The organism is Mesorhizobium sp. M0587 (genome assembly GCF_040320945.1).
Lineage (GTDB): Bacteria > Pseudomonadota > Alphaproteobacteria > Rhizobiales > Rhizobiaceae > Mesorhizobium.
Genome location: NZ_JAMYQP010000025.1, coordinates 1 through 56,504, shown reverse-complemented (window position 1 = coordinate 56,504; position 56,504 = coordinate 1). Strand labels below are relative to the sequence as shown.

General features: G+C 63.8%; 51 protein-coding genes, 1 other RNA gene and 2 pseudogenes (1 of these 54 running past the window's edge). 16 read left to right on the top strand and 38 right to left on the bottom strand.

Going from position 1 to position 56,504, the window contains the following annotated elements; all coding sequences use genetic code 11:
• Together NKI49_RS21540 and NKI49_RS21535 are read right to left on the bottom strand one after the other, a co-directional pair.
• Positions 1-310: the 5' portion of a low affinity iron permease family protein gene (locus tag NKI49_RS21540; protein ID WP_352597762.1), read on the bottom strand. The gene continues 119 nt to the left of window position 1, outside the view; 310 of the gene's 429 nt are visible here — the first part of the coding sequence; its start codon is at positions 308-310; its stop codon lies beyond the left edge, outside the window.
• 301 nt (positions 311-611) lie between these two features.
• Positions 612-767 (bottom strand): YjiS-like domain-containing protein, encoded by a 156-nt coding sequence (locus NKI49_RS21535; protein ID WP_352597761.1) that lies wholly within the window; start codon positions 765-767, stop codon positions 612-614.
• 234 nt (positions 768-1,001) lie between these two features.
• On the opposite strand from NKI49_RS21535, the gene NKI49_RS21530 reads away from it, so the two are divergent.
• Positions 1,002-1,871, top strand: a complete 870-nt coding sequence (locus NKI49_RS21530; RefSeq protein ID WP_352597759.1) for a LysR family transcriptional regulator — start codon at positions 1,002-1,004, stop codon at positions 1,869-1,871.
• Positions 1,872-1,967: 96 nt separating this feature from the next.
• On the opposite strand, the gene NKI49_RS21525 is transcribed toward NKI49_RS21530, so the two are convergent.
• Positions 1,968-2,609, bottom strand: coding sequence for a DapH/DapD/GlmU-related protein (locus NKI49_RS21525; protein WP_352597757.1), 642 nt, complete (start codon positions 2,607-2,609; stop codon positions 1,968-1,970).
• Between the two features lie 72 nt (positions 2,610-2,681).
• On the bottom strand, positions 2,682-3,185 hold the full coding sequence (locus NKI49_RS21520; protein WP_352597755.1) for a CreA family protein: 504 nt from the start codon (positions 3,183-3,185) through the stop codon (positions 2,682-2,684).
• Between the two features lie 210 nt (positions 3,186-3,395).
• On the opposite strand from NKI49_RS21520, the gene NKI49_RS21515 reads away from it, so the two are divergent.
• The 3 genes from NKI49_RS21515 (at position 3,396) to NKI49_RS21505 (ending at position 6,834) form a co-directional block, all read left to right on the top strand.
• A complete protein-coding gene (locus NKI49_RS21515) occupies positions 3,396-3,995 on the top strand; it encodes an SCO family protein (protein ID WP_352597753.1) in 600 nt (199 codons plus the stop codon).
• A gap of 10 nt (positions 3,996-4,005) precedes the next feature.
• Complete coding sequence (locus tag NKI49_RS21510) at positions 4,006-4,878, top strand: 50S ribosomal protein L11 methyltransferase (RefSeq protein ID WP_352597751.1); 873 nt, start codon at positions 4,006-4,008, stop codon at positions 4,876-4,878.
• A gap of 111 nt (positions 4,879-4,989) precedes the next feature.
• Complete coding sequence (locus NKI49_RS21505) at positions 4,990-6,834, top strand: aminopeptidase P family protein (protein WP_352597750.1); 1,845 nt, start codon at positions 4,990-4,992, stop codon at positions 6,832-6,834.
• On the opposite strand, the gene NKI49_RS21500 is transcribed toward NKI49_RS21505, so the two are convergent.
• Positions 6,824-7,720: a LysR family transcriptional regulator gene (locus tag NKI49_RS21500; RefSeq protein WP_352597748.1), complete on the bottom strand. Its 897-nt coding sequence runs from the start codon at positions 7,718-7,720 to the stop codon at positions 6,824-6,826. The genes NKI49_RS21505 and NKI49_RS21500 overlap by 11 nt on opposite strands.
• A 111-nt stretch (positions 7,721-7,831) precedes the next feature.
• Between NKI49_RS21500 and NKI49_RS21495 the strand changes: the two genes are divergently transcribed.
• Positions 7,832-7,999, top strand: a complete 168-nt coding sequence (locus tag NKI49_RS21495) for a hypothetical protein (RefSeq protein ID WP_352597746.1) — start codon at positions 7,832-7,834, stop codon at positions 7,997-7,999.
• 76 nt (positions 8,000-8,075) lie between these two features.
• Here NKI49_RS21495 and NKI49_RS21490 read toward each other — a convergent pair whose 3' ends face one another.
• From NKI49_RS21490 to mraZ, 23 genes are all read right to left on the bottom strand, one after another.
• Positions 8,076-8,372, bottom strand: a complete 297-nt coding sequence (locus tag NKI49_RS21490) for an AzlD family protein (RefSeq protein ID WP_352597744.1) — start codon at positions 8,370-8,372, stop codon at positions 8,076-8,078.
• Entirely contained in the window at positions 8,369-9,097 is a 729-nt protein-coding gene (locus NKI49_RS21485) for an AzlC family ABC transporter permease (protein WP_352597742.1), read from the bottom strand. The genes NKI49_RS21490 and NKI49_RS21485 overlap by 4 nt, the downstream gene beginning before the upstream one ends.
• Before the next feature lie 346 nt (positions 9,098-9,443).
• Positions 9,444-10,151: a DUF2461 domain-containing protein gene (locus tag NKI49_RS21480; protein ID WP_352597740.1), complete on the bottom strand. Its 708-nt coding sequence runs from the start codon at positions 10,149-10,151 to the stop codon at positions 9,444-9,446.
• A complete protein-coding gene (ligA, locus tag NKI49_RS21475) occupies positions 10,148-12,352 on the bottom strand; it encodes an NAD-dependent DNA ligase LigA (protein ID WP_352597739.1) in 2,205 nt (734 codons plus the stop codon). The genes NKI49_RS21480 and ligA overlap by 4 nt, the downstream gene beginning before the upstream one ends.
• 138 nt (positions 12,353-12,490) lie before the next feature.
• Positions 12,491-14,164 carry a DNA repair protein RecN gene (gene recN / locus NKI49_RS21470; protein ID WP_352597737.1) on the bottom strand — a complete coding sequence of 558 codons (1,674 nt, stop codon included), beginning with the start codon at positions 14,162-14,164 and terminating at the stop codon, positions 12,491-12,493.
• A gap of 193 nt (positions 14,165-14,357) precedes the next feature.
• Positions 14,358-15,227, bottom strand: a complete 870-nt coding sequence (locus NKI49_RS21465) for an outer membrane protein assembly factor BamD (protein ID WP_352597735.1) — start codon at positions 15,225-15,227, stop codon at positions 14,358-14,360.
• 261 nt (positions 15,228-15,488) lie between these two features.
• Entirely contained in the window at positions 15,489-16,439 is a 951-nt protein-coding gene (lpxC, locus tag NKI49_RS21460; RefSeq protein ID WP_352597733.1) for a UDP-3-O-acyl-N-acetylglucosamine deacetylase, read from the bottom strand.
• 280 nt (positions 16,440-16,719) lie between these two features.
• The gene (gene ftsZ / locus NKI49_RS21455; RefSeq protein WP_352597731.1) at positions 16,720-18,405 is read right to left on the bottom strand and encodes a cell division protein FtsZ; all 1,686 of its coding nucleotides are present in this window, start codon (positions 18,403-18,405) and stop codon (positions 16,720-16,722) included.
• A gap of 66 nt (positions 18,406-18,471) precedes the next feature.
• A complete protein-coding gene (gene ftsA, locus NKI49_RS21450) occupies positions 18,472-19,779 on the bottom strand; it encodes a cell division protein FtsA (protein ID WP_352695759.1) in 1,308 nt (435 codons plus the stop codon).
• Positions 19,776-20,717 carry a cell division protein FtsQ/DivIB gene (locus NKI49_RS21445; RefSeq protein WP_352597727.1) on the bottom strand — a complete coding sequence of 314 codons (942 nt, stop codon included), beginning with the start codon at positions 20,715-20,717 and terminating at the stop codon, positions 19,776-19,778. The genes ftsA and NKI49_RS21445 overlap by 4 nt, the downstream gene beginning before the upstream one ends.
• A complete protein-coding gene (locus tag NKI49_RS21440; protein ID WP_352597725.1) occupies positions 20,705-21,631 on the bottom strand; it encodes a D-alanine--D-alanine ligase in 927 nt (308 codons plus the stop codon). Before NKI49_RS21440 ends, NKI49_RS21445 begins: the two co-directional genes overlap by 13 nt.
• Before the next feature lie 300 nt (positions 21,632-21,931).
• Entirely contained in the window at positions 21,932-22,897 is a 966-nt protein-coding gene (gene murB / locus NKI49_RS21435; RefSeq protein ID WP_352597723.1) for a UDP-N-acetylmuramate dehydrogenase, read from the bottom strand.
• On the bottom strand, positions 22,894-24,300 hold the full coding sequence (gene murC / locus NKI49_RS21430; RefSeq protein WP_352597722.1) for a UDP-N-acetylmuramate--L-alanine ligase: 1,407 nt from the start codon (positions 24,298-24,300) through the stop codon (positions 22,894-22,896). Before murC ends, murB begins: the two co-directional genes overlap by 4 nt.
• Positions 24,297-25,424 (bottom strand): undecaprenyldiphospho-muramoylpentapeptide beta-N-acetylglucosaminyltransferase, encoded by a 1,128-nt coding sequence (gene murG, locus NKI49_RS21425; protein ID WP_352597720.1) that lies wholly within the window; start codon positions 25,422-25,424, stop codon positions 24,297-24,299. The genes murC and murG overlap by 4 nt, the downstream gene beginning before the upstream one ends.
• A 1-nt stretch (position 25,425) precedes the next feature.
• The gene (gene ftsW / locus NKI49_RS21420) at positions 25,426-26,577 is read right to left on the bottom strand and encodes a putative lipid II flippase FtsW (protein ID WP_352597718.1); all 1,152 of its coding nucleotides are present in this window, start codon (positions 26,575-26,577) and stop codon (positions 25,426-25,428) included.
• A complete protein-coding gene (gene murD / locus NKI49_RS21415; protein ID WP_352597716.1) occupies positions 26,577-27,977 on the bottom strand; it encodes a UDP-N-acetylmuramoyl-L-alanine--D-glutamate ligase in 1,401 nt (466 codons plus the stop codon). The genes ftsW and murD overlap by 1 nt, the downstream gene beginning before the upstream one ends.
• A gap of 8 nt (positions 27,978-27,985) precedes the next feature.
• Positions 27,986-29,068: a phospho-N-acetylmuramoyl-pentapeptide-transferase gene (gene mraY, locus NKI49_RS21410; RefSeq protein WP_027025452.1), complete on the bottom strand. Its 1,083-nt coding sequence runs from the start codon at positions 29,066-29,068 to the stop codon at positions 27,986-27,988.
• 23 nt (positions 29,069-29,091) lie between these two features.
• Positions 29,092-30,549, bottom strand: coding sequence for a UDP-N-acetylmuramoylalanyl-D-glutamyl-2,6-diaminopimelate--D-alanyl-D-alanine ligase (locus NKI49_RS21405; protein ID WP_352597714.1), 1,458 nt, complete (start codon positions 30,547-30,549; stop codon positions 29,092-29,094).
• Positions 30,546-32,000 (bottom strand): UDP-N-acetylmuramoyl-L-alanyl-D-glutamate--2,6-diaminopimelate ligase, encoded by a 1,455-nt coding sequence (locus NKI49_RS21400; protein WP_352597712.1) that lies wholly within the window; start codon positions 31,998-32,000, stop codon positions 30,546-30,548. Before NKI49_RS21400 ends, NKI49_RS21405 begins: the two co-directional genes overlap by 4 nt.
• A 54-nt stretch (positions 32,001-32,054) precedes the next feature.
• Complete coding sequence (locus NKI49_RS21395) at positions 32,055-33,764, bottom strand: peptidoglycan D,D-transpeptidase FtsI family protein (RefSeq protein ID WP_352597711.1); 1,710 nt, start codon at positions 33,762-33,764, stop codon at positions 32,055-32,057.
• Complete coding sequence (gene ftsL / locus NKI49_RS21390) at positions 33,761-34,156, bottom strand: cell division protein FtsL (RefSeq protein ID WP_352597709.1); 396 nt, start codon at positions 34,154-34,156, stop codon at positions 33,761-33,763. Before ftsL ends, NKI49_RS21395 begins: the two co-directional genes overlap by 4 nt.
• 4 nt (positions 34,157-34,160) lie before the next feature.
• On the bottom strand, positions 34,161-35,177 hold the full coding sequence (gene rsmH, locus NKI49_RS21385; protein ID WP_027025448.1) for a 16S rRNA (cytosine(1402)-N(4))-methyltransferase RsmH: 1,017 nt from the start codon (positions 35,175-35,177) through the stop codon (positions 34,161-34,163).
• A complete protein-coding gene (mraZ, locus tag NKI49_RS21380; RefSeq protein WP_352597707.1) occupies positions 35,174-35,632 on the bottom strand; it encodes a division/cell wall cluster transcriptional repressor MraZ in 459 nt (152 codons plus the stop codon). Before mraZ ends, rsmH begins: the two co-directional genes overlap by 4 nt.
• A gap of 408 nt (positions 35,633-36,040) precedes the next feature.
• Between mraZ and NKI49_RS21375 the strand changes: the two genes are divergently transcribed.
• Positions 36,041-37,156 (top strand): cystathionine gamma-lyase, encoded by a 1,116-nt coding sequence (locus tag NKI49_RS21375; protein ID WP_352597705.1) that lies wholly within the window; start codon positions 36,041-36,043, stop codon positions 37,154-37,156.
• A 9-nt stretch (positions 37,157-37,165) separates the two neighbouring features.
• On the opposite strand, the gene NKI49_RS21370 is transcribed toward NKI49_RS21375, so the two are convergent.
• The 7 genes from NKI49_RS21370 to NKI49_RS21340 form a co-directional block, all read right to left on the bottom strand.
• Positions 37,166-37,429 (bottom strand): type II toxin-antitoxin system RelE/ParE family toxin, encoded by a 264-nt coding sequence (locus tag NKI49_RS21370; protein ID WP_352597703.1) that lies wholly within the window; start codon positions 37,427-37,429, stop codon positions 37,166-37,168.
• Positions 37,430-37,451: 22 nt separating this feature from the next.
• Positions 37,452-37,736 (bottom strand): type II toxin-antitoxin system ParD family antitoxin, encoded by a 285-nt coding sequence (locus NKI49_RS21365; RefSeq protein WP_352598049.1) that lies wholly within the window; start codon positions 37,734-37,736, stop codon positions 37,452-37,454.
• 165 nt (positions 37,737-37,901) lie between these two features.
• Positions 37,902-38,300, bottom strand: an RNA gene (rnpB, locus tag NKI49_RS21360) — RNase P RNA component class A.
• Between the two features lie 64 nt (positions 38,301-38,364).
• A complete protein-coding gene (locus NKI49_RS21355; protein ID WP_352598048.1) occupies positions 38,365-39,081 on the bottom strand; it encodes a lytic transglycosylase domain-containing protein in 717 nt (238 codons plus the stop codon).
• 210 nt (positions 39,082-39,291) lie between these two features.
• Entirely contained in the window at positions 39,292-40,047 is a 756-nt protein-coding gene (locus tag NKI49_RS21350) for a peptidoglycan recognition protein family protein (protein ID WP_352597702.1), read from the bottom strand.
• Entirely contained in the window at positions 40,044-40,763 is a 720-nt protein-coding gene (locus NKI49_RS21345) for a TerB family tellurite resistance protein (protein ID WP_352597701.1), read from the bottom strand. Before NKI49_RS21345 ends, NKI49_RS21350 begins: the two co-directional genes overlap by 4 nt.
• Before the next feature lie 141 nt (positions 40,764-40,904).
• Complete coding sequence (locus NKI49_RS21340) at positions 40,905-41,117, bottom strand: hypothetical protein (RefSeq protein ID WP_352597700.1); 213 nt, start codon at positions 41,115-41,117, stop codon at positions 40,905-40,907.
• 194 nt (positions 41,118-41,311) lie between these two features.
• Here NKI49_RS21340 and NKI49_RS21335 point away from each other — a divergent pair, with 194 nt between their 5' ends.
• The 5 genes from NKI49_RS21335 to NKI49_RS21315 all read left to right on the top strand — a co-directional run bounded on the left by NKI49_RS21335 (position 41,312) and on the right by NKI49_RS21315 (position 47,917).
• Entirely contained in the window at positions 41,312-45,181 is a 3,870-nt protein-coding gene (locus NKI49_RS21335; protein ID WP_352597699.1) for a hydantoinase B/oxoprolinase family protein, read from the top strand.
• 95 nt (positions 45,182-45,276) lie between these two features.
• Positions 45,277-46,524, top strand: a complete 1,248-nt coding sequence (locus NKI49_RS21330; protein WP_352597697.1) for a BtaA family protein — start codon at positions 45,277-45,279, stop codon at positions 46,522-46,524.
• Positions 46,521-47,186: an SAM-dependent methyltransferase gene (locus NKI49_RS21325; protein ID WP_352597695.1), complete on the top strand. Its 666-nt coding sequence runs from the start codon at positions 46,521-46,523 to the stop codon at positions 47,184-47,186. The genes NKI49_RS21330 and NKI49_RS21325 overlap by 4 nt, the downstream gene beginning before the upstream one ends.
• 117 nt (positions 47,187-47,303) lie before the next feature.
• A complete protein-coding gene (locus NKI49_RS21320) occupies positions 47,304-47,600 on the top strand; it encodes a type II toxin-antitoxin system RelE/ParE family toxin (protein ID WP_352598047.1) in 297 nt (98 codons plus the stop codon).
• An 8-nt stretch (positions 47,601-47,608) separates the two neighbouring features.
• Positions 47,609-47,917, top strand: coding sequence for a HigA family addiction module antitoxin (locus tag NKI49_RS21315; protein ID WP_352597694.1), 309 nt, complete (start codon positions 47,609-47,611; stop codon positions 47,915-47,917).
• Between the two features lie 34 nt (positions 47,918-47,951).
• Here NKI49_RS21315 and NKI49_RS21310 read toward each other — a convergent pair whose 3' ends face one another.
• Positions 47,952-49,331, bottom strand: a complete 1,380-nt coding sequence (locus NKI49_RS21310) for a serine hydrolase domain-containing protein (RefSeq protein WP_352597692.1) — start codon at positions 49,329-49,331, stop codon at positions 47,952-47,954.
• Positions 49,332-49,640: 309 nt separating this feature from the next.
• On the opposite strand from NKI49_RS21310, the gene NKI49_RS21305 reads away from it, so the two are divergent.
• Complete coding sequence (locus tag NKI49_RS21305) at positions 49,641-50,441, top strand: glycoside hydrolase family 25 protein (protein WP_352597690.1); 801 nt, start codon at positions 49,641-49,643, stop codon at positions 50,439-50,441.
• A 186-nt stretch (positions 50,442-50,627) separates the two neighbouring features.
• Positions 50,628-51,806 carry a lytic murein transglycosylase gene (locus tag NKI49_RS21300; RefSeq protein WP_352597688.1) on the top strand — a complete coding sequence of 393 codons (1,179 nt, stop codon included), beginning with the start codon at positions 50,628-50,630 and terminating at the stop codon, positions 51,804-51,806.
• Between the two features lie 55 nt (positions 51,807-51,861).
• On the opposite strand, the gene NKI49_RS21295 is transcribed toward NKI49_RS21300, so the two are convergent.
• Positions 51,862-52,803: a LysR family transcriptional regulator gene (locus NKI49_RS21295; protein ID WP_352597686.1), complete on the bottom strand. Its 942-nt coding sequence runs from the start codon at positions 52,801-52,803 to the stop codon at positions 51,862-51,864.
• A gap of 104 nt (positions 52,804-52,907) precedes the next feature.
• Here NKI49_RS21295 and NKI49_RS21290 point away from each other — a divergent pair, with 104 nt between their 5' ends.
• Positions 52,908-53,639: an SDR family oxidoreductase gene (locus NKI49_RS21290; RefSeq protein ID WP_352597684.1), complete on the top strand. Its 732-nt coding sequence runs from the start codon at positions 52,908-52,910 to the stop codon at positions 53,637-53,639.
• On the opposite strand, the gene NKI49_RS21285 is transcribed toward NKI49_RS21290, so the two are convergent.
• Entirely contained in the window at positions 53,636-54,856 is a 1,221-nt protein-coding gene (locus NKI49_RS21285; RefSeq protein WP_352597682.1) for an alanine racemase, read from the bottom strand. The genes NKI49_RS21290 and NKI49_RS21285 overlap by 4 nt on opposite strands.
• Before the next feature lie 371 nt (positions 54,857-55,227).
• Between NKI49_RS21285 and NKI49_RS21280 the strand changes: the two are divergent.
• Positions 55,228-55,938, top strand: a pseudogene (locus NKI49_RS21280) (DMT family transporter); the annotation flags it as partial.
• A gap of 66 nt (positions 55,939-56,004) precedes the next feature.
• Positions 56,005-56,504: pseudogene (locus tag NKI49_RS21275) on the top strand (transposase); the annotation flags it as partial.

The following is a 56,504-nucleotide window of genomic DNA, read 5'->3' as shown; positions in this document are numbered from 1 at the left end:
CTTCGGATTCTGTCAGGTGCTCGATGCCGATGAAATGATTGTGAGCGCGGCTCACCCGGATCAGTTCGTCAAGCTTGGCCTGGATCGCAGCGCCGTCGCGGTTTTGGGTGTTCTGGATCAGAAACACCATCAGGAAGGTGATGATGGTGGTTCCGGTGTTTATCACCAGTTGCCAGGTGTCCGAAAATCCGAACGCCGGCCCGCTTACCGCCCAGACGATGATGATCAGGCAGCAGACGGCGAACGTCGGCGGCAGCCCGGCAAGATGGGCGACAGTGTTGGCAATCCTGGTGAAAAGCTTCTCGATCATCGAAGTTCCCCGAAAACAGCGTCACGTCCCGGGAGAAACAAACGGCGGCCATTCCAGGTTCCCGGCCGCGACACATACAACCAGCGCAATCGAATACATGCAGGGCGTGCATGCGACTGAAAACACACCTTATGGGTTCAATGTCAGGGTAACCGTGCAGGCAAAAAGCCTGTTCCTTCCGCTTCACAGCGGTTTACCTCCGGCCCCTTCCGTCGCGCCACCCCCGCATGACGGAAGGGGTTTCAGTCCGGAGAGAGCGGCCGTCCCAAGCTCCATCATCTGCATGCCCGCCTCCATAATCTCAACGACGCAGGCTGGCGTGGCGGGCACGCTCGCGGATCTCTTCGCGAGAAATGCCAGCGTCCGCCAATGTGCTGTCCGGGGCCCGCCTCAAGCTCGCAAGCGTCTGGCGATAGGCGAGCCAGCGGGCGAAATGGGATCGAAGTTCATGCAACATGATCGTCTCCTTTGGCGCGCGGAATGGCCGCGCGCTTGGTTGGTCGAAAGCGCAAAGCGTCTGCGCGAAGCCCACGCGCGATCGAACGGATTGTGCTGGCTCCTCGGCCAGCCGAAGCGCTAGTCGCGGCCCCACCAAGCAGGATTGTCCAACGCTTCCAATGCCTGCATACTTGCGCGGGATGCCCGCTTCGCGATACAGACACGGTCGCAAGGAGTTTTTCATTTCTGCAAAATGGATATTGGCTGGGACGATCTAAGATTGTTTCTCGACGTTGCGCGGCTGGGTGGCTTGAGCGCGGCGACGGGAACCACGCGCCTCAGCGCAGCCACCCTTGGACGACGCGTCACCGCGCTCGAAAAGCAGATCGGCGAACCGCTGTTCGTGCGTCAGCAGACCGGCTATCGGCTGACCCCGGTCGGTGAAGAACTGCTGCGGCGCGCCGAAGACGTCGAGGCCGCAATGCAGTCGCTGACCCGCTGGCGCGAAGGAAGCCTGCCCGACCGCATTGTCCGCGTCTCGGCCGGGCCATGGACCTCGGCCTTCGTTTCCGCCCATATCGGCGAGATATGGACGGTCGACGATGGCATAAGGGTGGAGCTCGTCACCACCACCGATCGGGTCGACATCGGTCGCCGTGCCGCCGACATCGGCATCCGCAGCGACCGCCCGGCCGAGCAATGGCTGGCCGGCCGTCAGAGCGGCAAGGTCGCCCACGCCATTTATTCGGGGCGCCATCTCATCAACGGCATCGCCGCCGGGTTGTTCGTCGGCGTCACCGGCGATGGGGCCAACATTGCCTCGGCGCGGTGGCTGCAAGCCCATCACGGCGACCGCATCGCAGTGCGCGGCAACAACACCCATTCGGTGCGCGAACTGGTGGCCGCCGGCGCCGGCCTTTCGGTCTTTCCGTGCTTCGTCGGCGACAGCGACCCGCGGCTGGTTCGCGTCGCCCAGCCTATCCCCGAACTCGAAACCGACCAGTGGATCGTCACCCATCACGAGGAACGTCACTCCCCGCCGGTACGAAAGGTCGCCGACCGGATTACCGCCTTGATGCGGGCGCACCAGCCGCTGTTTCGCGGCGAGACGCCTATCCGGTAAGCCTCAGGCGTCGATCGGCCCCCAGCTGAGCCAGATGCCGATACGCCCGAATCGATCGGCAACACGCGCCCGGAATAGGCGCATCTGCGCGGGAGGTCAGACCCCGTCGTTTTTCCAGCGGTCGAGGAACGCCTCGATCGGCATCGCCTGCATGTCGGGAACCGCCCTGGCGAGCTTTTCGACCGGCCAGTCCCACCAGGCGAGGCGCTCGATCCGCGCCCCGATATCGGCGGCGAAGCGCTGCCGCAACGGCTTCGCCGGCACGCCGGCGGCGATTGCATAGGGCGGCACGTCATGCGTCACCACCGCATTGGCGCCGATGACCGCGCCATTGCCGATCGTGACGCCGGGCATGATCACCGCGCCGTGGCCGATCCAGACATCATGGCCGATGGTCACGGATTTCGCCTGCCGCCGCTCGCGGAAGGCGGCGTCGACGCCCAGCCAGCGAAAATACTCGTTCGGCCGGTAGCTGACCTTGTGCTGGGTCAGCCGCTCGATCGGATGCTCCAGCGCGTTGATGCGGCTATTGGCGGCTATCGAGCAGAACTTGCCGATCGTCGTGTAGATCGCTTCGGAATGGCGCTCGAAATAGGAGAAATCGCCGACGCTCACCTCGCGCAGCACCACCCGCTCGCCGATCGAGGCATAGCGGCCAAGCTTGCACGCCTTCAGCTCCGCGGTCGGGTGAATGCGCGGTTCGGGGTCTTTCAGGACGAGATTTTCGGAACGGTCCATACCGGCGGCTTTACCCCCGAGCAAGGGCTCCCGCAAGTCGGCAGCACTTGTCCTCAGGGCAATCCGGACCGCCTATTTCGGCTTGCCGTTGCTCCACACCACGTTCTGGCCATAGAGCGGCACCGTGGTGACCGACATCTTGGCCGAGCCGTTCTGCACCTGGCGCGAATGCGAGAGGTAGATCAGCGTCTCGTTGGTCTTGTCGTAGATGCGGTTCACCACCTGCTTCTTCCAGATCAGGCTGATGCCTTGCTTGAACACTTCCTCGCCGGCCTCGCTCGTGTCGATGTCGCCGATGATGATCGGGCCTGTCTGGCGGCACGAGATGGAAGAATCGGAAGGGTCCTCGAACCAGTTGCCCTTGTGCAGGCGGTCGATGATGCCGCGGTCGAAATAGGAGACGTGGCAGGTGACGCCCTCCACCTTCGGGTCCTTGATCGCTTCGACGATGATGTCGTTGCCGAGCCAGTCGACGCCGACCTTGCCGACTTCGTCGGCAACGGCCGCGCCGGCCCCTAGGACAAGGCACGCAGCCAAGGCGCCGCCGACCAGTTTTCGTCCAATCGATCCTTGCAAGATAGCCTCCGGGGTTCGAGTTGCCGGCCTCAGGTGGGGCGAGCAGTCTGGCTTTGCAAGCAGATACGTCGACAGGATATACGGTTGCGGCAACGCGGCACTTTGCGCGGTTTTGACCAAGGCACTATGATCATGCTTGGTGAATCTGAAACATCCTGGGTGTGACCCCGAAATTGCAGAGCCCTCAATTTTCGTAACTAGCAGGCCAAAATGTATAAAGACGCTTCACCATTAATGCGCTTCATCCTCATTGGCATCCTCGTGCTGATGGCGGTGGGAATAGGCGCGATGACGGTCAAATCGTATTTGCCCTTCTACGGCGGCGAGCCCTACGGCGCTCCCTTCAGCCTGGTCGACCAGAAAGGCGCGCCGATTACCGAGGCTGCGTTCCGGGGCCAGCCCAGCGTCGTCTTCTTCGGCTTCACCCATTGCCCCGAGGTCTGCCCGACCACGCTGTTCGAACTGGCCGGCTGGCTGAAGACGCTCGGCGACGACGGCAAGAACCTGCACGCCTATTTCGTCTCGGTCGATCCGGAGCGCGACACGCCGCCGGTTATGAACGCCTATGTCAGCAATTTCTCCGACCGCATCGTCGGCGTCACCGGCGATCCGGACAAGGTCCATGCGATGGCCAAGTCGTTCGGCATCTACTGGAAGAAGGTCGACACCGGCAACGGCGATTACACGATGGATCACACCGCCTCGGTGCTGCTGCTCAACGGCAAGGGCGACTTTGCCGGCACCATCGCCTATGGAGAAAGCGCCGATACCGCCGTGGAAAAGCTGAAACGTCTCGCGGCCAAGGGTTGATGCGAAATCCATGACCCAGACGCGGCTCCATTTCACCGCCGGCAAGATCGATACCGCCAGAATTTTCGCCGCGCTCGACGCCGCCTTCGAGGATGAAGGCCTGCCGATCGCCGTGCGGGAGGTCGACGAGGACGCGGACATTCACGAAGTCTCGCTCTACGCCGAGGGCGACGTCGATGCCGTAGCGGCGCAGGTGAATGACATTCTGGCGGGGCTGGCCCTGTCCAGGCCGGTCGAGCGCGAGGCACTGCCCGACATCGACTGGGTGGCGCGCTCTCTGGAAGGCTTGAAGCCGGTGCGTGCCGGCCGTTTCTTCGTCCACGGCGCGCATGACCGCCGCAAGCGCCACAGTGGCGAACTCGCCATCGAGATCGAGGCCGGCCTCGCTTTCGGCACCGGCCATCACGGCACCACCGCGGGCTGCCTGGAAATGCTGGAAAGAGTGGTACGGCGCGAGCGCCCGCGCAATGCGCTCGATCTCGGCACCGGCAGCGCCGTGCTGGCCATTGCCGTCGCCAAGCTGGCGCATATTCCAGTGCTCGCCACCGACATCGATCCCATTGCGGTGAGGGTCGCCGCCGCCAATGCGCGGCTCAACCACGTCAAGGCGCTGGTCGAAACCGTCACCGCGCCGGGCTTTCACCACCCGATCTTCGGCAAGCGCGCGCCTTTCGATCTCATCGTCGCCAACATATTGGCGCGACCGCTGATGCGGCTGGCCCCGCAAATGGCCGATCACATCGCGCTCGGCGGCTCCATCGTTCTGTCAGGCATTCTCGATCGCCAGCGCGACGCCGTGATCTCGGCCTATGTCGGCCAGAATTTCCGTCACGTCAGAACCTTGCACCGCGAGGGCTGGGTGACGATCCACCTCAAGCATTGAAGCCGGCTGGACCAGATCCAGCCGGTTCTTGTGCAAGGTTCTTTTCCGAATTCCGATTCCACAGCCCATGCGCTAGGGTTCGACACCCGCACCATGTGAGCGAGATCAATAATGTTCCAGACCTTCGATTCCGCGGGCGACCCGGCCGTCGGCAAACCGCGCGTGGCGCTGCTGCGCAAATGGCTGGCCGAGAACGGCCTCGATGGCTTTATCGTTCCCCGTGCGGACGAGCATCAGGGCGAATATGTCGCCGACCGTTCGGCGCGGCTGAAATGGCTGACCGGCTTCAGCGGCTCGGCCGGTGTCGCCATCGTTCTGCGCGGCCGCGCCTTCATCTTTGTCGACGGCCGTTACACGCTGCAAGTGCGCGGCGAAGTCGATCTCGACATCTTTTCGGTCGAAAACCTGGTCGACAATCCGCCCGCCGTCTGGCTCAGGGATAATCTCGGCAAGGGCGCGCGGCTCGGCTTCGATCCGTGGCTGCACACTGTCGGCGAGGTCAAGGCGCTGCAGGCCTCGGCCGACAAGACGGGCACCGTCCTGGTTCCGCTCGACAAGAACCCGATCGACATTATCTGGAAGGACCAGCCCGAGGCGCCGGTGGCCCCCGTCGAGCTTCACCCGATCGGCTTTGCCGGCGAGCTCGCCAAGGACAAACTGACGCGGCTGGCGGCGGCGATCGGCAAGGACGGCGCTACCCATGCAGTGCTGACCGACCCCTCCTCCATCGCCTGGGCCTTCAACATCCGCGGTGGCGACGTGCCGCACACGCCGCTGGCGCTCGGCTTTACCATTCTCGCCGTCGACGGATCGCACCAGCTTTTCATGGATCGGCGCAAATTCTCGCGCCAGGTCGCGGCCTACCTCACGCAGCTCGCCGAGCCGCGTGAACCCGGCGAATTCGAGGCGGCGATCATGGCGCTCGCCAAAGGCGGCGCGAAGATCGCACTCGACCCGGTGCTGGCGGCCGACAGGCTGCGCATGCTGGTCGAGGACAATGGCGGCACGGTGATTGCCGCTCCCGACCCCGCCCGCATCCCGCGCGCCACCAAGAACCAGGCCGAGATCAACGGTTCGCGCGCCGCGCATCGCCGCGACGGCGCGGCGGTGGCGAAGCTGCTGTGCTGGCTGGAGCGGCAAAAACCCGGCTCGCTCGACGAGATATCGGTCGTCACCAGGCTGGAGGAGACGCGCCGGCAGACTGGCGAGGAAACCCAGATGCCGCTGCGCGACGTGTCCTTCGATACTATTTCGGGCGCCGGTCCGAACGGCGCCATCATGCATTACCGCGTGTCGCGCGCCACCAGCCGCAAACTCCAGGCCGGCGAACTGTTCCTGCTCGATTCCGGCGCGCAATATCAGGACGGCACCACCGACATTACCCGCACCGTGCCGATCGGCCAGCCGACCGAAGAAATGCGCGAACGCTTCACGCTGGTGCTGAAAGGCATGATCGGCATCTCGACGCTGCGCTTCCCCGCCGGCACGCGCGGTTCGGAAATCGACGCCGTCGCGCGCATGGCGCTGTGGAAGCACGGCTGCGATTTCGCCCATGGCACCGGCCATGGCGTCGGGTCCTACCTGGCCGTGCATGAAGGCCCGCAGCGCATCGCCCGCACAGGCACCGAAAAGCTGCTCGAAGGCATGATGCTGTCCAACGAGCCGGGTTACTACAAGGAAGGTTCCTACGGCATCCGCATCGAAAACCTCATCCTGGTGACGCCCGCCGAACAGTTAGAGGGCGGCGACATCGCCATGCACGGCTTCGAGACGCTGACGCTGGCGCCGATCGACGTCAGGCTGGTGCGCTCGGACCTCCTGACCCGCGAGGAACTGCACTGGCTCGACACCTACCACGCCCGCGTGCTGGCCGAGATCGGCCCGATGCTCGACGGCGAAACGCTGGCCTGGCTGGAGAAGGCAACCGCCCCGCTGCCGCACGATCTCAAGCAGTAGTCGCAGTGGCTGCTCTGGCTGGGATCGGGGGGCCTTGTTTTGCAAGCATCTCCCGCAAAGCCTGAACATTGGGAGAACTGGCCCCCTTGCGCCAAAACAACACTGTGAGAACATTGTCTTCGTCCGAAGGCAGTTCATGCATCCGCAGCCTGCCGCTTTCAGGAAAACCCGAAAGCACGCTTTTCGGCATCAGCGCTATGCCCATACCAGCCACCACGCAACCAAGCATGGCATGATATGAACCGAGCTCAATGATTTGCTCGGCCATAAACCCTCGGCGCGCATACCATTCTTCCAGCCGCTTGCGATGCGGGCAGCCGTGTTCAAAGGCGATCATGGTTTTGGGCATATCAAGGCGGTTCTCGACTGAAACGCGCGATGCCGCCGAGACAATGACCAAATCCTCGAGAAATGCAGGTTGCTTTTCGAACGGATTGTCGGCGATTGGCTCGGCTGCGAGCGCTGCGTCGAGTTCGCCGGCGAGCATTGCGGCCGCGAGAACTTGCGGGTTGCCGGTGCGCAGTTGGATCTCCACTTCGGGATAGCATGCGTGGTATTCGGCGAGGAGACTTGGAAGCCGAGCGGCGGCGGTACTCTCCATGGCGCCAAGGCGCAGGGTGCCGCGTGGGCGCGGATCAAGAACTGCTGTTCGGGCCTCCTCCGCAAGCGCCAGCAACCGGTCCGCATATTCGATCAATCTTTGGCCGGCAGGCGATACATGCAATCGCTTGCCCTCGCGGATAAACAACCGCACACCTAGATCCTCTTCGAGCTGCCGGACGCGCGTGGTCACGTTCGACTGCACGCGAAACAGTTTTTCCGCCGCCTTGGTGATTCCGCCCTCGCGCACCACCATGCGGAAAATTCGGAGATCCGACAAATCCATCCATCTCTCCCAGAGAAGAAAACTATCTTTATTACTCATTTTATCTGATGGAAGGCATCACGTAAATTGCCGGCGTTGGCACCGATCGGGACCGCCAGCACGGAGAGCGAAATGTTACCTGAATCCTTCGGCAGTGGGCCGCTCGATCTCAACGCGTTGACGCCCAAACAGCGTGAGATCATCTATGCCGGCGCCGTGCGCCGCGCGCATCAGGAGAGGTCGGAGGCGATCTGGCTGAGCGTGGCCCGGATCGCTGCGATATTCAGGAAGCGCGCCTGACAAGGGTTTGCCGTTCGCCTGCTCGTCGGCGCTTAGGCGAAGCGCATGGGTGGCTATATCGCGGAGGTAAGGTCGATCAGCCTACGAACTGCCGGGCCAGTATCAGCACCGCCGCTCCCGCCAGGAACATCGACATCAGTCCGCCGCGCAGCGACACCACGGCGGCCACGATAAGTGCTGCCCATTCCGCCAGTCCGGCGCCGAGCGCGGCCGGCGCCACAAGCGTCGTCAGCACGGCCGCCGGCACGGCGTTGAGCCCGGCTTCGACGCGCGGATGGATGGTCTCGAAACGCGAGATGACCAGGTGCCCGCCGACGCGGGTAAGATAGGTGGCGATCGCGCCGGCGATGATGATCCAAAGCGTCGTGCTCATGACCGCGCCTCGACGCCGCTATGGTGGGGAGGCAGGATGACGGCAAGCAGCACGCCGGCAATCGCGCCGATGGAGACGTGCCAGGGCGATCCCACCGTCTTGTAGGCGATGATCGAGGCGGCTGCGCTGGCGATGACCACCGGCAGCCACAACGGCCGTTTGCGGAAGCCCATGACGAGGCCCAGGAAATAGATCGGCAGCAGGAAATCGATGCCCAGCGCGTGCGTGTCGGGGATCAGCTTGCCGAACACCGCGCCGAGCGCGCTTTCGGTCACCCAGAACACATAGACCGGCAGGCCAAGCCCCAGGTACCAGGCGAAGCCGACCGTCTGGCCGGACGCCGCCCTCGCCTCGGCCACCGCGAACTGCGGATCGGTGAGGACGAAATAGCCCAAGGCCTGCTGGACCACCGGCCAGTGCGCGATGCGCCGGCCGATGCCCGCGGAATAGAGCACATGGCGGAAGTTGACGGCGAAGATCGACAGCACGATCAGCCACGGCGCGACATGCTGGCCGAACAGTTCGATGCCGACCATCTGGCTGGCACCGCCGAAAATAAGCGCGCTCATTAGGAACGCTTCCAGCACGGAAAATCCGTTGTCGACGGCAATCGTTCCGAACAAGAGGGCAAACGGCGCCGAGGCGACGACGACAGGCATCGACAGCCGCACGCCGCTCCAGAAGTCGCTGCTCACGGAATTGGTGGTCAAGGTCTCAGCTGACATGTCACATTCCTACGTCGCGCCGGTATTTAGGGGTGCGCGGTTGAAAAGTCAGACGAATTCGCTTGAGCCAACAAATCAGCGAAACTGATGTCTCGGACCAGTCGAGCTGCGAACCCGTATAACGCGGCCTTGTGGGATCGCAGGATTTCGTGAGGCCCCGTGAAGGACCGCAGGACTGTGCTTCATCGCCCGTGCAGGATGGCGCCAGGGCCAGAAACGCAAAACCCGCCTCGGCGGCGGGTCGTTGGCGCAACTCAGCACCATGGGAAAATATGTAGCATAGCTGCACTCACCCTGTCAATCCTTCAAAGGACAATTTCGTGCATCGACTTGAAATCCGAAACGGCTACGGGGCGGTCTGATGCTCCGAGACCCTGCCCTCGATCGCCCTGCCCCAGTCGAGCAGCGGCTTGGCGCGCATGGTGAAATCGACCAGCTCGTCGACCAGCGCCGCCGTGTGGATCCCGGCCGGGTCGATGACGTGCTGGACGTAGAAATGCCGGTTGCGGATCGCCTCGACAAGGTCGGGATCGCCGACATGCTCGAAGCCGCGCGGCGTGCGCTTCATGCGGCCTTCTGCCTCGAACTCAAGACCATTCTTCTTCAAGGCAGCCACCAGCGCGCGGAACGTGTCCGGCCGCGTCGCGATGGCCTTGCGCATGGAGAGCAGCAGCTCCGGGCCGGGCTGCCACCAGGCGATATCGGCGAAGCAGCGTTCCAGCCCGACATGGACGTAGAACACGCCCTGCTCCATCTTCGTGCCGTCGGGCGACAGGATCGCCGACAGATGCCGGTTGTAAGGCCGCTTGTCCTTGGCGAAGCGCACGTCGCGGTTGATCCGGAACAGCGATTTCTTGCGGTCGCCCTTGAGGCCAAGCCCGGCCGCGGCAAAGCGCTGCGTAAGCGTCTCGACGAGATCGCCGAACGGATCGCGCAACTCCCTTTCGAAAAGGTCGCGGTTTTCCAGGAACCATTCGCGGTTCTGATGGAAGTCCAGAGCCTTCAGGAACGGAATGGCCTTTGGGCCGAAGCCTTTGAACGCACCTTCCGTCATGCCTTGCCGATCCGCTGCAGCCAGGCGTCCTCGTCGATCACCTCGATGCCGAGTTCGGTGGCGAGCTTGAGCTTGGAACCGGCGCCGGGCCCGGCCACCACCAGATCGGTCTTGGCGGAAACAGAGCCCGCCACCTTGGCGCCGAGGCGTTCGGCCATCGCCTTGGCTTCGGAGCGCGTCATCTTTTCCAGCGAGCCGGTGAACACGATCGTCTTGTCGGCGACCACGCTGTCGGCCGCGACGTTGACGACATACGGCTTCGGCTTGACCTGCTTGAGCAGCGCGTCGAGCACGTCGTCATTGCGTTCATTGCCGAAGAAATCGGCAAGCGCATTGATCACCGTGTCGCCAATGCCGTTGATCGACGGGAAAACGCCGTGCGGATCCTCCGCCGCCGCCGTTTCCTTGCCGACGCGGATCAATTCCTCGATGGTCGAGAAGGTGCGGGCAAGCACGGCCGCCGTCGTCTCGCCGATATGCCGGATTCCGAGGGCGAAGATGAAGCGGTCGAGCTCCGGTTCGCGGCGCGCGTCGATGGCCGCGAACAGCTTGTCGAGGCCCTCATAGTTGCGGTCCTCGACGCTGCGCACATTCTTGCGCGTCTTGCCCGACGCCGCCTCGCGCTGCCTGGCCTGCTCCTCGCGCCGCTCGGCCAGCGCCTTGGTGACGGCGGGACGGCGATCCCTGAGCGTGAAGATGTCGGCGGCTGTCTTGATCAATCCGGCGTTGAAGAATGTGTCGATGTTTTCCGCGCCGAGGCCCTCGATATCCATGGCGCCGCGCGACACGAAATGGCGCAATCCCTCCACGGCCTGCGCCGGGCAGATCAGCTCGCCGGTGCAGCGGCGGCGCGAATCCTCCTTGCCGGTCTTCTCGTTGATCTCGCGCGTCGCCGGCGAGCCGCAGATCGGGCAGGTATGCGGGAATTCATAAGGCACGGCATCGGGCGGACGCTTGTCGATGACAACGCTGACGATCTGCGGGATGACGTCCCCTGCCCGCTGGATCACCACCGTGTCGCCGATGCGCACGTCGATGCCGTCGCGGATCGGCTGGCCATTGCTGTCCAGGCCCTTGATGTAGTCTTCGTTGTGCAGCGTCACGTTCTCGACCACGACGCCGCCGACGGTCACGGGAGCCAGCCGCGCGACCGGAGCCAGCGTGCCGGTGCGGCCGACCTGGATGTCGATCCTCTGCACCGTCGTCATCGCCTGTTCGGCCGGGAATTTATGGGCGACGGCCCAGCGCGGCTCGCCGGTTACGAACCCCCATCTGCGCTGAAGCTCCAGCTGGTCGACCTTGTAGACGACACCGTCTATGTCGTAGCCGAGCGACGAGCGCTGCTCCTCGATCCGGTGATAATGCGCGATCAGCTCCTCGGCCGATTTAGCCCGCACCATCAGCGGACTGACCCTGAACCCCCAGTCGGCGAATTTCTGCACCGCATCGTACTGGGTCGGAGCGGGATCGGTCGTGGTGTAGCCCCAGGCATAGGCGAAGAATTTGAGGTTGCGGCTGGCGGTGACGGATGGATCCTTCTGGCGCAGCGACCCCGCCGCCGTGTTGCGCGGGTTGACGTAGTCCTGGCCGCCGACCGCCGCCGACCGTGCCTTCAGCGCCTCGAATTCCGCATAGGTCATGTAGACCTCGCCGCGTATCTCGATGATTTCGGGCCAGCCCGAGCCTTTCAGCTTGGCGGGGATATCGGCGATCGTTCGCAGATTGGCGGTGATGTCCTCACCGACCGTGCCGTCGCCGCGCGTCGCCCCCTGCACGAACACCCCGCCTTCATAGCGCAGCGAAGCCGACAGCCCGTCGATCTTCGGCTCCGCCGTGAAGGCGATGTCGAGACCCTTGTCGCGGTCGAAGAACCGCCGGCCGCGTTCGATGAAATCGGCGACGTCCTCGTCGGTGTAGGCCTTGGCGAGGCTCAGCATCGGCACCGCGTGGCGCACCTTGGTGAAGCCTTCCGCCGGGGCCGAACCGACCCGGCGCGACGGCGAATCCTCGCGCACCAGGGCAGGAAAACGCTGTTCGATGGCAAGGTTGCGCCGCGTCAGCGCATCATATTCCGCGTCCGAGATAACAGGCGCGTCCTCCGTATGGTAGCGCCGGTCGTGCTCCGCGATCTCCTCGGCCAGCCGTTTCAACTCGGCTTCGGCCTCGCTTTCGGTCAGGGCTTCGACTGGTATCTCGGACATGGTTCAGACCCACCTGCTCTTGGCCGGGACAATAGATCAGCTTTCGGATTCGCGGGAGCGGAATTCTGGCAAAACCGCGCTGAAACAGCGGGATGGCGCAACAAGCTGGCTCCACGTCAAAGCCGGGCGACCATGCGCTCAGGAAGCGCCGGTGTTCTCGCGCAGCAGCCGCTCGGCGGCGGCGCGCGCCTCGTCGGTGATGGTTGCGCCGGCCAGCATGCGGGCGATCTCCTCCTGCCGCGCCGGCCGGTCCATCTCGGCTATGCCTGTCGCGACACGGTCGGTGCCGCCCGACTTGGAAATCAGGAAATGCGTCTCGGCGCGCGCCGCCACCTGCGGCGCATGCGTCACCGACAGCACCTGCACGCGCTTCGACAGCCGCGCCAGCCGCTGGCCGATCGCGTCCGCCACGGCGCCGCCCACACCCGTGTCGATCTCGTCGAAAACCAGCGTCGGCGCCGAGCCACGGTCGGCGAGCGCAACCTTCAGCGCCAAAAGGAAGCGCGAAAGTTCGCCGCCGGAAGCCACCTTCATCATCGGCCCGGGCCGCGTGCCGGGATTGGTGCGTACCCAGAACTCGATCTGGTCGATGCCCTCTTCCATGCGGCTCTCGGCCTCGCTCTTCATCTCGACGATGAAGGCCGCGCGTTCGAGCTTCAGCGCCGGCAGTTCGGCCATGACGGCCTTGGTCAGGCCGACCGCCGCCGCGTGGCGGAGCGAGGAAAGCTGAGCCGCGGCGATGTCGTAGGCTTCGCGCCCGGCGGCAGCCTGCTTTTCCAGCCCATGCAAGCGTTCCTCGCCGGCGTCGAGATCGGCGAGATCGGCCACCATCGTGTCGCGCAGTTGCGCCAGCTCGTCGACGGCGACGCTGTGCTTGCGCGACGCCGCGCGCAACGAAAACAGCCGCTCCTCGGCCTTCTCCAGCCGCTGCGGATCATATTCGGTGGCGCGCAACGCGGCCTCGACGCCCGATTGCGCCGCGTCGAGCGACAGCATCGCCTCGTCGAGCGACTTGACCACTTCGTCGAGCAGGCCGGGCGCCTCCGTCACCTTGCGTTGCAGCCGGCGCAGCAGGCTGGCCAGTTGCGGCAAGGGCGAGGACGGGCCGGACAGCACGTCCTGGGCGTCGTGGATTTCCGATGCGATCTTTTCCGCCCGCATCATCGAGGCGCGCAATTCGGCAAGATCGGTCTCCTCGCCGGGCTGCGGATCGAGCTTGGTCAGTTCCGCCACGGCCGCACGCAGATAATCGGCCTCGCGTGCCGCGGCAGCCACCTTGGCGCGATGGCGCGAAAGCTCCTGTTCGCAGGCGCGCCAGTGCCGCCATGCCTCGCCCGTCGAGCGGACGGCGCCGAGATGGCCGCCGAAGGCGTCGAGCACATCGCGATGCGCGCCGGGATCGATCAAGGCGCGTTCGTCGTGCTGGCCGTGGATCTCGACCAGCGCGCGGCCGACATCGCGCATCAATGTCACGCTGGATGGCTGGTCGTTGACGAAGACCCGGGTACGGCCGTCCGCCGTCTGCAGTCGGCGCAGGATGATGTCGCCGTCGTCCTCGATGGCGTTTTCGGCAAGCAGCGCGCGCACCGGATGGTTGCGCGGCACATCGAACACGGCGATGACCTGGCCTTGCGTCGCGCCGTGGCGCACCAGCGAAGCGTCGCCGCGTGCGCCGAGCGCCAGCGACAAGGCATCGAGCAGAATGGATTTGCCGGCGCCGGTTTCACCGGTCAGCACGGAAAGGCCGGGCTGGAAGTCGATATCCAGCTTCTCGATCAGGACGATATCGCGGATCGACAATCTGGAAAGCATCAGAACCCGGACCTATTGCATGTCGCCCAGAATTGGACCCGGTTTCGGGGTAGCGACATGCACGAAAACAAAAGACTTAAAGCGCGGCGCGCTTCAATGCGGCACGCGACCAGTTGGAGTCGCAGCGCCGCACTATCTTTTTGTTTGATCGCCGGATCAATCCGAAAAAGCGCTTCAGTCCGATGCTCTGGGGTCAGGCGCCGGTGATCAGCTTGCCGGCCTTGGAAATCCACGACCCGGCATTTTCGCGCGGCGCAAGCCCGTTGCTCTGCAACAGCTTGTAGGAATCCTTGTACCATGAACTGTCGGGATAATTGGTGCCGAGCACTGCGGCGGCCGTCTGGGCCTCCGAGGTCAGCCCCATCGCATAATAGCTTTCGGTCAGGCGGGCGAGCGCCTCCTCGACATGGCGCGTGTTGGAATAGTTCTCGACCACGTTGCGGAAACGCTTGACGGCGGCGATGTATTCGCGGCGCTCGAGATAGTAGCGGCCGATCTGCATTTCCTTGCCGGCGAGTTGGTCGTTGGCGAAGCGGATCTTTTCCTTGGCGTCCTCGACATATTCCGAGGTCGGCCAGCGCGTCACCAGGTCCTGCATCGTCTGCATGGTCTGGCGCGCTTCCTTCTGGTCCTGCGTCACATCCTTGATCTGGCGATAATAGCTCAGGCCGATGATGTACTGCGCGTAAGCCGCGTCGTCGGTCGAGGGATAGAGGGTGAGATAGCGCTTGGCCGACGCGATCGCCTCGTCGTAATTGCCTTGGCGATAGTCGGCGAAGGCGCCCATCACCATCGATTTGCGGGCGAACTCCGAATAGGGGTGCTGGCGGTCGACCGCGTCGAACTTGCGACTCGCCTCCTGCAGGCGCCCGGCATTCAGATTGGCGAGGCCCTGATTGTAGAGAACGTCGGCCGGCTCGGTCTGGTCGACATAAGTCGACAGGTCGATATCTTTCTCCGACGACATGCAGGCCGACAGGAAGAGCGATGGAACAACCACCGAAAGCGCCAGGAAAACGGACGGCTGCGTCGCTTTCGATTGACCAATTCGCTTGAAGAACATGATTGGATTGCGCCCTTTCGGCGTTATTTCAATGCCTTTTGCAAGCCGCTGTCCCAAAAATGGTCCCCACTTCCAGACGACGTGCACAAATGGACGGCAGCAGCCATAGACCATAACCGCCTTGCCCGGCAACGCTATGTCTAGGCAATCGCACATTTTTGTGGCGGCGCATCGCGGCCTGAGCATCTGCGCGATTTCGCGGATGGATGATGCATTCATGCAACACCCATGCCGCCATTGAATGCGAAAAACTTAAAGGAATCAGATCATCCAGGGCGCATAGAGCGGCGCGTTGACGGCGCTCATCTCGGCGGCACGGCCACGCTCGCGGCGTGTCGTCTCGACGATCTCGAAGGCCGTGCGATCGGACAGCAGGCGACGCAGCGCCGCCGCGTTCAGCCTGTGGCCGCCGCGATAGGAACGGAAGCAGCCGATGAAACGGGCGCCGGCCAGCGCCAGGTCGCCCATCGCATCCAGCGTCTTGTGGCGCACGAATTCGTTGGGATAGCGCAACCCGCCCATGTTGATGACGCGGTTGTCGTCGCCAATCACCAGCGAGTTCTCCAGCGAGGAACCAAGCGCGTAGCCCGCCGCCCACAGCCGCTCGACATCCTTCATGAAGCCGAAGGTGCGAGCGCGCGCGATGTCGCGGCGGAAAATGTCGGCATTGAGGTCGGACGCGAAAAGCTGACGGCCGATGGCGGGGCTTTCGAAGTCGATCTCGACCTCGAAGCGGGTGCCGTCATAAGGCCTGAATTCGGCCCATGAGGCGCCGTTCTCGATGCGGACAGGCTTGACGACCCTGATATAGCGCCGCTTGACCGGCAGCGTCTCGATGCCAGCCTGGTCGATGGCTTCCACGAACGCCATGGCGCTGCCGTCGAGGATCGGGACTTCATGGCCATCGATCTCGATGAGGACATTGTCGATGCCGAGCCCGAACAGCGCCGCCATGATGTGCTCGACCGTGGCGATATGCTCGCCCGCCGGATCGCCGAGCATGGTGCACAGGTCGGTAGCGCCGATCTCGGAAAACAGGGCGCGGAACTCACGCCCCTGCTCCGCTCCATTGACAAGCTGGAAAACGATGCCGGTATTTGCATCCGCCGGCAGGAAACTGAGGGACACTTCCTTGCCGCTGTGGACGCCGGTGCCGGTAAGCGACGCGCGCGTCTTCAATGTCGTCTGGTAGTCGTGCAAGACAATCCCCATAAGCCCGAAATGCCTAGGTCCGCTTTTCCAGCCCGAGGGCGCGGCTCTTGTTTGAAATCGGCAGACAGGGTCATTTCCCCCGAAATCCCGCATACCGACGATGGTAGGCAGCGAAGATAATGTCCCGGCAGGGAGACTCCAAATCACGGTTTCTTACTCTTTGTAACCGCGACAGGGAACGGCTATGCGCGATAACCGCTTGAATTTGCACCATTTTAAACGTTAACAGGCAAGCAATTCCTTGCTTGCCTGTTAACAAGTGTTACAGCCCGTTTACCAATCAGTTGGCCTGGCGGCGCAGGAATGCCGGAATCTCCAGCTGATCGTCGTCCTGAGTCGCCCTGGTCTGCGGCGTCAGGCGGCCCTGGTCGTCCAGCTGACCGCGGCGTGGCGCGTAGAGCTGGGCGTCCTGGCTGGCGAGACGGCGCACCTCGGGTGGGGCCTGGCGCAGCTTGGGTTCGCGCGGTTGTGCCGGCTGCAGCCGGGCCGGCTCTTCCTCGCGGCGGGTCAAGCCGTTGGTCAGGCGCTTCAACAGGCCCATCGGCCCGCTGTTCTCGTGATCCGCCGGACGGCTCTTGGCATCGACCTCGGCCTTCACGACCGGCGGAAAGTCCTCGACGCGCGGCATGCGTTGCGGCGCCATCGCCACCGGCTGCTGCACCTCGCGCAGCATCTCGCGCGGCTGCGGCGCCGGCTGCATCTGCTGGACGACAGGCTGAGCCATTGGCTGCGGCTGCGCGGGCGGCGCCTGGAAGATCTTGCTCTGCGGGCGGAAATCGTCCGCATGGGCGACCGGGGCCGGGCGAGCCTGCGCCATCGCGGCGGCGTTCGCTTCGGCCATGTGGATCGCCTCGGCGACCGGATCGACGGCGCGCGGCTCGTAGGCCGCCGGCTGCTGGACAGGTGCCGGACGGCTTTCCACCGCGGCAGCCGCCGGGCGGCTGACCGGCTTCTGCGGCGCCGTGCGGATCGAGATCGGCGCCGCGGCGATTTCGGCCGCCGACTTGTCGATGCCGGTGGCGACGACCGAGACGCGGATGACGCCTTCGAGTTCCTCGTCGAAAGTGGCGCCAAGAATGATGTTGGCGTCCTGGTCGACTTCCTCGCGGATGCGGGTCGCCGCCTCGTCGACTTCGAACAGGGTCAGGTCACGGCCGCCGGTGATCGAGATCAGCAGGCCCTTGGCGCCCTTCATCGAGGTCTCGTCGAGCAGCGGATTGGCGATCGCGGCCTCGGCGGCGGCCATCGCGCGGCCCTCGCCCGAAGCCTCGCCGGTGCCCATCATCGCCTTGCCCATCTCGCGCATCACCGAGCGCACGTCGGCGAAGTCGAGATTGATCAGGCCTTCCTTGACCATCAGGTCGGTGATGCAGGCGACACCGGAATAGAGCACCTGGTCGGCCATCGCGAAGGCATCGGCGAAGGTGGTCTTGTCATTGGCCAGCCGGAACAGGTTCTGGTTGGGGATGACGATCAGCGTATCGACGCATTTCTGCAATTCCTCGATGCCGAAGTCCGCCGTCTTCATGCGGCGCTGGCCTTCGAAATGGAACGGCTTGGTGACGACGCCGACGGTGAGGATGCCCTTCTCGCGTGCAGCGCGGGCAACGACCGGAGCAGCGCCCGTGCCGGTGCCGCCGCCCATGCCGGCGGTGACGAAGCACATATGGGTGTTGGACAGGTGGTCGATGATCTCGTCGATGCACTCTTCCGCAGCAGCGCGGCCGACTTCCGGCTGCGAGCCGGCGCCGAGGCCCTCGGTGACATGCGCGCCGAGTTGGATCAGCCGGTCGGCCTTCGACATGGTCAGCGCCTGCGCGTCGGTGTTGGCCACCACGAACTCGACACCGCGCAGACCGGCGGTGATCATGTTGTTGACGGCATTGCCGCCGCCGCCGCCGACACCGAACACGGTGATGCGCGGCTTAAGCTCGGTGATGTCCGGCTTTTGCAGATTGATGGTCATTGTCTCCGTCCTTTGCCTTTCACGCCGCTTCGCCGCCGCGGCCGCCTATGGGGCTGTCCCCGTCAATTAGAAACTGTCTCTCAACCACTGACTCATGCGATGCAGTTTTCCGCCCGTTCCAGTCATCCTGAGACCGGAAATTCCTTTCGCCGGATGGCTCTCGAAGCTCGCCATCTGCGGATAGATCAGAAGCCCCACCGCGGCCGAGAAGGCCGGGCCCTTCGCTGCTTCGGGCAAGCCCGCCACCCCGAGCGGACGCCCGATGCGCACGTTGCGCCCCAGGATGCGGCGTGCGGCTTCCGGCAGGCCGGCCAACTGGCTGGCGCCGCCGGTGAGCACCACGCGTTTGCCGACGGCATTGCCGTAGCCGGACTTGTTCAGCCGGTCGCGCAACAGTTCCAGCGTCTCGTCGATGCGGGCGCGCACGATGCGCGTCATCACCGAACGCGGGATCTGCAACGGCACGTCGCCGTCGTCGCCGATCGGCTGGATCGAGATCAGGTCGCGGTCGTGGGCGCTGCCCGGCAGCGCCGAGCCATGCATCACCTTCAGCCGTTCGGCGGCGTCGAGCGAAGTCGAGAGCCCCTTTGCCATGTCAAGCGTGACATGATTGCCGCCGATGGCGATGGCGTCGCCATGGACGAACTTGCCTTCAGCAAACACCGAGATCGTCGTCGTGCCGCCGCCCATGTCGATGCAGGCGGCACCCAGTTCCAGCTCGTCGTCGACAAGTGCCGCCAGGCCGCTGGCATAGGGCGTCGCCACCATGCGCTCGACCGAGAGGTGCGAGCGGTTGATGGAGAGTTCCAGATTGCGCATCGGCGCAGCGTCGCCCGTCAGCACATGCATGTCGACGCCCAGTGTGTCGCCGACCATGCCGCGCGGATCGCGCACGCCGCGCTCGGAATCCAGCGAAAATCCGACGGGCAGCGAATGGATCACCTCGCGCTCGATCTTCAGCGCCTGCTTAGCGCCGGCGCCGAGCACCCGCTTAATGTCGGCCTCGTCGGCCTCGTGGCCGCCAAGGTTGATGGTGGCCGAAAAGGCTTCGCTCTTCAGCCGCCCGGCGGTCATGTTTACGATGAGCGAATCCACCGTCAGCCCGGCCATGCGCTCGGCGGCATCGACGGAAAGACGGATGGCATGTTCGGCGCGGTCGAGATCGACGATGACGCCCGACTTCACGCCTTGCGACTTCTGGTGGCCGATGCCGATCACCTGGATCCGGTGCGAGCGCCCGCGCAAAAGCTTGCCGTCATCGCATGGCTTCAGCTTCGCCACCATGCAGCAGACCTTGTTCGAGCCGACATCCAGCACCGTCAAGGTACCGGACCGGCGCGACGAGGCATCGCCATGACCGCCAAGCCAGCTCATATTTTCGTCTCCGGCTTGCGCTTCAGGCTCTTGGGTTTCTCGTTGAGCGCGGCTTCGCGCTGCGTCGCGGCCTCGGGCGTCAGTTGCACGACCAGCCGGTCGGACAGCCGCATGTCGACGGCGGCGATGTCGCGCGACAACAGCGCCTTGTCATGATCCATCCTGACCAGCTCGGCGATCGCCTGGCCCTCGTCATCCTCGGGAAGCTTGACGGTGATGCCGTTGTCCAGCTTCAGGTCCCAGCGCCGCTCGCCGACGCGGATATAGCCTTTGATGCGGCTGGCGAAATCAGGATATTTTTCGACCTTGGCCAGGAAGTCCGGCGCCTTGGCCGGCGCGCCGGTGCCGATCAACAGCGGCAGCATCACCTGCTTGCCGCCAGAGAACGGCGCGATGACAGCGCCGTCCTTCTCGATGACGGAAAGATCATTACCTTGCTGCCAGAGCGCGAAGGCCACACGCTCCTCGACGCGCACTTCCAGCGTGTGCGGATAGACCTTGCGCACCGCGGCGATCTCGATCCACGGCAAAGTGGCGATACGCTCCCGCGCCGCCTCGGCATCGAAGCCGATCAGCGACGTCCAGCCGTCGAGCTCGAGCCGGTCGAGAATATCGATCTCGGAGGTCTGGCGGTTACCCACCACCTTGACCTGGTCGACGGCGAAGCCGGTACGGGCGGTGATGCTCTGAATGATACCGTCGGCGTGGCCGCCAAGATACGCGCCATAAGCGCCGCTCGAAGCGAGCAGCACCGCCGACATGATGGCCAGCGAGAAGCGCGGCGCCTGGAACTCGCCCTCGCCCAGGCGCGCCAGGATCCGCACCGGGCGGCGAAGCACGCGCGGCAATACGAAATGGTCAAACGACAATGGCAGGCCGAACAGCGACGGCCCAGCCGCGCTCTTCCCCTTGCCCTGTCCCCATTTCAACGCAGACACGAAGCGTCCTCCACCATCCAACTCAACAGTTCGCCAAACGAATGCCCTGCCTGGGCGGCGATTTCAGGCACCAGAGACGTCGGCGTCATGCCCGGCTGGGTATTGACCTCGAGCCATACAACCTCGCCATTTTCGGAGTGACGATCGTCATAACGGAAGTCCGACCGGGATACGCCCCGACAGCCGACAGCTTGGTGAGCCTTGAGCGCCAGTGTCTGTATTTTTTGGTAAATATTCGGTGAAACTTTTGCGGGGCATTCGTGTTTTGATCCGCCCGCGACATATTTTGAATCATAGTCGTAGAAGGAATGGCCCGTCGGGATGATCTCGCAAACGCCGAGCGCCACATCACCCATGACGGCGCAGGTCAGTTCGCGCCCGTGGATGTAGCGCTCGACCATGACGGTATCGCCATATTTCCACTCGGACGACCCGATGATCTGCGGCGGATGCGTCTGCCCCTCATGCACGATGACGACACCGAAGCTCGATCCCTCACTGACTGGCTTGACCACGTAGGGCGGCTTCATCGGGTGTTTGTTCTGGATAGCGAAGCGATTGGCGACCTTCGATTCGGCGACCGGAACGCCGACCGATTTGACGATCTTCTTCGCCAGTTCCTTGTTCATGGCGAGCGCCGAGGCGAGCACGCCGGAATGGGTATAGGGAATGCCGAGATATTCGAGGATGCCCTGGATCGTGCCGTCCTCGCCGAACGGACCATGCAGCGCGTTGAAGGCAACGTCGGGTTTAAGATCGGCAAGCACGGAACCGACATCGCGACCGACATCGACGCGGGTGACTCGATAACCTTCCTGCTCAAGTGCATCGGCGCAGGCCTTTCCGGAAGACAGGGACACGGGCCGCTCGGACGAAAACCCACCCAGCAATACGGCCACATGCTTGCTTGTCATTCCCCGTCATCCCCTCTCGCGGCGGATCAAAAACCAGGATTTCCGCAACATTGAGTCAGAGTCTCCCGGCAGGTTGCCCCCCAGACGGAAAACGCTGAAACGCGTCGAACGACTCAAATCAGGAAACGCTTTGGAGCAGAGAATCAGAGAGTTGATTCACTGGCAAGTGCTTATGATTCCGAGAGATTCACTTTCTGAGAAAATGGATGCAAAAACCGTGTCGTTGAGTCTTTGGAGCAACGGTCGCGCGGCTGTTCCGGCATGGTTGAAGTTCATGCATCACATGAACTTCAACGACGGTCAGAGGAGTTGTCCAAGAAACTCCTGGACGGCATGCCCGGGCCGGAAATCGCCGATGCGCTTGATTTCCCAGTAGAGCCGGATGCCGGAATGTTCGAGGACCCGCGCCCGCACCGTCTCGCCGAGATATTCCAGGTCGTAGCCGGTCGCGGTTCCGGTGTTGATCATGAAGTTGCAGTGCATCGGCGACATCTGCGCGCCGCCGATCAAGAGACCGCGGCAGCCCGCCTTGTCGATCTCTTTCCAGGCCGACGTGCCTTCCGGATTCTTGAAGGTCGAGCCGCCTGTCTTCTCGCGGATCGGCTGCACCGTCTCGCGATGATTCTGCACGGCGTCCATCGCCGCCTTGATCACCGCTCTGTCCTCTGCAAAGCCTTCGAACACGGCGGACGTGAAGATCAGCCCGACCGGTGCCGCCGAATGGCGATAGGCGTAGCCCATGTCGGCATTGCTCAGCGTCTGGACATTGCCCTTGCGGTCGAGCCCCCGCACCTCGACGACCCGCTCGCGCGTCTCGACGCCATTAGCGCCGGCATTCATCCTCAGCGCGCCGCCGATGGCACCCGGAATGCCGTGATAGAAATGAAACCCGCCAATGCCGGCTTCGAGCGCCGCTGCGGCAACACGCTTGTCGGGCGTGGCCGCACCCGCCTTGATCCTGATCGGCGAAACGATCTCCGCCTCGCCGAAGCCCTTGGCCGAAAGCCGGATGACAAAACCTGGGATGCCACCGTCACGCACTAGAAGGTTCGAGCCGACACCAACGACGGTCAGAGGTATCTCTTCGGGAACGGCCTTGAGGAAAGCGGCAAGGTCCTCCTCGTCCGCTGGCTGGAACAATACCTCGGCAAGGCCGCCGGCGCGGAACCAGGTGATCTTGTCCATCTCGGCATTCGGCGTCAGGCGGCCGCGCAGGCCGGCAAGCCGGTCGCCAAGTTTGTCGATCAGGGCCTGGCCGTGCATCATGAGACGGTCCCGCCAAGCTCCTTGGGCAAGGCATAGGCCCATTGGGTGATGTTGCCGGCGCCGAGGAAGACCACGAAGTCACCAGGCTTGGCCAGGTCACGGATAACAGGCGCGATAGCCGCCGGCCCCTCGATGTAGCGGGCGTCACGGTGGCCGCCGGCACGGATCCGCGACACAAGCGCGTCGGAAGTGACGCCGTCGATCGGCTCTTCGCCGGCCGCGTAGACCGGCGCCACCATCACCGTGTCGGCATCGTTGAAGCAGGTGGAGAACTCGTTGAACAAATCATGCAACCGGGTGAAGCGATGCGGCTGGGCAATGGCGATGACGCGGCCATTGGTGGCGCTGCGCGCCGCCTTCAGCACCGCTGAGATCTCGACCGGATGGTGACCGTAATCGTCGAACACATCGACGCCGTTCCACGAACCGGTAAGGGTGAAGCGGCGCTTGACGCCGGCGAAGGACGACAGGCCTTTCTTGATCGCCTCGGCGGACAGGCCGAGTTCATGCGCGACCGCGATCGCGGCGGTGGCGTTGGAGACGTTGTGGCGGCCGGGCATCGGCAGGCGCAGGCCCGATATGGCAGTCTGGCCACCGCCCTTGCGGTTGCGGATCACCACGTCGAATTCCGAAACGGCACCCGCCATGCGGTGATTGGTGAAGCGCACATCGGCCTGCGCGTTCTCGCCATAGGTGATGACGCGGCGATCCTCGATGCGGCCGACCAGCGCCTGCACTTCCGGGTGATCGGTGCACATCACGCCGAAGCCGTAGAACGGCACGTTCTCGACGAACTGGCGGAACGCCTCGCGCACCTTGTCGAAGCTGCCATAGTGGTCGAGGTGCTCGGGATCGATGTTAGTGACCACGGCGATCTCGGCTGGCAGCTTGAGGAAGGTGCCGTCGCTTTCGTCGGCCTCGACCACCATCCATTCGCCGTCGCCCATGCGGGCGTTGGTGCCGTAGGCATTGATGATGCCGCCATTGATGACGGTAGGGTCGAGCCCGCCGGCTTCGAGCAAGGTGGCGACCATCGAGGTCGTCGTCGTTTTGCCATGCGTGCCGCCGATCGCCACCGCCTGGCGAAAGCGCATCAGCTCAGCCAACATCTCGGCGCGGCGCACGATGGGAAGCAACTTTTCCCGCGCCGCCTTCAGTTCCGGATTGGATTTCTTGATCGCCGTCGAGACGACGACAACCTCGGCATCGCCGAGATTTTCGGCTCTGTGGCCGACGAAGCATTCGATGCCCTTGTCGCGCAGCCGCTGCACATTGGCGCTGTCGGCCTGGTCGGAACCTTGCACCTTGTAGCCGAGATTGTGCAGCACCTCGGCAATGCCGCTCATGCCGATGCCGCCAATGCCGATGAAATGCACAAGCCCGATCGTTTGCGGCATCTTCATGCGTGCGTGCCCTTCCTGAAATCCGAAACGGTTTTTTTCGACGCAATAGCCTCTGTGAGATCGGCGAGCAACCGTGCAGCGTCCGGCCTGCCGGCCGATTTCGCTCCCGCCGCCATCGCCGCAAGCCGCTCGGGGGTGTCGATCAGCCCGCCGACGAGGGACGCGATGAGCTCGGGCGAAAGCGAGGATTGCGGGTGCACCTCACCACCGCCGGCCGCCGCAAGGGCCGCCGCGTTCGCGGCCTGGTCATGGTCGAGCGCATAGGGATAGGGCACCAGCAGCGCCGGCCGGCCAATGACCGCGATCTCCGACACGGTCGAGGCGCCGGAGCGCGAGATGATCAGGTGCGCGTCTGCCATGCGCACCGCCATATCGGTGAAGAAAGGCGAAACCTCGGCATTGACGGCAAGGGACGCATAAGCCGCCTTCACCCGCGCCACGTCGTCCGCGCGAGCCTGTTGGGTAATGACCAGCCGCTTGCGCTGCGCATCGGAGAGCAGCGCGACTGCCGCCGGCACGGCGTCGGAAAAGAACTGGGCGCCCTGGCTGCCGCCGAACACCAGCAGGCGAAACGGCTGGTCCCCGGACGACGCTGCATAAGGCGTCTTGGCCGCTTCCAGCACCCGAGGCCTGACCGGATTGCCCGTCGTCACCGTCTTGGCGCCGGCGGCACTTGCATCCTGCGGCAGGAAGCCGCCGGCAATGGCATCGACGCGGCCGGCCAACGCCCGGTTGGCGCGCCCCATCACCGCATTCTGTTCGTGGATCAGCGTCGGCACCTTGCGCCGTGTCGCGGCGTAGAGCGGCGGCAAGGTCGGATAGCCACCGAAACCGACGACGGCATCCGGCTTGATCCGGCCGATGATCGCGGAGGCCTGCCGCACGCCGCGCCATATCTTCCAGAACGCGCCAAGCAGGGCGATGGGATTTTTCGAGCCTAAAGTCGCCGACTGGATCGGATGGATGGCGGCGGCCGGGAAATGGCCGGCAAACCGCTCGGCGCGGTCGTCGGTGGCCAGATGCACCGTCCAGCCGCGTTCGTTCAGCTCATGCGCCAGCGCCTCGGCCGGAAACAGATGTCCGCCGGTTCCGCCCGCCGCGAGAAGGATGACGCCTCTCGCCATGTCACTCCGCCGGCAGCGCGCGCGGCGGCAGCGTAAAGCCCATCTGCTTGCGCTTCTCAGGCCGCTTGCGCGTCAGCGCCAGCACCATGCCCATCGAGATGGCGATGGCGATCTGCGAGGAGCCGCCGTAGGAGATGAAGGGCAGCGTCATGCCTTTGGCCGGCACCAGCTGCAGGTTGACGCACATGTTGATGACCGCCTGCAGGCCGAACACCGTGACGAGGCCGCCGACCGCATAGCGAGTGAAGTCGTCATGTTCCTTGAGCGCCGTGTTGAGGCCGCGCAGCACGATGAAGGCGAAGATCGCCATGATGAAGAAGCACATGATCAGCCCGAACTCCTCGCCCGCGACCGAGAACACGAAGTCGGCATGGCTGTCGGGGATGACCCGCTTGACGGTGCCCTCGCCCGGCCCGACGCCGAACCAGCCGCCATTGATCAGCGCATCGCGTCCCATGTCGACCTGGAACGTGTCGCCCTCGCCGGTAAGGAACTTGTCGATGCGCAAGGCGACGTGCGGGAACACGGTATAGGCGGCGAAGACGCCGCCGACGCCGGCGGCACCGAGCACGACGATCCATAGCCAGGGCAGCCCCGCCATGAAGAACATGATGCCCCAGGTGCCGGTCGTCAGCATGGTCTGGCCGAGGTCCGGCTGCGCCACCAGCAGCGACACGACCAGCACCAGCAGCAGCATGGCGAACAGATTGCCCGGGATGTCGGGCTGGCGCTTATGTTCGGCGAACAGCCAGGCGCACATGATGACGAAGGCGGGTTTCAGGAATTCCGACGGCTGGATCGACAGGCCGGCAAGCGACACCCAGCGCCGCGCGCCTTTCACCTCGATGCCGATGTAGAGCACCGCCACCATAAGCACCAGCATCAGGCACAGCATGATCAGCGCCATGCGCCGGATCTCTCTGGAATCGAGGAAGGACACCGCCAGCATCACGCCGAGCGCCGGCACGGTGAAGATGATCTGCCTGGTGGCGAAATGGAAGCTGTCGAGGCCGATGCGTTCGGCGACCGCCGGGCTCGCGGCGAAAGACAGCACGATGCCCAGCCCCATCAGCGACAGGAACGCCGCCAGGAACCAGCGATCGATCGTCCACCACCAGGTCGCAACCGGGCTTTTGTCGAGACGGCTCTGCATTATCGTGCCCCTCCGATAGGTTTGACGCCATCTATAGCGTTCGCAGCTTGCCTGAAGGCTTCGCCGCGAACTTCGAAATTCTTGAACTGGTCGAAACTGGCGCAGGCCGGCGACAGCAGCACCACCGCCTCGCCGCTATTGTCCTTGGCCGCATCGTGCGCGGCGTGCTCGACCGCAGCGGCAAGCGTGCCCGATATCTCGTACGACGCCGCCTCGCCAAGCGTCGCCGCGAAGGCCGGCGCCGCCTCGCCGATCAGATAGGCCTTGGCGATGCGCGGGAAGAAGCCGCGCAACGGCTCGATACCGCCTTCCTTGGGGAGGCCGCCGGCGATCCAGTAGATGCGGTTGAAGCTCGACAGCGCGGGTGCCGCCGCATCGGCATTGGTCGCCTTGGAATCGTTGACGAACAGCACATGGTCCTTGCGGCCGACCTGCTCCATGCGGTGCGCGAGGCCGGGAAAGCTTTCGAGCCCGGACTGGATCTCGCCAAGCTCCAGCCCGACCTTGAGGCAGGCGGCAACAGCGGCAAGGGCATTCTGCGCATTGTGCTGGCCGCGCAGTGAGCCGATGCCTTCGAGGAAGGCGACGCGGCTGTAGCGGCCATGCACGGCTTCCATCAGGTAGGTGCCGTCGGCGAAATAGCCGTCGGTCAGCGGCAGGCGCTTGGAAATGCGGATGACGTGCCGCCCCGCCCGCTCCAGCCGCTCGGCGATCTGCGCGCACCAGGAATCGTCGATGCCGATGATCGCCGTCTCGCTGCCGGCGACCAGCCGCTCCTTGATCGAAGCATAGTGCTGCATGGTGCCGTGGCGGTCGAGATGATCAGGCGTCAGATTGAGCAGGATGCCGGCCGTCGGGTCGATCGAGGGCGCGAGGTCGATCTGGTAGGACGAGCATTCGACGACATAATGCCGCGCGGGCTCCGGCGGATCGAGCGTCATGACGGCACGGCCGATATTGCCGCCCATCTGGGTGTCGCGCCCGGACGCCTTCAGAATATGCGAGGTCAGCGCGGTCGTCGTCGACTTGCCGTTGGTGCCGGTGATGGCGATGAAAGGCGCCGCCGGCGCGGCAAGCATCCGCTCGCGGCAGAAAAGCTCGATGTCGCCGATGATCTCGACGCCCGACCCGCGCGCCAGTTCCACCGCCCAATGCGGCTTCGGATGCGTCAGCGGCACGCCAGGCGACAGCACGAAGGCCGAGAATTTCGCCCAGTCGGCGCCGCGCAGATCGCCGGTAGCGATGCCGGCGGCAGCCGCCTTGGCGACGCTGTCGGGATTGTCGTCCCAGGCCAGCACCTGCGCTCCGCCCTCGATCAGCGCGCGCGCGGTGGCAATGCCCGAGCCACCGAGCCCGAAGAGCGAAACGCGCTTGCCTGCGAAGGATGTGGCGGGGATCAAGCGGCCTCCTATCGCAGCTTGAGGGTTGAGAGGCCGACCAGCGCCAGGATGACGGCGATGATCCAGAAGCGGATCACCACCTGGCTTTCGGTCCAGCCGAGCTTTTCGAAATGGTGGTGGATCGGCGCCATCAGGAACACCCGCTTGCCGGTCATCTTGAAGTAGCCGACCTGGATGATCACGGACAGGATCTCGACCACGAACAGGCCGCCGACGATGACCAGCACGATCTCGTGCTTGGTGGCGACCGCCACCGTGCCGATCAGGCCGCCCATGGCCAGCGAGCCGGTGTCGCCCATGAAGATCGCGGCCGGCGGCGCGTTGAACCAGAGGAAGCCGAGGCCGGCGCCGATGACGGCACCCAGCACGACAGCCAGCTCGCCGGTGCCCGGCACGAAATGGATCTGCAGATATTCGGCGAACACCGCGTTGCCGGAGAGATAGGCGATGACGCCGAAGGACGCCGCCGCGATCATGATCGGCACGATCGCCAGGCCGTCGAGGCCGTCGGTCAGGTTCACCGCGTTGCCGGCGCCGACGATGACGAGGCAGGAGAACGGGATGAAGAACCAGCCGAGATTGATCAGGAATTCCTTGGCGAAGGGGAATGTCAGCGACGACGAGAACGGCGCCTGGCCATTATGCATGATCACCCAGGCCGCGATGCCAGCGATGATGAATTCGAGCCCCAGCCGCGCCTTGCCGGAAAAGCCGAGGTGAGACTGCTTCGTCACCTTCAGATAGTCGTCGTAAAAGCCGATGGAGCCGAAACCCAGCGTCACCAGAAGCACCACCCAGACATAGATGCTCGACAGGTTCGCCCATAAAAGCGACGAGCCAATGATGCCGGACAGGATCATCAGCCCGCCCATGGTCGGCGTGCCGGCCTTCTTGAAATGGGTTTGCGGACCGTCGGCGCGGATCGGCTGGCCCTTGCCTTGCCGCAGCCGAAGCGAATTGATGATGGTCGGCCCGAAGATGAAGACGATCAGCGCCGACGTGATCAGCGCCCCGCCGGTGCGGAAAGTGATGTAGCGGAAGACGTTGAAGACCGAGACCTTGTCCGCGAATTCGACCAGCAGTGTGAACATGCGCTTTTCGTCCCCGACTTGACCTAGGTCTGTTTGCCGATTGTCGTTTCAGCCGGGAACTTGCCCAGCAACGCATCGACCAGCTTTGCAAAGCCGATGCCCTTCGACGATTTGATCATTACCACGTCGCCCGGCTTCAGCGCGGCAAGCAGCACCGGCTTCAATTCCTCGACGCCGGCGCGGTATTCCGTCTTGATCTCTGCCGGCAGCGCTTTTGCCAGCGCCCGCATTTCCGGACCGCCGAGAAAGACGGTCTGCGTGCCGGTGCCGACGAGGAGACCGGCAAGCGCCGCATGCAGCTTGGCCGAATGTTCGCCGAGTTCCAGCATGTCGCCGAGCACGGCGATGCGCCGGCCCTCGCCCGTCACCGGCGTCGCGTTGAGCAGCGCCATCGCGGCGGCCATCGAGGCCGGGTTGGCGTTGTAGCTTTCGTCGATCAGCGTGATCGGCCCACCGGGGTGGCCCGAAATCGAGCCACCGGGATGGCGCAGCACGTGGCGCTTGCCGCGGCCGCGCTCGGCCGACAGATCCGCCAGCGCCCGCGCAACCTTGTCGAGATCGGCGCCGGCCAGATAGGCTGCGCCCAGCACCGCCAGCACGTTCTGCACCATGTGGCGGCCGGGCGCGCCGATGCGGGCCGTCACCTCGTGGCCGCCGATCCTGGCGATGATCTCGGAATGGTCGGCATGGAGCTCGCATTTGACCAGCTTGAAAGTCGAGCGGGCATTCTCGCCGAAGCCATGGACGTGCTCGACGCCGGCGGTATGCGCCATCTTGTCCAGAAGCTTGAAGCGCGCATCGTCGCGGTTGAGGATTGCCGCGCCATCGGGCTCCAACCCCTCGAAAATCTCGGCCTTGGCCTCGGCGATCTCGTCCAGATTGCGGAAGAAGCCGAGATGCGCGGCCGCGATCATGGTGACGATGGCGATATGCGGCCGCACCATTTTGACCAGCGGCCGGATCTCGCCGGGATGGTTCATGCCGATCTCGAACACGGCATAGTCGCAATCGATGGGCATGCGCGCCAGCGTCAGCGGCACGCCCCAATGATTGTTGAACGACTGCGCCGACGCATGCACCTTGCCGACCACCGACAGGACATGGCGCAATGCCTCCTTGGTCGTGGTCTTGCCGGCCGAGCCGGTCACCGCGATGATCTTGGCGTCGGACCGGGCGCGCGCCGCCGCGCCGAGCTTTTCCAGCGCCACCAGCACGTCCTCGACGACGATCATCGGCGCCGTCAGCCGGCCGAGCGACGGCAGCTTGCCTTCGGCCACCACCAGCACGCCCGCGCCTGCCTTGATGGCGGCGGTCGCGAAATCATGGCCGTCCATCGCCTCGCCCTTGATGGCGAAGAAGGCGTCGCCGGGCTGCAGGCTGCGGCTGTCGATCGAAATGCCCGATATGCCGTCCGGCATCGGGCCGAGCGGCCGCCCGTCCATGGCGGCCACCAGCGTCTCGGATGTCCACAAAAGGCTCATGCGGCACACCCCGAGAGTGCTGCGCGAACTTCCTCGTGATCGGAGAAATGCAGGGTTTCGGAGCCGATCGTCTGGCCCTCCTCGTGCCCCTTGCCGGCCACGATCAGCGTGTCGCCGGCGCGCAGCATTGCGACCGCCTCGTGGATAGCCCGGCGCCGGTCGCCGATCTCGATGGCGCCAGGTGCCGCGGCAAGAATCGCAGCGCGGATCGTCTCGGGCACTTCGGAGCGCGGATTGTCGTCGGTGACGATGACGACATCGGCCAGCCGCGTCGCGATCTCACCCATGATCGGCCGCTTGCCGCGGTCGCGGTCGCCGCCGCAGCCGAACACGACCATGACGCGGCCGGTGGTGAACGGGCGCACCGAAGCCAGCACATTTTCCAGCGCATCCGGCTTGTGGGCATAGTCGACATACACCGGCGCGCCATTGGCGGTGGTGCCGACGAGGTCGAGCCGGCCCGGCGCGCCTTTCAGTTTTTCCAATGCCATCAATGCCTTGGCGACCGGCGTTCCCGTTGAAATCGCGAGTCCCGCTGAAACCAGCGCGTTCGCGATCTGGAAATCGCCGGCCAGCGGCAGGTCGATCTCATGAAGCACGCCATCGGCTTCAATCTCGGCGCGCTGGCGATGGCGCTCGTGTTCGACCCGCTTCAGCCTGAGGAAATCGCCATGCCGGCCAACCGTCAGCACCTCGAGCCCAGCGGCCTTCGCGGCCTGAATTGTCGGTGCCGACCACGGATCGTCGGCGAAGATGACCGCCGGCGCGCCCTTCGGCAGCAGCGTGTCGAACAGCCGCAATTTGGCGCGATGATAATCCTCGACCGTCGGATGGTAATCCATATGGTCGCGGCCGAGATTGGTGAAGCCGCCGGCGGCGAGCTTCACCCCGTCGAGGCGGCGCTGGTCGAGCCCATGACTGGAGGCCTCCATCGAGGCATGGGTGACGCCGGCATCCGCCAATTCCCTGAGCAGTTGGTGCAAGGCGACCGGGTCGGGTGTCGTCAGCGAACCATAGTCGTTGCGGCCGGGCGCCACCACGCCGGTGGTGCCGATCGAGGCCGCGGCATATCCGGCCTGCTCCCAGATCTGCCTGATGAACGCGGCGACCGAGGTCTTGCCGCTGGTGCCGGTCACCGCGACCATCGTCTGGGGCTGCCTGCCGAAATAGCGGGCGGCACTCAGCGCCAGCGCCAGGCGCGGATCGTCGACCGCCAGCACCTGAACCGGCAGCCCGGCAACGGCGCTGCCCTTGCTCGTCACGATCGCGACGGCGCCTCGCCCGGCGGCGTCGGCGGCATAGGCCGCGCCATCGGCCTTGGTTCCGGCGAGCGCGAAAAAGACGATTCCGGGCTTTACCTGCCGGGAATCCGACGAAATGCCTGTAACCTCCAGATCGGCGGAAGCTGTTCCTTCGACTGGCAGGATACCGGCTAGATCTCTGAGCTTCATCGAGTCCCGTTCACCGCAACAAAATAGCGCGCAGTTGCCGGCGCGCCCCAAGAATCACTGATAGGAAACCAGCGTTGCACCATTTTCATGGCTGAAATCTGGCTTCACGCCAAGCATGGCCGCAGAACGCCTGATGATATTGCCGGCGATGACCCCCGCATTCGCCGCCGCGACGTCTGTCATGCCGGGCTTTTCCGGGTGCGGGGCGTCGGCAATGGTAAACACGAGATATTGCGGATCGTCCATCGGGAAGGCGGCGACGAAGGTATTGAAATTCAAATCCTTCGAGTAGCGGCCATTGATGACCTTCTCGGCTGTTCCGGTCTTGCCGCCAACGCGATAGCCGGGGACCCTGGCGTTTCTGGCCGAGCCCTTCTCGGCATTGAGCGTATAGAGGTAGCGCATGCCATCGACCGTCTTGTCGCCGACCACTTTCTTGGCCACCGCCATCGCCGCCTCCTGGCTGCGGACCAGGAATGTCGGCTGAATCAAGTAGCCGCCATTCATCAACGCCGCGCAGCCGACAGCCGCTTGCAGCGGCGTCGTCGACACGCCATGGCCAAAGGCGATGGTGAACGAATTGACCTGCTTCCAGATCTTCGGTTCAGTCGGGCGGGCGACTTCCGGCAGTTCGGTCTGCATCCTGTCCAAAATTCCAAGGCGATGCAGGAATTCGCGGTGCCCCTCGATGCCGACCAGCTCCGCCTCCCTGGCCGACCCGATGTTGGACGAATAGAGGAATACCTCCGGCAGCGACAGAACACGGTTCTTGCCGTGGAAATCGTGAATGGCTTGGTGGCCGACGCGGATCGGATGCGAAGCGTCGAAGCGGCTTGCCATCGTCGCCTTGCCGGAATCGAGCGCCATGGCCGAGGTGAAGCTCTTGAAGGTCGAGCCCATCTCATAGAGGCCCGCCGACATCCGATTCAGCCGGTCCTTTTCCTGTGCATTGTAAGGATTGTTCGGATCGAAATCCGGCACCGAGGCCATGGCCACCACTTCGCCGGTCTTGACGTTGAGCACGACAGCCCCGGCGCCGATGGCGCGATAGCGCTCCAGGCCGGCGGCGATCTCGTCGCGCACGATATGCTGGACGCGCAGATCGATCGAAAGCTTCACCGGCTTGAGGTCCTTGGCCACCGCCAGGCCCGACGCCTGCAGGTCGCTCAGACCCTGCTCGTCGATGTATTTCTCCATGCCGGAGATGCCCTGATTGTCGATGTTGGTGAGGCCGACAATGTAGGACGAGGTTTCGCTGCTTGGATAGAAACGGCGCTTCTCCGTGCGGAAGCCGAAGCCGGGGATGCCGAGTTGCATGATGTCGGACTGCTGCTTGGGCGTCAGCTGCCGCTGCAGCCAGACGAAGCCGGCTCCGCTCTTCAGCTTACGATAGGTCTGCTCGTAGTCGATCTCGGGAAGCACCGTCGACAGTTTCTCGATCGCCTCGTCGGCATCGACGATGCGGCGCGGTTCGGCGAACAGCGACGCCGTCTTGATGTCGGTCGCCAGCACTTCGCCGTTGCGATCGACAATGTCGGGCCGCGATGCCGTGACCCGGTTCTGAGGGCCCCCCGACATGTCGGGGGTCTGGAAACCGAGATAGACCAGCCGCCCGGAAATGGTCGAGAAGATACCGAAGAACACCGCCATCGTCATCACGATGCGCGCCTTGCCCTTGCCGCCGGTCGCCTTGCGGGCGCCCTCGACGACAATCGCTCCGTCTTCACCCGTCCCGGCGCGACGCTTCAGCAGTTTGCCGATCATTGGGCGATGCCTCCGGTCACGACGGGATCCCTGCCACTTGAAGGCGCCTTGTCGGAATTGTCGGCCATGCCGTCCTGGCGTCCGGACAGTATGTCCTGGATATCGAGCTGCTTGGCCGGCAGGTCACCGAGACCGACGATCTGGCGCGCGCCGACCGGCTGGAGTTCAAGTTGCGACTTGTAGAGTTCGGTCAGCTTCTGGAGCCGCGACGGCTGGGTGAGCAGGCTCCAGTCGGCCTTGAGCAGGTCGATCGTGTCCTCCTCATAGCGTATCTCGGCATGGATCTTCTGCACTGCCGCCAACTGGTCCTCGGCCTCGCGCTTGGTCTTGTAGGTCAGGGCGGCCGCCGAAACCATGACGGCGATCAGGACAATGTCGCTGGTACGGAACACGTGCTTACCTCTCCCCCGGCCGATCGATGCCGGGAAGCTTTGGAAGACCGAAAATCGAAAAATCGTCGCTGCGCGCCGGCGCCTCGGTGCGGGTCGCCGCACGCAGTCTGGCCGAGCGGGCGCGCGGATTGGCTGCGATCTCCGCATCGCCGGGCGTCACGCCGCCGCCGGCCTTTTGGAACGTCGCGCTGCGCGCCTTCGCCTCGGGCATGTGGCGCGAGCCGGTCGCGGCATCGGCGCGATCGGCGATGAAGCGCTTGACTATGCGATCCTCAAGCGAATGGAATGTCACCACGGCGAGCCGTCCGCCCGGCTTCAGCGCCCGTTCGGCCGCGAACAATGCCTTCGCCAGTTCGCCAAGCTCGTCATTGACGAAGATGCGCAGCGCCTGGAAAACGCGCGTGGCCGGGTGGATCTTGTCCTTAGGCGCGCGGCCGATATGAGTTTCGATGGCGTCGGCGAGTTCCAGCGTGCGCTCGAACGGCCGCTTTTCGCGGCGAGCCTCGATCATGCGGGCAATGCGGCCGGCATGCCGCTCCTCGCCGAGGAAGCCGAAGATGCGGGCAAGATCGCCCGGCTTGAAGCTGTTGACGACATCGGCCGCGCTGAGACCCGCCTGCGCCATGCGCATGTCGAGCGGTCCGTCGGCGCGGAACGAAAAGCCGCGTCCGGCCTGGTCGAGCTGCATCGAGGAGACGCCGATGTCGAGCACGACGCCATCGGCGCTCTCGACATGTTCGTCGAGCGTCGAGAACGGCGCATGCACCAGTCTCAGCCTGCCGCCCGATTGCGCCTCGAGATCGCGGCCGGCCGCGATCGCGTCTGGATCGCGGTCTATGGCAATCACGGAAGCACCGGTCGCCAGAATGGCCCTGGTGTAGCCACCGGCGCCGAACGTGCCGTCGATGACGATGTCGCCCTCCGCCGGCGCCAATGCCTCGAGCACTTCGCCAAGGAGGACCGGAATGTGGCGGACCGGTCCGCCAACGGCGTGAAGATCATCGCCGTGGTCCGCCGTCATTCCGGTCGCTCCCCAGGCTTCGTCCCCTGCCGAAGCTGCAAAAGCCGGGCCCGCGCCTGCGCGCCATAGGCGGCAAGCCGCCCCGGCTCCCAGATCTGAAAGAAATTGCCGCGCCCGACAAAGGCGGCCTCCGCCGAAATGCCGGTATGCTCGCGTATGAAATCGCTCATCGTGATGCGTCCGTCCTGGTCGAGCTTCAGGAACGTGCCGTCGCCATGGCAGAAGAACGACATGTCGTCCGCCGCTTGCAGGAAGGGATCCTCGAGCGCGATGCGCTGCTCGTAGCGGTCGAGAAGATCGAGCCCTCCGACATCCATCGCCGGCAGGTCGAGGCAGCGTAGCGCATAGAGCTCCGAATAGCCACGCTTCTGCACGACGGCGCGGAAATGCGCCGGAACGGACACCCGCCCCTTCGCATCGATCCTGCTCACCGTGTTCGACAGAAACCGGTCCATCACACGTTACGGCCGCTTGCGCCGCCGCACCCCTTTTCTTCGCATCGCACGCGCCGCCGCGGCACGTTCCCCGCCCCGTACCAAGCTCCGCCGTAGCGGCAAGAACCGGCAAACGCGCAGCCGCCGCGGCTGCCCGATTGGCGTACGCTTTACCCTGACACGGAACGAAAGCTTTGGTATCGGAATGGGATATCATGGGGTACTATGGGCGTCAACGGGAATAGGCTTCACAAAGATGCGCCGCGGCCAATGAGACCAGCCTTGACGGCACGTCTCGTCTTTATGGTCTATTAAGCCTAACGAAGCGTTTAGAGCTGCTTGGCCCAACCAGACGCGGGTTGCCGACCGCCGCTGCTGCGCATAGCGTCTCGCCACATCCATTCGGTCGCAAACAGGGTTGGAAATTCGATGGCTGAAACCGCAAAGTCGCGCGCAGCGGCACTTCCTCATTTACGCCGCGGCGGGCTTGCGGTGGGCGATTCCATCCCGCTGCCCCTGACCATGGCCGCCATCTTTCACGCGCCCGGCGACGCAACCGGTTTCGACCAGTACGGCCGCTTCAGCAATCCGACCTGGGACGCGGTGGAGCATATGCTGGCCCATTTGGAGGGCGCGGCCTGCGTCGCCTTTCCTTCCGGAATGGCAGCAATCTCGGCGGCGTTTTTTGCCCTGCTCAAGACCGGTGACCGTATCCTGCTGCCTTCGGACGGCTATCACACGACAAGGGCGCTGGCCGAGCGCTTCCTGAAGCCGCTCGGCATCACCTACGATGTCAGGCCGACCTCAACGTTCCTCGATGGCGGCTTCGAAGGCTATCGCCTGGCCTTTGTCGAAACGCCCGCCAATCCGGGGCTGGACATCTGCGACATCGGGGCCGTCGCCGAAGCCGTCCACGCGGCAGGCGCGCTCCTGGTGGTCGACAACACGACGATGACGCCCTTCGGCCAGCGCCCGCTCGATCACGGTGCCGATATCGTGGTTGCCGCCGACACCAAGGCGCCGAACGGCCATTCCGACGTACTGTTCGGCCACGTCGCCAGCCGCAATGCCGACATCATCGCCGCGGTGACCAGCTGGCGCGAAACGTCGGGCGGCATTCCGGGACCATTCGAAGCCTGGCTGGTGCATCGCGGCCTCGAAACCCTCGATGTGCGCTTCGATCGCATGTGCTCCTCGGCTGAAGTGATCGCGCGGCGGCTGCGAGGCCATCGGGCGGTCAGCGGCCTGCGCTTTCCCGGTCTGGAGAGCGATCCGTCGCACAATCTTGCCCGCGCCCAGATGGAGCGCTTCGGCTTCCTCATCTCCTTCGAGCTAGCCTCGGAGCAGAAAGCCGAGGATTTCATCAACAATTGCGAACTGATGCAGGCCGCGACGTCCTTCGGCGGGGTCCACACCTCGGCCGAGCGGCGCTTGAAGCGAGGCGATGCGGTTGCCGCCGGCTTCGTTCGCCTCTCGGTCGGCTGCGAGCCAGTGGAAGAACTTTGGGCGGCGATCAAGGCGTCGCTGGACAGGATCAGCGGTTGACAGGACCGGTCAACCGAGCTCGTCGGCTTCGATGTTGCGATGGCCGTGCAGCACGCGAAGGATTTCGATCGCATCGCTCCCCACACGGTACAAGGTGAGATAATTGCCGACGACCAGGTGTCGGATGCCGGGTGCGATGTCGTCGCGCGGCGCGCCCGAGAGGGGATGCAAAGTCAGCAGATCCCACCGTCTTTCCAGCGCGTCCACGAGACGAACCGCCGCCCAAGGATTATGTCCGGCAATGTAATCACCGATATTCTCGAGGTCGGCCACTGCTTGGGAAGCAGGCGGTATTTCACTCGTGAAAGCCTTTGGACCCAGCCATTTTCAGATATTTGGCCCGCAGTCGGTCCATGATCGGCTGCCCGTCCAACGCCGGCCCGCTGTCGATGCCTTCCTGCACCAGTCTGCGCAGTTCCTCGACCGTATAGCCAAGAAGATCGCGCCGGTCTTTCCATCGCCGTAGCGCATCGCGGATCACTTCGCTCGCGGATGCATATTCGCCGGCGGCCACCACATCGTCCACCGCCCGCGCCAATTCCGGCGAGAGGGTGATGCTGCGTTTATCGACTTGTCCCATGACAGGCTCCAATGCCATTGCTCGCCCACGGTACGATTTAATCGTACCAGTTTCAAGCAATGGCCCGTAGCAATTAGGCTGGCGAATGGCCGGACCAGTTTGAATCAACGGACGCGCCCGAAGGCGCAACCTGCTGATCTCAAAGGATTTCTCTTCGAGAAAGAAACTGCCAGCTGGCCTGTAAGCCGGGTTTTGTATGGCCCTCGCCCCTTGCGGCGCGAGAACGTGGCGGCCATTCATCTTGGACGCATGTTGCCATGCGCCTCACGCAACCTACCCGGACGGTGAGCCGGAAACAGCCCTCGAGGGTTTCCCCTCGCACCGCCCCTATTCGGTTTTGCTCCCGGTGGGGTTTACCGTGCCGCTCCTGTTGCCAGTCGCGCGGTGGGCTCTTACCCCACCCTTTCACCCTTACCACGACGGATCGTGGCGGTTTGCTTTCTGTGGCACTTTCCCTGGGGTCGCCCCCGCCGGCCATTAACCGGCACCGTGTCTCCATGGAGCCCGGACTTTCCTCACCCGCGGCCTTTCGGCTTTTGCGGGTGCGGCCGCCCGGCCAGCTGGCACGGCGTATAAAGGGGTTCACGCCATAAAACGCAACCGAAAAAGCGGTTGCGGCCGGCTCATCTCATGCCGGCGCCCCAACAGCCGCCAGTTGTACCTTGACCTTGCTGCAATAGGCAGCCGAGATCGGGTTCATGCGCGTGGCGCCATGGCCGGCATTGTATTTCAAGATCGTGCCGCAAGTCGTGCCGCCGCCGAGATCGCGTGCCATGGCGAGGTACTTCATGCCGTATTTGATGTTGGTGTCGGGATCGAAAAGACCTTTGGCGGAGCCGCTATAGCCCATCATCCGCGCCGTCGCCGGCTTGATCTGCATCAGGCCGATCTCGCCGGCGCCGCCGACCGTGTTCGGCTGGTAGTTGCTCTCGATCTTGATGACGGCATCAGCGAGCGAAACCGGCACGCCGTAGCTCGCCGCATAGCGGGCCACGATCGACGAATACTGGCCGCTGCTGGTCACCGCGGCCGCTGACGCTGCCGCGTTCTGCAGCCCGACCGACGCCGTTGTCGTCTGGTCGACGGTCTTGCGGTCGCGCTTCGCGTGGCGTTTCGCGCCGGACTTCTTCGCCTTGGCCCAGCTCGCCTTCGTGGCTTTCGCGGAAACCCGCTTGGTCGTCTTCGCTTTCTTGCTGCTTTCGGCCGAGATCGTCTTGCCTTTGGCACTCATCGCGACGAGCCCATGATCGGCCCGTAGGCTCAATGGCGCGGCGTTGGCCGTGCCGAAGGCAAAAGTCATTACGCCGGCAGCAAGAGCTGCCGTTACAACGGTCAATTTCTGCATGTGGTCCTGTTCTGTCTGGACCGCGCGAAGATCTTCGCGCGGCACGGCTTGATCAACATCGAACATCCGGGGCTGGAAGTCCGACAAACTGTACGGAGCGCCCCTTTGAAGTCCGAATTGGCGCCAATGAAGGCGAGGCAAGTCACATTAAATGACAGATTGTAACTTAAGGGCAGAAGAGGATTACTTGGGAGATGCCCTTACGTCGGGTCAGTCCGCGACGGAAGCAAGCAGCCTTTGCAGTGTGCGCAGCGTCGAACCGTCGGCCTGCCCATCGACAAGACGCGGCCGGAAATGGCGCTGGAATGCCTCGACCACGATCTGCGTCTGCCGATCGAAAACCCCCGAAATTTCGACACCATAGCCATAGAGCGCCAGCATCGACTGCAACGCCTCGACCTCGGCGCCCTGGTCGCCGGCTCTCAGCACGGCGCCGCGCCTGATGGGCGCGGCGCCGACGAAATGGCCGACGCCGGCTTCGAACAGCGCTGCCCACGGAAACTTCTCGCCCGGATCGATCTTGCGTCCCGGCGCCACGTCGGAATGCGCCAGCACCCGCCTGGCTGCGATCGCATGTCTCCGCGCGATCCCCTTGCACAGGCCGGTCACCGCATCGATCTGCCGGCGCGGGAACATGGGATAGCCGAGCGAATGTCCCGGATTGACGATCTCGATGCCGACCGAACAGGAATTGATATCGGTGCGTCCGAACCAGGAGCCCTTGCCGGCATGCCAGGCGCGGTCGCTTTCCCTGACCATCTGCACGATATGGCCGTTCTCATGAACGAGATAGTGCGAGGAGACCTCGCTGGCCGGATCGCACAGCCACGCCTCGGCTCCGGCGCCCGTCGGCATGCCGGTGTAGTGCAGCACGATCATGTCGGGCCTGAGCGTGTCGCGCCTTGGCCCAAAATTCGGCGATACCCTGACCTCGGCGCTTGGCTCGTCGGGCAGGAAGCCGCTCATGCGTGCCGCAGGCCCCGCTCGATCATCTCATAGGCCGCGTTGATCGCCGCGACCCTGGTCGTCGCGATCTTGATGAATTCCTGCGGCAGGCCGCGCGCGATCAGCCGGTCCGGATGGTTGTCGGAAACCAGCTTGCGATAACGCTTCCTGACCTCCTCGAACGGCTTGCCGCGTTCGATGCCGAGCACGACATAAGGGTCGGCGGCGCCAAGATTGACGTGCCGGGCCAGGATCGCTTCGTAATGCACCTCGTCAATGCGGAAGATCTCGGCGATGCGATGCAGGAAATGCCCTTCGCGCTCGTGGATCAGCCCGTCAGCCTTGGCGATATGAAACAGGCCGTCGAGTATGTCCTCCAGCATCATGCAGTTCGGATGGCCGGAGCCGCAAAGCTGCGCCATGCGCTCGGCATAGGTCTCGAAGCCGGCTACGTCGCGTTTGGCCAGATCGTAGAGGCGCGCCACGTTGCGCGTTTCCTTTGGCGGCACCTCGAATATTTCCTGGAAGGCACGCACCTCGTCCTGGGTCACGATGCCGTCGGCCTTCGCCATCTTGGCCGAGAGCGCGATCATCGCCACCGAGAAGGCGACGCGGCGGCGCAGGTCGGCGTCGCCGGAAAAAACCGTGCGCACGGCCTCCACCACGTCGGCAACCCCCGATGTAGCTGAAGACGATACCCGCGTAATGAAGTCGCCGAGGCGGTCCCAAATCGACATGGCCAGCTTCATAGAGCCAACCGATCCCCGCTATCAAGCCAATAACGGCCGGTGCCTGGGTTGTGAACGGCAGGCGTTCTGTTGCCTTCACACGAAAAGGCCGGCGTGACGCCGGCCTTTTCTCCCAAGATATGCTCATAACTACTGCGCGGGCGCAGCAGGAGGCGTTGCCGGAGCCGGCTCGGCGGGCTTGGTCGAATTGTCGGCCGGAGCCGCAGGCTTCATCGGCTGCTCGGCGGGCGGCGGATTGGTGCTCTGGGTGGTGGTATTGTCAGTGCCTGTGCCGCTGTCGCTGCATGCGGCAACGCCGAGCAAGGCAAGCGCGGACACCGAGGCAAGAATGAGTTTTCTCATGACATCTCTCCTTCAACACACGTTCACGTTGCAGTGAACGGTCCAGGGAAAAATGCGTCACATGGCCATGGGTTTCGTAACGTTGCATTTCCGTATGTAACATCGTCTGGCCCGTTTGCGATTGCCGACCAGACAACGGCGAACTAACAGGAAGTGTCTGAGAACAGATCGAACTGGAATTACCGGGAGCTGCCATGACCGCGAAATGGGATTTCTGGATCGATCGCGGCGGCACGTTCACGGACGTTATCGGGCGCGACCCGCAGGGCGGACTGCATCCGCGCAAGCTTCTGTCGGAGAACCCCGAAGCCTATGACGACGCCGCGATCCAGGGCATTCGCGACCTTCTTGGACTTCAACCCGGCGCGCGGATCCCATCCGGCCTGATCGGCGACATCAAGATGGGCACCACGGTCGCCACCAACGCGCTGCTGGAGCGCAAGGGCGACCGCGTGCTTTTGCTCATCACCAAGGGTTTTCGCGATGCGCTGAAGATCGCCTATCAGGCCCGGCCGGACATCTTCGCCAAGGAGATCATCCTGCCCGAACAGCTCTACGAGCGCGTCATCGAGGTCGACGAACGCGTGCACGCCGGGGGCTGCGTCGAACGACTGCTCGACATTGCGGCTTGCCGACCGGCGATCGAACAGGCGAAAGCCGACGGCATCGACGCCGTAGCCATCGTTTTCATGCATGCCTGGAAATATCCCGATCACGAGAAGGCGGTGGCCAAGGTCTGCCGCAAAATCGGCTTTGGCCAGGTCTCGGTCAGCCACGAGGTCTCGCCGCTGATCAAGCTGGTTGGCCGCGGCGATACGACGGTGGTCGACGCCTATCTCTCGCCGATCCTGTCGAGATATGTGCGGAAGGTTGGCCAGGAGCTCGGCGTCCTCTTCCCCCTTGACGGGGGTGAGGAGCGGTCGGCCGAAAGCCGAGAAAAAGCCAACGATTTGGCTTTTTCAGCGACGAACGCCCGAAGCCATGGCGGAGGGCAGGCAAAGCCGACAGAGGGGATCGGTCAAGGCAGCGCGCGACCTCAAGAGGCGTCGAACCCGGTCGGTCCGACCCCACCCGGCGGCGTTGCCGCCACCCTCCCCTCGAGGGGGAGGGAAAGCCCTCGACTGATGTTCATGATGTCGTCGGGCGGCCTTACCGCCGCCGATATGTTCCAGGGCAAGGATGCGCTGCTCTCGGGCCCAGCGGGTGGTGTCGTCGGCATGGTCGAGACGGCCAAGCTCGCCGGCTTCGACAAGGTGATCGGCTTCGATATGGGCGGCACCTCCACGGACGTCGCCCACTATGACGGCGAGTATGAGCGCGCCTTCGACACCGAGGTCGCCGGCGTGCGCGTCCGCGCGCCGATGATGCGCATCCACACCGTTGCCGCCGGCGGCGGCTCGATCCTGCACTACGAGGCAGGCCGTTTTCGCGCCGGACCTGATTCCGCCGGCGCCAAACCCGGCCCTGCCGCTTACCGGCGCGGCGGGCCGTTGGCTGTCACCGACGCCAATGTCATGCTCGGCAAGCTGCAGCCCGACTTCTTTCCGGCGATTTTTGGACCCGGTCAGAACGAGACGCTCGACCTGGAGATTGTCCGCGAGAAATTCACCGCACTGGCCGCAGAGATCGGCGACGGCCGCTCGCCGGAAGCAGTCGCCGAAGGCTTTGTCACCATCGCCGTGGAAAACATGGCCAATGCCATCAAGAAGATCTCCGTGCAGCGCGGCTACGATGTCACCGAATATCTCCTGAACTGCTTTGGCGGCGCCGGCGGCCAGCATGCATGCCTCGTCGCCGACGCGCTCGGCATGGAAGCTGTGCTGATCCATCCCTTCTCGGGCCTGCTTTCGGCCTATGGCATCGGACTGTCCTCGGTCTTCGCCTCACGCCAGCAAGCGCTGCTGAAGCCGCTTGCCGAGGAATCCAGAACCGAGATCGGCAGCCTCGTCGCCAGCTTGAAAAAAGCCGTCTTCGCCGAGCTCGCGGCGCAAGGTATCGCCGAGGATGCGATTGCCGCCAGGCCCGTGCTGCACATCCGCTACGACGGGACCGATACCGCACTGCCAGTGAATTTCGAGGAGGACTCGATCCTCCAGGCCAGGCGGGATTTCGAAATTGCCCACAAGGCGCAGTTCGGCTTCGTCTATGACGACAAGCCGATGATCGTCGAGACCGTCGCCGTCGAAGGTACCGACACCGGCGGCAATGGCCGCGATGAAACTGAATCGGAAACCGAAGATCTCACCTTAAGTCCTTGGCAAACCCGGAAAATCTTCTCTGAAGGCGAATGGCGCGCTTCCGGCATCTTCCATCGTGAGACGTTGAAGCCGGGAAACAGGGTTGCAGGCCCCGCCTTGATCATCGAGCCCAACCAGACCATTGTCGTCGAATCGGGCTGGCAGGCCGAAATCACCACCAGGAACCATGTTCTTCTGCGCCGCGTCGAGAGGAAGCGCCGGCAGGCAGCCCTCGGCACCGAGGCCGATCCGGTGATGCTGGAGGTCTTCAACAATCTCTTCATGTCGATCGCCGAGCAGATGGGCGTGACGCTGCAGAACACAGCCTATTCCGTCAACATCAAGGAACGGCTGGATTTTTCCTGTGCCGTCTTCGACCACACTGGCGCGCTGGTCGCCAACGCGCCGCACATGCCTGTGCATCTGGGTTCGATGGACCGTTCCGTCGAAACCATCATCCGGCTGAATTCCGGCGACATCCACCCCGGCGACGTCTTTGCCCTCAACGCCCCCTATAATGGCGGTACGCATTTGCCTGATATCACCGTGGTGACGCCGGTGTTCGAGGAAGGGCGCCCGATCTCCCTGAGAAAGGGGGAGACCGGCCAATCGCCCAAGATCCTCTTCTACGTCGCCGCGCGTGGCCACCACGCCGACATCGGCGGCACGGCGCCCGGCTCGATGACGCCGCTGGCCACCACGGTCGACGAGGAAGGCGTTCTGTTCGACAATTTCCGCATCGTCGATCGCGGCCGCTTCCGCGAGGCCGAGCTGGAAACGCTGCTCACCGATCATCCCTACCCCGCCCGCAACCCGCACCAGAACATAGCCGACCTCAAGGCGCAGATCGCCGCCAACGAGAAAGGCGTCGCGGAGCTGCGCAAGATGGTTTCCCATTTCGGCCTCGATGTCGTCGAGGCCTATATGGGCCATGTCCAGGACAATGCCGCCGAGAGCGTGCGACGCGTGCTGGAACGGCTGCCGGACAGCTCCGAATACGAATACCCGACCGACACCGGCCAGGTCATCAAGGTGAAGATCACGGTCGACCGCAAGAAGCGCGAGGCTACGGTCGACTTCACCGGAACGTCGCCGGTCATGAAGAACAATTTCAATGCGCCCGAGCCCGTCGCTCGCGCCGCCGTGCTCTATGCCTTCCGCGTCATGGTCGAGGACATGATCCCGATGAATGCCGGGTGCCTCAGGCCGATCAACATCATCATTCCCGATGGCTCGATGCTGAAACCCGCCTACCCCGCCGCCGTCGTCGCCGGCAATGTCGAGACCTCGCAGCACGTCACCAACGCGCTGTTCGGCGCCATGGGCGCGATGGCCAATGCGCAGGGCACGATGAATAATCTCACCTTTGGCAATAAGAAGTACCAGTACTACGAGACGATCTGCTCCGGCTCCCCCGCCGGCCGGATGAACTCCGGCCGCGGCTTTGCCGGCACTTCGGGCGTGCACACCCACATGACCAATTCGCGCCTCACCGATCCGGAAGTGCTGGAATTGCGCTTTCCCGTGCTGCTGGAGGACTTCCACATCCGCGAAGGGTCGGGCGGCAAGGGCAAGTGGAGCGCGGGCGACGGCACCCGACGCACCATCCGCTTTCTCGAGAAGATGGAATGCGCGATCCTGTCCTCGCATCGCAACCGCCCGCCGCAAGGGCTGGACGGCGGCGGCGACGGCGAGGTCGGCTCGACCAAGATCCGCCGCAAGGACGGCACGATCGAAATGCTGAAGGCCTGTGACCAGACCGTGCTTCAGGCCGGCGACGCCGTCATCCTGACGACACCGACGCCAGGTGGGTTCGGAGGAAGCTAAGCCACTCGTCGGAGCTACAAGCCGGCTGCTGTCATCCACCTGTCATCCCCGGGCGTTACCCGCTTGCGCCAAAGCAAATGGGGAATCACCTGGCTATGACGGACGTCTCCGCAGATCTGGTTTTCCGCCGCGGCAAGGAAGTTGGAAAAGCCGTTTATCAGAACCGCCCGCTGTCGAAGGCCGGCATTTCGGAACGGCTGTTCGCCTTCCTGTTTTCCGGCCTCGTCTATCCGCAGATCTGGGAAGACCCCGACGTCGACATGGCGGCGATGCAGCTCGGCCAGGGCCACCGCGTCGTCACCATCGCCTCGGGCGGCTGCAACATCCTGGCCTATCTCACCCGCTCGCCGGCAAGGGTCGACGCCGTCGACCTCAACGCCGCCCATATCGCGCTGAACCGCATGAAGCTGGAGGCGGTGCGCCGCCTGCCTTCGCAAGGCGACCTTTTCCGCTTCTTCGGCGCCGCCGACACCAGCCACAATTCGGAAGCCTACGACCGTTTCATCGCGCCGCATCTCGATCCGGTCAGCCGTCACTATTGGGAGCGCCGCAGCTGGCGCGGTATCAGGCGCATCGCCGTCTTCGACCGCAATTTCTACCAGACCGGACTGCTCGGCCTGTTCATCGCCATGGGCCATCGCACGGCGAAGTTCTTCGGCGTCAACCCGGCTCGCATCATGGAAGCCAGGAACATCGGCGAACAACGCCGCTTCTTCAACGAGGAACTGGCGCCGGTCTTCGACAGGAAGCTTTTGAAATGGGCGACCTCGCGCAAGGCCTCGCTGTTCGGCCTCGGCATTCCGCCGGCGCAATACGATTCCCTGATCACGTCCGGCGACGGCACCATGGCCAGCGTGCTGAAAGCCCGGCTGGAAAAGCTCGCCTGCGATTTCCCATTGCAGAACAACTACTTCGCCTGGCAGGCTTTCGCCCGCCGCTACCCCGAACCTGGCGAAGCCGCCCTGCCCGCCTATCTTGAAAAACAAAATTACGAGACCATCCGCGGCAATGTCGACCGCGTCGCGATCCATCATGCTAATCTGATCGAGTTCCTCGCCGGCAAGGATGCCGGCGCGGTCGACCGCTTCGTGCTCCTGGACGCGCAGGACTGGATGACCGACGACCAGCTCAATGCGCTGTGGGCGGAAATCACCCGCACCGCATCGGCCGGCGCTCGCGTCATCTTCCGCACCGCCGCCGAGCCCAGCCTGCTGCCCGGCCGGGTTTCCAGCTCGCTGCTCGACCAGTGGAATTATCAGGACGAGGCTTCGCGTGAATTCTCGGCCCGCGACCGTTCGGCCATCTATGGCGGCTTCCACCTCTACGTGAAGCGCGCGGCATGAGCAGCACCGAGGTGCCGGCCAACCATGCCGAACTGATGGACGGCGTCTACCGCTGGCAGCGCCACATCTACGACCTGACCCGCAAATATTATTTGCTCGGCCGGGACCGGCTTATCGAGGGGCTGGAGGTGCCAACCGGCGGCACCGTCCTGGAGCTCGGCTGCGGCACCGGCCGCAACATCATCCTTGCCGCCCGCCGCTACCCCGACGCCCGCTTTTTCGGCCTCGACATCTCAGCCGAAATGCTGGAGACGGCCGGCGCCGCCATTGCCCGCGAAGACCTGTCGGGACGCGTCACGCTGGCAAGGGGCGACGCTACCGATTTCGACACGAACGCGCTCTTCGGCAGCGAACGGTTCGACCGCATCTTCGTGTCCTATTCGCTGTCGATGATCCCGGGCTGGGAAAAGACGGTGGCGGCGGCACTTGCTGCGCTCGCCCCCGCCGGCTCGCTGCATGTCGTCGACTTCGGCCAGCAGGAAGGTCTGCCGCGTTGGTTCCGAACCTTGCTGCGCGGCTGGCTCAAAAAATTCCACGTCGCGCCGCGTTCAACCCTGCGCGAGGTTCTGGAATCCGAATCTCGGCGAACCGGCGCAACCTTCCGTTTCCGCACGCTTTACCGCGGTTACGCCTGGCTGGCGGTGATCAAGCTCGCAGTTTGAGTATTGCCGTTGGGATGGCACTCTAACTTTTAGCCAGGGGCAGATGCATCACCTGGAATCATGCATTGCCACGTGACCCCCGGAGCGGTACATTGTCTCACAGGCTGGAAGCATCGAATGATCGTCGGCTTTAGAGACGGATGGCTCCGGGCCTTTTTGGTGGAGGACAGCCACTCCCGGAACATCCCGCCCGATCTTGAAAGCCGCTTGTTTCGCAAGCTCCAGATGATTGACGACGCGACGAGCGATCAGGATTTGCGGGTGCCACCCAGCAACCATTTCGAGAAATTGCGCGGCAATCTCGAAGGGTTCCATTCGATCCGCGTCAACAAGCAATGGCGGCTGGTCTTCCGCTGGGACGGCGGCCGCGGTGAAGCGTCGGACATATATCTCGACGACCACAGCTACAGGTGAGGTGAGACATGTTGATGACCGCACGCAAACCAGCAACGGTTGGAGAAATTCTCACGGAAGAATTCATGCAGCCGCTCGGGCTGACACAGACGGCCTTGGCCGATGCCATGGGCGTTCAACGCAAGCATGTGAACGAATTGTGCAACGATCGCCGCAGCGTAACGGCGGCAACCGCGCTCATTCTGGCGCGGGTGTTCGGCAATAGCCCGGACTTTTGGCTGAACGTCCAACGGCGCAGCGATCTCTGGGCGGTTATGAATTCGCCCGACGAGCGGGCTCGTGTTGATCGCGCCAAGCCTTTGGCGACAGCCGCATAGACAGAGTTCTGCTGCAATCAACCTTTCGCCTACTCTAATGCAGCGCCTTCACCAGCGCGCTCACCATCTCCCGCGGGCGGTAATTGAGCTTGGCCGGCGTAAGGCCGAGCCGCACCACCACCAGCTGTTCCGAGGGAATGATGGCGACCGTCTGGCCGTCATGGCCCTCCATCCAGTAAGTGTCCTTGGGGAGGCCGGCGGCGATACCGGCGCCCGGGCTGTCCTCGTCGCCCGGTGCCTCGATCCACAACTGGCCCTTGCCGTAGACCTTCGAGGCGGATGCCGGCTCCCGCATCCAGTCGACGAAGCCGGCCGGCAGGATCTGGTTGCCGTTCCAGACCCCACCTTGCAACAGGAATTGCCCGAAGCGCGCCCAGTCATGCGCCGTGGCGTAGAGATAGGACGAGCCGACAAAAGTGCCTTGCTCGTCTGTCTCGAGCACCGCGCTGTGCATGCCGAGCGGCTCGAACAGCGCCGTGCGCGGCCAGGTCAATGCCTTGGCCTTGTCGCCGATCGCGTCCTGCCAGAGACGCGACAGCATCACCGCAGTGCCGCTCGAATAGGAGAACGCCTTGCCCACATCGCCCGCCAGCGGCTTGCCTTCCGCGAAGCCGGCCATGTCGGGCTCGAGATAGAGCATGCGCGTCACGTCGGCGACGTCGCCGTAATCTTCGTTGAACTCCAGCCCGCTCGACATCGCCATCATGTCGGCAAGGCTGATGCCGGCGCGGCCATCGGCCTTCCACGGCGCGAACAGGCCTTTGCCGTCGATCGCCATCTTGCCGTCCTTGACCAGCGTGCCGACGATGGCGGCGTTCACCGTTTTGGTCATCGACCAGCCGAGCAGTGGCGTCTTGGCTGAAAAGCCGTCTCCATAGCGTTCCGCGACGATCCGGCCATTCTTCACCACCACAATGGCGCGCATGCCCGCGCCGGCCATGGCCGCGTCCCCAACGACCTTGGAGACCTCGGGATTTTGCGAGGCATCGACCCGCTCGCCTTCCGGCCACAGCGCATCCTGGCTTAGCGCCGCGTGCTTGGCCTGGATGGTCGTGCGGCGTACCTTGCCGACATCGCCATCCGGAACCGAAGCGCAGCCCAGCCCATCGCGGGCGACAGCGACGCTCTTGCCGAGGAAGCCGAGCAGGCCGGCCGAGACGATGCCCCGGTTCTTGTCGACCGAAACCCGCATCAGCTTGAGCAAAGGATGACCGGGCGCCTGCACGTCGACCGCCAGCACCTCATTGGGGTCGCGCCCGGCAATGAAGACGTTGGAGCAAACGATCTTGGCCGAATAGCCCGAGCCGACGCGGATCAATTCGGGCGGCGCGATATAGAGCCAGGCAAACAACGCAACGATCGCCAGCACGACAAGACCAAGCAGCCATTTGACGATCTTGACGAAGATCCGCATTTGTTTCCTCCCAAGCCCACGGCCGACGCTTATGCCATCGATTTGCCGCCATTGCTTCCGCAAAATCGTCTCTCTTGTCGAGCGCCGTCAACGGATTATCAACCATGATCGGCGATCACAGGGATGCATGTTGCTCAAAACTGCGCAGGGACAACGGCATGCACGACAGACAAAGATCTAAAGCACGTCGAAACGACATGCATTAGAGAGCTGGGCGATCCTGTGGGGTGACCGTCCAGTGGCCAGATCGAGGGGCCATCTGCTGAAACGACCCATCAGCGACCGGCTGATTCCGGCTCGGGAGTTGCGATGCGCCGTCTTGCGGTCCTGTTCATGCTGACGCTACTGGGTGCCTGCTCGACCGTGGACGATCTCGCGCCGCTGTCGCCGTCCGCGTCCAGCAGCCCGACAGTAGCCGTGCGCGCGCCTCGCTTCGCCGATTCCAAGCCGCACGAATGGGACAGCGGCGCGCCTTGGAACTATGCCGTTCACGGCACCGACGTCTCCAAATATCAGACCTCGGTCGACTGGCCGGCTGCCAAGGCCGGCGGCATCTCCTTCGCCTTCATCAAGGCGACTGAAGGCGGCGACCGCTTCGATGAGTATTTCAATGAGCACTGGGCCCGCACGAGAGCCAATGGTCTCCCACGCGCGGCCTATCATTTCTTCTATTTCTGCACTCCCGCGGCCGTGCAGGCGCGCTGGTTCATCAAGAATGTTCCCGTCGACCGCTCGGCCATGCCGCCGGTCCTCGACATGGAATGGAACCCGAAATCGCCGACCTGTCGGCTGCGTCCCGACGCCGCCACCGTGCGCGCGGAGATGACCACCTTCCTCGAAATCGTCGAGCGGCATTACGGCAAGAAACCGATCATCTACACCTCGGTCGACTTCTTCGAAGACAACCAGTTGTCGTCCTTCCGCGGCTATCCCTACTGGCTGCGCTCCGTCGCCGGCCACCCACGCGAGAAGTATGGCAGCCATCCCTTCACCTTCTGGCAGTACACCGGGACCGGTGTCGTTCCGGGCATGACCGGCAAGTCCGACATCAACGTCTTCAACGGCAGCGAGGCTGCCTGGAACAAGTGGCTGCGGCAGAACACCCGTTGACACCGGTTCAACGGCAGCGAAGCCCCCCGGAACAAGTGCTGCGGCACAACACCCGTTGACACCGGGCCTGCCGCCTGCTTTCGACACAGCCGGTGGTCAAGAGTGCAACCGCCAGTATTCCAGAGCCGTAGGCGTCCCCATGGACGCGCCAGGTCGCCTGGAACCCTGAATGTCGAAAGGAAACCGATGCGACTGCGTTCCCGAGCCCTCACGGCGCTGTTCCTGTGCGCCACGGCTTTACCGGCGATGGCGCAGGAATGCGGCGGCGACTTCGAAGCCTGGAAGCAGGGCGTGGCCGCCGAAGCCAAGGCGGCAGGCGTCGGCGCGGTCGGTCTCGACGCGCTGGAGGATGTCAGCATCGACGAGAGGGCTTTGGCGCGCGACCGCGCCCAAGGCGTCTTTACTCAGACCTTCATCGAGTTCTCCAATCGCATGATCTCGGCCTACCGGCTGAAGCAAGGTGCGGCGAACCTGAAGAAATATGCCGATGTGTTCGCCCGCGCCGACCAGCAGTTCGGCGTCCAGGCGCCGGTCATCGCCGCCTTCTGGGCGCTGGAGACCGATTTCGGCGCCGTGCAGGGCGATTTCCATACGCTGAGCGCATTGGTGACGCTGTCGCATGATTGCCGCCGCCCGCAGCTGTTCCGGCAACAACTGGTGCCGCTGCTGGAGCTCATCGATCGCGGCGTGCTGCCGGCCGACGTTAACGGCGCCTGGGCCGGCGAGATCGGCCAGACGCAGATACTGCCCTCGGACTATCTGACGCGCGGCGTCGATGGCGACGGCGACGGCAAGGTCGACCTTAGAAACAGCGTCCCCGACGTGATCATGACAACCGGCAACAAGGTGCTGTCGCGTGGCTGGAAACGCGACGAGCCGTGGATCCAGGAAGTGCGTGTCCCCGACGACATGCCCTGGGACCAGACCGGACGCACCAACAAGCTGCCATTGTCGCAATGGGCACAGTGGGGCGTCACCAATCCCGACGGCTCGCCGCTCGACGACAAGGGCCTGAAGGCAGGCTTGGCACTACCCATGGGCCGCAAGGGGCCAGCCTTCCTCACCTACGACAATTTCGACGTCTATCTCGAATGGAACCAGTCCTTCACCTACGCGCTGACGGCGGCCAATCTTGCCGCACGACTGGCCGGCGCACCCCCGTTCGATCCGCGCAATCCTGAACCAGGCCTCGACAACGACCGGATGAAGGCCTTGCAGACCAAGCTCGAAGCCCGGGGCTACGACGTCGGCAGCGTCGACGGCATCCTCGGCACCAACACCCGCGAAGCGATCCGCAAGGAACAGATGCGGCTTGGCCTGCCGGTGGATGGCTGGCCGACGGCGGAACTTTTGGCGAAGCTCTGAAGGGAGCAAATAGTCAGCAGCGGGCAGTGAGCCCCCAAAGAGCCTCGCTAGCTACTCACTCATCTCTCCTCAAGCGCATGAAGTCGATGAAGACCCGCAACGCTGGCGGCACCTGCCGCGAGCTTGGATGGTACAGATAGAAGCCCGGGAAACTGGGTGACCAGCCTTCCAGAAAACGCAACAGCCTGCCGTTTTCGATCCAGGGCCGTACCTGGTATTCGAACATATAGGCCACGCCCGCTCCATCCAGCGCCGCATGGAGCATCAGTTCGGTATCGTTGACGGTCAAGCTGCCCTCGACGGCGATTTCCAGGGCCCGCTTGCCGCGCGCAAATTCCCATCGATAGAGATTACCACCGCCCGGCCATTGGAACTTTATGCATTGGTGCTGGTGCAGTTCCTGCGGATGGCGAGGTATGGCCCGGTTCTCGAGATAGGCGGGAGCGGCCACCGCGGCCATTTGCAAATCCCCGCTCAGTTTCACCGCTACCATGTCTTTCTCCAGCCGCTCGCCAAGTCGGATTCCGGCATCGAACCGTCCCCCGACGATGTCGGTCAGCGTGTCGTCGACGATGACGGTCAGCGCGATATCGGGATAGGCGCGCTGGAAGTCACCGAGGATCGGCGCGATGAACCGCGTCGCGGCGACACGCGGCACGTTTATACGCAGCGAACCCGCCGGCCGGTCGCGTGCAGCATGAATGTCCGCGACGGCGCCCTCCAGCTCCTCAAATGCAACAGCAAGGCGCGCAAACAGCGTGTCTCCGGCAGCAGTGGGTGAAACGCTGCGTGTCGTGCGGTTCAGCAGCCTGACACCGATGCGAGCCTCCAATTGCCGGATCGACTGGCTGAGCGCCGGCGGGGATACGCGCAGCCGGGCGGCGGCGCGGACGAAACTACGCTCTTCCACGATTGCCGCGAATGCCTTGAGCTCGGTGAATTCAGACCCGCGCATTGTGTATCCCAGGATTAACAAGCCAGTCAGATAATATGCCATTATATAATCAGTTGCATGCCGCTATTTCTTGACCATCGGCCCCGTCACGCTATTTCTTGCCATCGGAAACCGGCGCGGGTTTGAGTGATTGAAGGAAATTGGTCATGTCTCAGTCCTTGAACGGCAAAACCGCACTCGTCACCGGCAGCTCGCGCGGCATCGGCCGGGCCATCGCCGAAGGGCTCGCGGCCAAGGGCGCTGCTGTCGTCGTCAACTATGTCGGCAATCAGAGAGCCGCTGATGAGGTGGTGGCCGCCATCGCCGGCAAGGGAGGAGAAGCCGCCGCCATCCAGGCCGATATGTCCAGCGTTTCGGATATCCGCCGCTTATTCGACGAGGCTGAGAGGGCGCTGGGCGCGATCGACATCGTCGTTGCGAATGTCGGCGTCGCCGTCATCAAACCGTTGAGCGAGGCAACCGAAGCCGATTTCGAACATGTCTTCGGCACCAATGCCAAGGGCACGTTCTTCACGCTGCAGGAAGCAGCACGCCGCGTGCGCGACGGCGGCCGCATCATCGCGGTCTCGACCGGTGGCACGAAGATGTTCTTCACGCAGACGGCGCTCTATCTCGGCAGCAAGGGCGCCGTCGAACAGTTCGTGCGCGTGCTCTCGCGCGAACTCGGACCGCGCGGCATCACCGTGAACGCGCTGTCGCCGGGCTTCACCGACACGGACCTGCTTCCCGACCGCGATCGCGCCGTAGCGGCCGGCATGTCGCCGTTCGGCAGGATCGGTGCGCCGCGCGACGTTGCCGATGTCGCGGTCTTCCTGGCCAGCGACGAGGCCCGCTGGCTAACCGGCGAGAATATCCAGGCTGGTGGCGGGGTGGCCTAGTCGGCCATCGTCTCCAAACTCGCGAACCCCTGCGGCGCGTCGCCCTCGTCGAAAGGCGTCGTGACCTCGACGAAGGTGTCGGGATAAAAACCGTTGAACCGCGTGCGCAGCGACAGCGAATAGGCGCCGATATGGCCGATTTCGATCCAATCGCCGGTGTCGACGGTCTCCGGCAGCCAGAACGGCCGCGACAGGATGTCGACGGAATCGCAGGTCGCGCCGCAGACCTTGAACGGCACGATATTCTTGTCCTCTCCGTTGCGCGAGCGGATCGCGGGATCGGGAATGAAGCGCGCCGGCAGCGTGATCTTGCCGGTCCATGAATCCGACAGCGACGCCCAGATGCCGTCATTGATGTAGAGCCGCTTGCCCTTGCGCAGCAGCACCCGCACGATCAGCGACAGGCAGCGCGCCACGATCACCCGGCCGGGCTCGGCCACCAATGGTATCTGGTCGAACTGGTATTCCTTCAGATCGCCGGAAAGCCGCGACATGATCTGGCCGAGCGACGGCATCTCGATCTGCTTGCGGTTCGGATCGTGGCCGTATTCGGCGGGAAACCCACCGCCGACATCCAGCCCGGCAATGTCGAAGGTCAGCCGGTTGCGCACCCAGTCGGCCGAGGCCAGCGCCCGCTCATAAGTATCGGGATCCTCGATCTGGCTGCCGACATGGAAGCACAGGCCAACCCTGTAGCCGGTGCGGTTCAGCCGCTCGGCCAGTTCCACCGCATAGGCCGGCCCGGCGCCGAACTTCTTCGACAGCTCGTAGGCGGCATGCCCCTTGGTCTGCACCCGCACGAACACGCTGAGCGAGCCCGGATCGATGTCGAGCGCCCGCACAACCCGGGTCAGTTTGGTGATCTCGTCCTCATGGTCGAGCGAAATGACGCGGATGCCGTATTTCTCCAGCGCCAGCTTGATATCAGACTGCGCCTTGACCGGATGCATGTAGAGCATCTCGGCATCGGGAGAGACGGCGCGCACGGCGGCGAACTCTCCGGGCGAAGCGACATCGAAGGCACTGACGCCCGCCTCGACCAAAGTCTTCAGCACGATCTGCTCGCCATTGGTCTTGACCGCATAAGCGGTCTTGCCGGGAAACATGCCCATGAACTGCCTGGCATCGGCCTCGAGCACCTGCGGGCGGAAGCAATAGACCGGATCGTCCGGGCGAAGCGCCAGTGCCGCCTCGCGGGCATTCTCGAATCGCTGCATGGACGAATCCTTGATCTAACCTGCGCACAATTAATCCAAGCTAGCCGCCAATGAAAACAATTCTGTGTCTCGCGGCCATGACGCATCGGCCCTAGAGCAATTCCAGGAAAGGTGTGAAACGCTTTTCCCGGGAAAAGCGCGTAGCGCTTTCCCTAGGGAATTGCGTAAAAAACAAAGAGCGGTTCGGCGTTTCCATAAAACGGTGAACCTGGTGCATGTCGCCCAAAGTGCGCAGCGGTTTTGGGACAACGACATGCATGATCAAAAAGCTGGCAGGAGCATTTCCCCATCATCGGTTTCGGGTGGCCCTTGCCGGCGGACCCGATATGCCTTCTGCCTGATTGGATAGCAGCCAAGGGAGGACGATTCATATGGCGATAGCCGCGACATCCGCACCGCGCGGCCCGATGGTGCTCAAGGATTGGGGGCAGCTCCTGCTGCTCGGCGCGATCTGGGGCGGCTCGTTCTTCTTCGCCCGCATCGCGGTGGCGGAGCTTCACCCGCTGGTGCTGGTGTTGTTTCGCGTCGCCATCGCGGCAATCGCGCTGCATATCTATCTCGGCCTGCGCGGCCCTTCGTTTCGCCTTGCGCTTCCCCACTCCGGCCTGTTCTTCCTGCTGGCGTTCACCAACAATATCGTGCCTTTCTCGCTGATCTTCGCCGGCCAGACCCAGCTTGGCGCCGGCGTCGCCTCGGTGCTCAACGCGACGACGCCGTTCTGGACGCTGATCCTCGCCAATGCGCTCACGTCTGACGAAAAGCTCTCCTGGAACAAGCTCGCCGGCATTGCGCTCGGCGTCGCCGGCACCGCGGTGATGATCGGTCCCGGCCTGCTTGCCGGGCTCGGCGGCCCGGTCTGGGCCAAATTCGCGCTGATCGGCGCGTCGCTCTCCTATGGCATTGCGCTGATGGTCGCCCGCCGCTTCAAGGGCGTGCCTTCGGCGGTCGTCGCCACCGGACAGTTGACCGCCTCGACCATCATCATGATCCCTATCGTGCTGCTTGCCCACGGTCCCGCGGGCGTGTTCTCTGCCTCGCCGCCAGTCTGGGCGGCTGTGCTGGCGCTGGCGCTTTTGTCCACCTGACCTGCCACTGAGAATTTCCTCCATCTGAGATTAGAGTCCGGCCCTTGATCGAAGGACGGACTGATGAAGAGAAAGCGGTTCACGGAAGAGCAGATTATTGCGGTTCTGCGCGAGCACGAGGCGGGAGCGAAGGCGGGCGATTTGGCTCGCAAGCACGGGGTCTCGGAGGCGACGCTGTATAATTGGAAGGCAAAGTATGGCGGGATGGACGTGTCCGACGCCAAGCGCCTGAAGGCCTTGGAAGATGAGAATGCCAAGCTGAAGAAGCTGCTCGCAGACCAGATGCTCGAAGCCTCGGCGTTGCGTGAGCTTCTGTCAAAAAAATGGTAGGGCCCGCCGCCAAGCGCGAAGCCGTTGCGCATCTGCAGGCCGTCATGGGCCTGTCGGAGCGTCGGGCCTGTTCCTTTGTGGGCGCTGATCGCAAGATGATCCGCTACCAGTCCCGGCGTCCGCCCGAGACGGAGCTGCGTGGTCGGCTGCGTGACCTCGCCAACGAGCGCCGACGCTTCGGCTACCGGCGGCTGTTCATCCTGCTCAGGCGCGAGGGCGAGGCATCTGGGGTC

What these genes read in the sequence shown, in the direction of transcription:
- NKI49_RS21365 (WP_352598049.1), bottom strand. Translation starts at nt 37,736, where the DNA reads ATGGGACAAGTCGATAAACGCAGCATCACCCTCTCGCCGGAATTGGCG.
- NKI49_RS21400 (WP_352597712.1), bottom strand. Translation starts at nt 32,000, where the DNA reads ATGAAGCTCAGAGATCTAGCCGGTATCCTGCCAGTCGAAGGAACAGCT.
- NKI49_RS21285 (WP_352597682.1), bottom strand. Translation starts at nt 54,856, where the DNA reads ATGCAGCGATTCGAGAATGCCCGCGAGGCGGCACTGGCGCTTCGCCCG.
- NKI49_RS21320 (WP_352598047.1), top strand. Translation starts at nt 47,304, where the DNA reads ATGATCGTCGGCTTTAGAGACGGATGGCTCCGGGCCTTTTTGGTGGAG.
- murG (WP_352597720.1), bottom strand. Translation starts at nt 25,424, where the DNA reads ATGGCGAGAGGCGTCATCCTTCTCGCGGCGGGCGGAACCGGCGGACAT.
- murB (WP_352597723.1), bottom strand. Translation starts at nt 22,897, where the DNA reads ATGATGCACGGCCAGGCCCTGATCGACAAACTTGGCGACCGGCTTGCC.
- NKI49_RS21505 (WP_352597750.1), top strand. Translation starts at nt 4,990, where the DNA reads ATGTTCCAGACCTTCGATTCCGCGGGCGACCCGGCCGTCGGCAAACCG.
- NKI49_RS21500 (WP_352597748.1), bottom strand. Translation starts at nt 7,720, where the DNA reads ATGGATTTGTCGGATCTCCGAATTTTCCGCATGGTGGTGCGCGAGGGC.
- NKI49_RS21440 (WP_352597725.1), bottom strand. Translation starts at nt 21,631, where the DNA reads ATGACAAGCAAGCATGTGGCCGTATTGCTGGGTGGGTTTTCGTCCGAG.
- mraY (WP_027025452.1), bottom strand. Translation starts at nt 29,068, where the DNA reads ATGTTCACACTGCTGGTCGAATTCGCGGACAAGGTCTCGGTCTTCAAC.
- NKI49_RS21315 (WP_352597694.1), top strand. Translation starts at nt 47,609, where the DNA reads ATGTTGATGACCGCACGCAAACCAGCAACGGTTGGAGAAATTCTCACG.
- ftsA (WP_352695759.1), bottom strand. Translation starts at nt 19,779, where the DNA reads ATGAGCTGGCTTGGCGGTCATGGCGATGCCTCGTCGCGCCGGTCCGGT.
- NKI49_RS21330 (WP_352597697.1), top strand. Translation starts at nt 45,277, where the DNA reads ATGACGGACGTCTCCGCAGATCTGGTTTTCCGCCGCGGCAAGGAAGTT.
- NKI49_RS21355 (WP_352598048.1), bottom strand. Translation starts at nt 39,081, where the DNA reads ATGCAGAAATTGACCGTTGTAACGGCAGCTCTTGCTGCCGGCGTAATG.
- NKI49_RS21525 (WP_352597757.1), bottom strand. Translation starts at nt 2,609, where the DNA reads ATGGACCGTTCCGAAAATCTCGTCCTGAAAGACCCCGAACCGCGCATT.
- NKI49_RS21485 (WP_352597742.1), bottom strand. Translation starts at nt 9,097, where the DNA reads ATGTCAGCTGAGACCTTGACCACCAATTCCGTGAGCAGCGACTTCTGG.
- NKI49_RS21295 (WP_352597686.1), bottom strand. Translation starts at nt 52,803, where the DNA reads ATGGCATATTATCTGACTGGCTTGTTAATCCTGGGATACACAATGCGC.
- mraZ (WP_352597707.1), bottom strand. Translation starts at nt 35,632, where the DNA reads ATGGACCGGTTTCTGTCGAACACGGTGAGCAGGATCGATGCGAAGGGG.
- ligA (WP_352597739.1), bottom strand. Translation starts at nt 12,352, where the DNA reads ATGTCCGAGATACCAGTCGAAGCCCTGACCGAAAGCGAGGCCGAAGCC.
- NKI49_RS21490 (WP_352597744.1), bottom strand. Translation starts at nt 8,372, where the DNA reads ATGAGCACGACGCTTTGGATCATCATCGCCGGCGCGATCGCCACCTAT.
- NKI49_RS21495 (WP_352597746.1), top strand. Translation starts at nt 7,832, where the DNA reads ATGTTACCTGAATCCTTCGGCAGTGGGCCGCTCGATCTCAACGCGTTG.
- NKI49_RS21300 (WP_352597688.1), top strand. Translation starts at nt 50,628, where the DNA reads ATGCGACTGCGTTCCCGAGCCCTCACGGCGCTGTTCCTGTGCGCCACG.
- NKI49_RS21510 (WP_352597751.1), top strand. Translation starts at nt 4,006, where the DNA reads ATGACCCAGACGCGGCTCCATTTCACCGCCGGCAAGATCGATACCGCC.
- NKI49_RS21530 (WP_352597759.1), top strand. Translation starts at nt 1,002, where the DNA reads ATGGATATTGGCTGGGACGATCTAAGATTGTTTCTCGACGTTGCGCGG.
- recN (WP_352597737.1), bottom strand. Translation starts at nt 14,164, where the DNA reads ATGCTTTCCAGATTGTCGATCCGCGATATCGTCCTGATCGAGAAGCTG.
- NKI49_RS21325 (WP_352597695.1), top strand. Translation starts at nt 46,521, where the DNA reads ATGAGCAGCACCGAGGTGCCGGCCAACCATGCCGAACTGATGGACGGC.
- ftsW (WP_352597718.1), bottom strand. Translation starts at nt 26,577, where the DNA reads ATGCAGAGCCGTCTCGACAAAAGCCCGGTTGCGACCTGGTGGTGGACG.
- NKI49_RS21480 (WP_352597740.1), bottom strand. Translation starts at nt 10,151, where the DNA reads ATGACGGAAGGTGCGTTCAAAGGCTTCGGCCCAAAGGCCATTCCGTTC.
- NKI49_RS21305 (WP_352597690.1), top strand. Translation starts at nt 49,641, where the DNA reads ATGCGCCGTCTTGCGGTCCTGTTCATGCTGACGCTACTGGGTGCCTGC.
- NKI49_RS21335 (WP_352597699.1), top strand. Translation starts at nt 41,312, where the DNA reads ATGACCGCGAAATGGGATTTCTGGATCGATCGCGGCGGCACGTTCACG.
- NKI49_RS21465 (WP_352597735.1), bottom strand. Translation starts at nt 15,227, where the DNA reads ATGTTCTTCAAGCGAATTGGTCAATCGAAAGCGACGCAGCCGTCCGTT.
- NKI49_RS21340 (WP_352597700.1), bottom strand. Translation starts at nt 41,117, where the DNA reads ATGAGAAAACTCATTCTTGCCTCGGTGTCCGCGCTTGCCTTGCTCGGC.
- NKI49_RS21535 (WP_352597761.1), bottom strand. Translation starts at nt 767, where the DNA reads ATGTTGCATGAACTTCGATCCCATTTCGCCCGCTGGCTCGCCTATCGC.
- murC (WP_352597722.1), bottom strand. Translation starts at nt 24,300, where the DNA reads ATGAAGATGCCGCAAACGATCGGGCTTGTGCATTTCATCGGCATTGGC.
- NKI49_RS21395 (WP_352597711.1), bottom strand. Translation starts at nt 33,764, where the DNA reads ATGATCGGCAAACTGCTGAAGCGTCGCGCCGGGACGGGTGAAGACGGA.
- NKI49_RS21405 (WP_352597714.1), bottom strand. Translation starts at nt 30,549, where the DNA reads ATGAGCCTTTTGTGGACATCCGAGACGCTGGTGGCCGCCATGGACGGG.
- NKI49_RS21375 (WP_352597705.1), top strand. Translation starts at nt 36,041, where the DNA reads ATGGCTGAAACCGCAAAGTCGCGCGCAGCGGCACTTCCTCATTTACGC.
- rsmH (WP_027025448.1), bottom strand. Translation starts at nt 35,177, where the DNA reads ATGACGGCGGACCACGGCGATGATCTTCACGCCGTTGGCGGACCGGTC.
- NKI49_RS21345 (WP_352597701.1), bottom strand. Translation starts at nt 40,763, where the DNA reads ATGTCGATTTGGGACCGCCTCGGCGACTTCATTACGCGGGTATCGTCT.
- NKI49_RS21350 (WP_352597702.1), bottom strand. Translation starts at nt 40,047, where the DNA reads ATGAGCGGCTTCCTGCCCGACGAGCCAAGCGCCGAGGTCAGGGTATCG.
- lpxC (WP_352597733.1), bottom strand. Translation starts at nt 16,439, where the DNA reads ATGGGGATTGTCTTGCACGACTACCAGACGACATTGAAGACGCGCGCG.
- NKI49_RS21290 (WP_352597684.1), top strand. Translation starts at nt 52,908, where the DNA reads ATGTCTCAGTCCTTGAACGGCAAAACCGCACTCGTCACCGGCAGCTCG.
- NKI49_RS21310 (WP_352597692.1), bottom strand. Translation starts at nt 49,331, where the DNA reads ATGCGGATCTTCGTCAAGATCGTCAAATGGCTGCTTGGTCTTGTCGTG.
- ftsZ (WP_352597731.1), bottom strand. Translation starts at nt 18,405, where the DNA reads ATGACCATCAATCTGCAAAAGCCGGACATCACCGAGCTTAAGCCGCGC.
- NKI49_RS21515 (WP_352597753.1), top strand. Translation starts at nt 3,396, where the DNA reads ATGTATAAAGACGCTTCACCATTAATGCGCTTCATCCTCATTGGCATC.